48 protein-coding genes (1 of these 48 cut by a window edge) are annotated in these 56,401 nt (G+C 68.3%); 21 read left to right on the top strand and 27 right to left on the bottom strand.

The annotated features are described in order from the left end of the window. Positions 1-544: the end of a fatty acid desaturase family protein gene (locus OPU66_RS05270; protein WP_498552594.1), read on the top strand. It extends 563 nt beyond the left edge of the window; 544 of the gene's 1,107 nt are visible here — the last part of the coding sequence; its start codon lies beyond the left edge, outside the window; the stop codon is at positions 542-544. A gap of 22 nt (positions 545-566) precedes the next feature. Here OPU66_RS05270 and xth read toward each other — a convergent pair whose 3' ends face one another. Genes xth through OPU66_RS05250 form a run of 4 tightly spaced genes read right to left on the bottom strand, consistent with a single transcriptional unit; the run spans position 567 to position 4,084 of the window. Then, positions 567-1,340 carry an exodeoxyribonuclease III gene (gene xth, locus OPU66_RS05265; protein ID WP_498552560.1) on the bottom strand — a complete coding sequence of 258 codons (774 nt, stop codon included), beginning with the start codon at positions 1,338-1,340 and terminating at the stop codon, positions 567-569. A gap of 9 nt (positions 1,341-1,349) precedes the next feature. Then, the gene (locus tag OPU66_RS05260) at positions 1,350-2,159 is read right to left on the bottom strand and encodes an isocitrate lyase/PEP mutase family protein (protein WP_498552559.1); all 810 of its coding nucleotides are present in this window, start codon (positions 2,157-2,159) and stop codon (positions 1,350-1,352) included. Between the two features lie 30 nt (positions 2,160-2,189). Then, positions 2,190-2,990: a LytR/AlgR family response regulator transcription factor gene (locus OPU66_RS05255; RefSeq protein ID WP_498552558.1), complete on the bottom strand. Its 801-nt coding sequence runs from the start codon at positions 2,988-2,990 to the stop codon at positions 2,190-2,192. Next, positions 2,987-4,084 (bottom strand): sensor histidine kinase, encoded by a 1,098-nt coding sequence (locus tag OPU66_RS05250; protein ID WP_498552557.1) that lies wholly within the window; start codon positions 4,082-4,084, stop codon positions 2,987-2,989. Before OPU66_RS05250 ends, OPU66_RS05255 begins: the two co-directional genes overlap by 4 nt. A gap of 133 nt (positions 4,085-4,217) precedes the next feature. Between OPU66_RS05250 and OPU66_RS05245 the strand changes: the two genes are divergently transcribed. Further along, entirely contained in the window at positions 4,218-4,829 is a 612-nt protein-coding gene (locus tag OPU66_RS05245; RefSeq protein WP_498552556.1) for an HD domain-containing protein, read from the top strand. Positions 4,830-5,007: 178 nt separating this feature from the next. Here the strand turns inward: OPU66_RS05245 and OPU66_RS05240 are convergent, their stop codons facing one another. Continuing rightward, a complete protein-coding gene (locus tag OPU66_RS05240; protein WP_498552555.1) occupies positions 5,008-8,325 on the bottom strand; it encodes a TonB-dependent receptor in 3,318 nt (1,105 codons plus the stop codon). 270 nt (positions 8,326-8,595) lie between these two features. Between OPU66_RS05240 and queG the strand changes: the two genes are divergently transcribed. Next, a complete protein-coding gene (gene queG / locus OPU66_RS05235) occupies positions 8,596-9,777 on the top strand; it encodes a tRNA epoxyqueuosine(34) reductase QueG (RefSeq protein WP_498552553.1) in 1,182 nt (393 codons plus the stop codon). A gap of 122 nt (positions 9,778-9,899) precedes the next feature. Here the strand turns inward: queG and OPU66_RS05230 are convergent, their stop codons facing one another. Next, positions 9,900-10,508, bottom strand: coding sequence for an HAD family hydrolase (locus OPU66_RS05230; RefSeq protein ID WP_498552552.1), 609 nt, complete (start codon positions 10,506-10,508; stop codon positions 9,900-9,902). Between the two features lie 6 nt (positions 10,509-10,514). Further along, on the bottom strand, positions 10,515-10,640 hold the full coding sequence (gene ykgO, locus OPU66_RS05225; protein WP_003046794.1) for a type B 50S ribosomal protein L36: 126 nt from the start codon (positions 10,638-10,640) through the stop codon (positions 10,515-10,517). 236 nt (positions 10,641-10,876) lie between these two features. Here ykgO and OPU66_RS05220 point away from each other — a divergent pair, with 236 nt between their 5' ends. From OPU66_RS05220 to OPU66_RS05200, 5 genes are all read left to right on the top strand, one after another. After that, complete coding sequence (locus tag OPU66_RS05220; RefSeq protein WP_498552551.1) at positions 10,877-11,458, top strand: DUF4136 domain-containing protein; 582 nt, start codon at positions 10,877-10,879, stop codon at positions 11,456-11,458. Further along, positions 11,455-12,573 carry a M14 family metallopeptidase gene (locus OPU66_RS05215; RefSeq protein WP_498552550.1) on the top strand — a complete coding sequence of 373 codons (1,119 nt, stop codon included), beginning with the start codon at positions 11,455-11,457 and terminating at the stop codon, positions 12,571-12,573. Before OPU66_RS05220 ends, OPU66_RS05215 begins: the two co-directional genes overlap by 4 nt. A gap of 98 nt (positions 12,574-12,671) precedes the next feature. Next, positions 12,672-13,358 carry a 2,3-diphosphoglycerate-dependent phosphoglycerate mutase gene (gpmA, locus tag OPU66_RS05210; RefSeq protein WP_498552593.1) on the top strand — a complete coding sequence of 229 codons (687 nt, stop codon included), beginning with the start codon at positions 12,672-12,674 and terminating at the stop codon, positions 13,356-13,358. 81 nt (positions 13,359-13,439) lie between these two features. After that, entirely contained in the window at positions 13,440-13,928 is a 489-nt protein-coding gene (gene purE / locus OPU66_RS05205; RefSeq protein WP_498552549.1) for a 5-(carboxyamino)imidazole ribonucleotide mutase, read from the top strand. After that, positions 13,925-14,989 carry a 5-(carboxyamino)imidazole ribonucleotide synthase gene (locus tag OPU66_RS05200; protein WP_498552548.1) on the top strand — a complete coding sequence of 355 codons (1,065 nt, stop codon included), beginning with the start codon at positions 13,925-13,927 and terminating at the stop codon, positions 14,987-14,989. The genes purE and OPU66_RS05200 overlap by 4 nt, the downstream gene beginning before the upstream one ends. A gap of 203 nt (positions 14,990-15,192) precedes the next feature. Here the strand turns inward: OPU66_RS05200 and OPU66_RS05195 are convergent, their stop codons facing one another. Further along, positions 15,193-15,495, bottom strand: coding sequence for a hypothetical protein (locus tag OPU66_RS05195; RefSeq protein ID WP_160592305.1), 303 nt, complete (start codon positions 15,493-15,495; stop codon positions 15,193-15,195). 21 nt (positions 15,496-15,516) lie between these two features. Next, positions 15,517-18,390, bottom strand: coding sequence for a M16 family metallopeptidase (locus tag OPU66_RS05190; RefSeq protein WP_498552547.1), 2,874 nt, complete (start codon positions 18,388-18,390; stop codon positions 15,517-15,519). Between the two features lie 309 nt (positions 18,391-18,699). Between OPU66_RS05190 and OPU66_RS05185 the strand changes: the two genes are divergently transcribed. The 5 genes from OPU66_RS05185 to OPU66_RS05165 all read left to right on the top strand — a co-directional run bounded on the left by OPU66_RS05185 (position 18,700) and on the right by OPU66_RS05165 (position 26,502). Next, a complete protein-coding gene (locus OPU66_RS05185; protein WP_498552546.1) occupies positions 18,700-20,310 on the top strand; it encodes a M28 family metallopeptidase in 1,611 nt (536 codons plus the stop codon). A gap of 193 nt (positions 20,311-20,503) precedes the next feature. Then, a complete protein-coding gene (clpB, locus tag OPU66_RS05180; RefSeq protein WP_498552545.1) occupies positions 20,504-23,083 on the top strand; it encodes an ATP-dependent chaperone ClpB in 2,580 nt (859 codons plus the stop codon). 167 nt (positions 23,084-23,250) lie between these two features. Beyond that, a complete protein-coding gene (locus tag OPU66_RS05175) occupies positions 23,251-24,255 on the top strand; it encodes a hypothetical protein (RefSeq protein ID WP_498552543.1) in 1,005 nt (334 codons plus the stop codon). A gap of 242 nt (positions 24,256-24,497) precedes the next feature. Beyond that, positions 24,498-25,388: a hypothetical protein gene (locus OPU66_RS05170; protein WP_498552542.1), complete on the top strand. Its 891-nt coding sequence runs from the start codon at positions 24,498-24,500 to the stop codon at positions 25,386-25,388. Between the two features lie 187 nt (positions 25,389-25,575). Then, positions 25,576-26,502 carry a hypothetical protein gene (locus tag OPU66_RS05165; protein ID WP_498552541.1) on the top strand — a complete coding sequence of 309 codons (927 nt, stop codon included), beginning with the start codon at positions 25,576-25,578 and terminating at the stop codon, positions 26,500-26,502. A 685-nt stretch (positions 26,503-27,187) separates the two neighbouring features. Here the strand turns inward: OPU66_RS05165 and OPU66_RS05160 are convergent. Then, positions 27,188-30,289, bottom strand: coding sequence for a TonB-dependent receptor domain-containing protein (locus tag OPU66_RS05160; protein WP_498552540.1), 3,102 nt, complete (start codon positions 30,287-30,289; stop codon positions 27,188-27,190). Positions 30,290-30,554: 265 nt separating this feature from the next. Between OPU66_RS05160 and OPU66_RS05155 the strand changes: the two genes are divergently transcribed. Next, positions 30,555-31,157, top strand: coding sequence for a hypothetical protein (locus OPU66_RS05155; protein WP_498552538.1), 603 nt, complete (start codon positions 30,555-30,557; stop codon positions 31,155-31,157). On the opposite strand, the gene OPU66_RS05150 is transcribed toward OPU66_RS05155, so the two are convergent. Genes OPU66_RS05150 through xseA form a run of 3 tightly spaced genes read right to left on the bottom strand, consistent with a single transcriptional unit; the run spans position 31,135 to position 33,740 of the window. Beyond that, positions 31,135-32,085 carry a M23 family metallopeptidase gene (locus tag OPU66_RS05150; protein WP_498552537.1) on the bottom strand — a complete coding sequence of 317 codons (951 nt, stop codon included), beginning with the start codon at positions 32,083-32,085 and terminating at the stop codon, positions 31,135-31,137. The genes OPU66_RS05155 and OPU66_RS05150 overlap by 23 nt on opposite strands. 25 nt (positions 32,086-32,110) lie before the next feature. After that, complete coding sequence (locus OPU66_RS05145) at positions 32,111-32,311, bottom strand: DUF2093 domain-containing protein (RefSeq protein ID WP_498552536.1); 201 nt, start codon at positions 32,309-32,311, stop codon at positions 32,111-32,113. A 52-nt stretch (positions 32,312-32,363) separates the two neighbouring features. Further along, positions 32,364-33,740 carry an exodeoxyribonuclease VII large subunit gene (xseA, locus tag OPU66_RS05140; RefSeq protein WP_498552535.1) on the bottom strand — a complete coding sequence of 459 codons (1,377 nt, stop codon included), beginning with the start codon at positions 33,738-33,740 and terminating at the stop codon, positions 32,364-32,366. Between xseA and purD the strand changes: the two genes are divergently transcribed. Both purD and OPU66_RS05130 read left to right on the top strand, forming a co-directional pair. Then, the gene (gene purD / locus OPU66_RS05135) at positions 33,739-34,995 is read left to right on the top strand and encodes a phosphoribosylamine--glycine ligase (RefSeq protein WP_498552534.1); all 1,257 of its coding nucleotides are present in this window, start codon (positions 33,739-33,741) and stop codon (positions 34,993-34,995) included. The two genes, xseA and purD, sit on opposite strands and share 2 nt — an antisense overlap. A 55-nt stretch (positions 34,996-35,050) precedes the next feature. Then, entirely contained in the window at positions 35,051-35,581 is a 531-nt protein-coding gene (locus tag OPU66_RS05130) for a helix-hairpin-helix domain-containing protein (protein ID WP_498552533.1), read from the top strand. Between the two features lie 44 nt (positions 35,582-35,625). On the opposite strand, the gene OPU66_RS05125 is transcribed toward OPU66_RS05130, so the two are convergent. The 6 genes from OPU66_RS05125 to OPU66_RS05100 form a co-directional block, all read right to left on the bottom strand. After that, positions 35,626-36,927: a hemolysin family protein gene (locus OPU66_RS05125; protein WP_498552532.1), complete on the bottom strand. Its 1,302-nt coding sequence runs from the start codon at positions 36,925-36,927 to the stop codon at positions 35,626-35,628. 97 nt (positions 36,928-37,024) lie between these two features. Then, positions 37,025-38,659 (bottom strand): alkaline phosphatase D family protein, encoded by a 1,635-nt coding sequence (locus OPU66_RS05120; RefSeq protein WP_498552531.1) that lies wholly within the window; start codon positions 38,657-38,659, stop codon positions 37,025-37,027. A gap of 18 nt (positions 38,660-38,677) precedes the next feature. Continuing rightward, positions 38,678-39,832, bottom strand: coding sequence for an aminotransferase class V-fold PLP-dependent enzyme (locus OPU66_RS05115; RefSeq protein WP_498552530.1), 1,155 nt, complete (start codon positions 39,830-39,832; stop codon positions 38,678-38,680). Next, positions 39,829-40,620, bottom strand: a complete 792-nt coding sequence (locus OPU66_RS05110; protein ID WP_498552529.1) for a tryptophan 2,3-dioxygenase — start codon at positions 40,618-40,620, stop codon at positions 39,829-39,831. Before OPU66_RS05110 ends, OPU66_RS05115 begins: the two co-directional genes overlap by 4 nt. Positions 40,621-40,701: 81 nt before the next feature. Beyond that, the gene (locus tag OPU66_RS05105; RefSeq protein ID WP_498552528.1) at positions 40,702-42,789 is read right to left on the bottom strand and encodes a RelA/SpoT family protein; all 2,088 of its coding nucleotides are present in this window, start codon (positions 42,787-42,789) and stop codon (positions 40,702-40,704) included. Positions 42,790-42,999: 210 nt separating this feature from the next. Further along, entirely contained in the window at positions 43,000-43,341 is a 342-nt protein-coding gene (locus OPU66_RS05100) for a CC_3452 family protein (RefSeq protein ID WP_498552527.1), read from the bottom strand. 140 nt (positions 43,342-43,481) lie between these two features. On the opposite strand from OPU66_RS05100, the gene OPU66_RS05095 reads away from it, so the two are divergent. Next, the gene (locus tag OPU66_RS05095; protein WP_498552526.1) at positions 43,482-43,955 is read left to right on the top strand and encodes a winged helix-turn-helix transcriptional regulator; all 474 of its coding nucleotides are present in this window, start codon (positions 43,482-43,484) and stop codon (positions 43,953-43,955) included. 37 nt (positions 43,956-43,992) lie between these two features. Here OPU66_RS05095 and OPU66_RS05090 read toward each other — a convergent pair whose 3' ends face one another. The 4 genes from OPU66_RS05090 to OPU66_RS05075 form a co-directional block, all read right to left on the bottom strand. Then, positions 43,993-44,229 (bottom strand): TFIIB-type zinc ribbon-containing protein, encoded by a 237-nt coding sequence (locus OPU66_RS05090; protein WP_498552525.1) that lies wholly within the window; start codon positions 44,227-44,229, stop codon positions 43,993-43,995. Then, positions 44,226-44,672, bottom strand: a complete 447-nt coding sequence (locus tag OPU66_RS05085; RefSeq protein ID WP_498552524.1) for a DUF2059 domain-containing protein — start codon at positions 44,670-44,672, stop codon at positions 44,226-44,228. The genes OPU66_RS05090 and OPU66_RS05085 overlap by 4 nt, the downstream gene beginning before the upstream one ends. 546 nt (positions 44,673-45,218) lie before the next feature. Continuing rightward, positions 45,219-45,638: a hypothetical protein gene (locus OPU66_RS05080; protein ID WP_498552522.1), complete on the bottom strand. Its 420-nt coding sequence runs from the start codon at positions 45,636-45,638 to the stop codon at positions 45,219-45,221. Between the two features lie 74 nt (positions 45,639-45,712). After that, positions 45,713-47,134, bottom strand: a complete 1,422-nt coding sequence (locus OPU66_RS05075; RefSeq protein WP_498552521.1) for a helix-turn-helix domain-containing protein — start codon at positions 47,132-47,134, stop codon at positions 45,713-45,715. A gap of 173 nt (positions 47,135-47,307) precedes the next feature. Here OPU66_RS05075 and aceA point away from each other — a divergent pair, with 173 nt between their 5' ends. The 3 genes from aceA to OPU66_RS05060 all read left to right on the top strand — a co-directional run bounded on the left by aceA (position 47,308) and on the right by OPU66_RS05060 (position 51,108). Beyond that, on the top strand, positions 47,308-48,588 hold the full coding sequence (gene aceA, locus OPU66_RS05070; RefSeq protein ID WP_498552520.1) for an isocitrate lyase: 1,281 nt from the start codon (positions 47,308-47,310) through the stop codon (positions 48,586-48,588). Positions 48,589-48,764: 176 nt separating this feature from the next. Beyond that, positions 48,765-50,717 (top strand): PAS domain-containing sensor histidine kinase, encoded by a 1,953-nt coding sequence (locus OPU66_RS05065; RefSeq protein WP_498552519.1) that lies wholly within the window; start codon positions 48,765-48,767, stop codon positions 50,715-50,717. 10 nt (positions 50,718-50,727) lie between these two features. Next, a complete protein-coding gene (locus OPU66_RS05060) occupies positions 50,728-51,108 on the top strand; it encodes a response regulator (RefSeq protein ID WP_498552518.1) in 381 nt (126 codons plus the stop codon). Between the two features lie 12 nt (positions 51,109-51,120). On the opposite strand, the gene OPU66_RS05055 is transcribed toward OPU66_RS05060, so the two are convergent. The 4 genes from OPU66_RS05055 to OPU66_RS05040 are packed head-to-tail and all read right to left on the bottom strand — an operon-like array spanning position 51,121 to position 55,165. After that, a complete protein-coding gene (locus tag OPU66_RS05055; RefSeq protein WP_498552517.1) occupies positions 51,121-52,497 on the bottom strand; it encodes an amidohydrolase in 1,377 nt (458 codons plus the stop codon). A gap of 49 nt (positions 52,498-52,546) precedes the next feature. After that, positions 52,547-53,209, bottom strand: coding sequence for a DUF4893 domain-containing protein (locus OPU66_RS05050; protein ID WP_498552516.1), 663 nt, complete (start codon positions 53,207-53,209; stop codon positions 52,547-52,549). Positions 53,210-53,214: 5 nt separating this feature from the next. Beyond that, a complete protein-coding gene (locus tag OPU66_RS05045; protein ID WP_498552514.1) occupies positions 53,215-54,000 on the bottom strand; it encodes a 3-hydroxybutyrate dehydrogenase in 786 nt (261 codons plus the stop codon). 13 nt (positions 54,001-54,013) lie between these two features. Further along, a complete protein-coding gene (locus OPU66_RS05040) occupies positions 54,014-55,165 on the bottom strand; it encodes a patatin-like phospholipase family protein (protein ID WP_498552512.1) in 1,152 nt (383 codons plus the stop codon). A 111-nt stretch (positions 55,166-55,276) separates the two neighbouring features. Here OPU66_RS05040 and ypfJ point away from each other — a divergent pair, with 111 nt between their 5' ends. Next, on the top strand, positions 55,277-56,188 hold the full coding sequence (ypfJ, locus tag OPU66_RS05035) for a KPN_02809 family neutral zinc metallopeptidase (RefSeq protein WP_498552592.1): 912 nt from the start codon (positions 55,277-55,279) through the stop codon (positions 56,186-56,188). Positions 56,189-56,401: the final 213 nt, after the last annotated feature.

The raw sequence follows: 56,401 nt of genomic DNA, 5'->3' as shown, positions 1-56,401 counted from the left end.
GTGGCTGTCGCCCAAGCTGCGCGCGGTGGTGATCGCGCGCTATTCGGGGCTGGTCATCAACCCCGATTTCCGCCGCCGTGCGCCCGAGGGCGAGGCGGCGCGGCGCTGGCGGCGGCAGGAAATCGTCACCAGCATCTGGGCGATCGGCCTCATCTCGCTGGTCGCAAGCGGGGTGGTGCCGCTGCGCGCCTTCCTGATCTTCCTTGCCATCGCGGCGGCGGTTGCCGTCATCAATCAGGTGCGCACACTGGTCGCGCATCTGTGGGAAAATGACGGGACGCCGATGACGGTGACCGCCCAGTATCTCGACAGCGTCAATGTGCCGCCCCCGGCGCTGCTGCCGGCGCTGTGGGCACCGGTGGGGCTGCGCTATCACGCGCTCCATCATCTGCTGCCCAGTCTGCCTTACCATGCGCTGGGCGAGGCGCATCGCCGGCTGGTAGCGGCGCTCGGACCTGACTCGACCTATCAGCGCGGCAATCATCCGGGGCTGACCGGTCTGGTCGCCCGGCTGGTGCGCAGCGCCGCCGCCTCGCGGCGCTAAAAACACGCCAGAGGCCGGCAGCTCAGTCGGCGATCACCGCCCAGACCGGGGCATGGTCGCTCGCCTTTTCGCGGCCGCGATAGGCGCGGTCGACGCCGGCATCGGCCAGCCGGTCGGCCGCCTGCGGGCTGAGCAGCAGATGATCGATCCGGAAACCGGCGTCGCGCGCCCAGGCCCCGGCCTGATAGTCCCAGAAGGTCCAGAGCGGCCCGACCGGATGGCGGGCGCGCAGCGCGTCGGTCCAGCCCTGATGCACCAGCCGCCGGAGCGCCGCGCGGCTGGCCGGCTGCATCAGCGCATCTTCGGCCATGGCGGCCGGCGAATAGACATCGGCATCGGTCGGGATGACGTTGTAATCGCCCGCCAGCACCACCGGCACCTCTTCGGCCAGCAGCGTCCGGCCATGGTCGATCAGCCGGTCCATCCAGGCGAGCTTGTAATCGAACTTCGGCCCCGGCACCGGATTGCCATTGGGCAGATAGATTGACGCGACGACCAGCCCGTCCACCTCCGCCTCCAGATAGCGGCTATGGCTATCGTCGGGATCGCCGGGCAAGCCGCGCCGCCGCTCGACCGGATCGCGCCCGCGCGCGAGCACGGCGACGCCGTTAAACCCCTTTTGCCCGTGCCACACCGCGCCATAGCCGGCGGCGCGGATCTCCGCCTCGGGAAAGGTCTCGTCGCTCGACTTGAGCTCTTGCAGGCAGGCGATGTCGGGCCGCTGCTCCTCCAGCCATTCGAGCAGCCGGGGCAGCCGGGCCTTGATCCCGTTGACGTTGTAGGTGGCGATCCGCATCGCCCCGGACTAGCCGATCTGCGGCGGCGCGCAACCATCCGCCGGCAGCAGCGCGGCGCGCGCGGCATCGGCCAGCGCGCGCATCGCCAGCCGATATGGCCCGGGACCATGGCTGATCCGCGCGACGCCGAGTCTCGCGAGCCGCGCGGGCGGCGGCACGCCGGGGCGCTGCATCACATTGACCGGCAACGGGCTGGCCGCGCACAGCCGCGCGATCAGCCGTTCATCGGCAAGACCGGGAACGAACAGCCCGCTCGCCCCGGCATCGGCAAAGGCGCGGCCGCGCTCCACCGCCAGATCGAGCAATGCCGCATCATGATCCTCGGCGCGCGCCTCCAGAAACAGGTCGGTGCGCGCATTGATGAAGGCGGGAATCCCCGCGCGTTCGGCGGCGCGGCGCATCGCCTCGATCCGCCGCGCCTGAAGCGGCAGCGGATACAGGCAGGTGCCGCCGATCACCCGGTCTTCCAGATTGCAGCCGACCGCCCCGGCGGCGAGCAGCAGCGCCATGTGATCGGCGAGCCGGGCCGGATCGGCGGCATAGCCGGCCTCGAAATCGATCGTGACCGGCAGGTCGACCGCCGCCGCGATCCGCGCCGCATTGGCGATGGCGAGATCAACGGGCAGCGCCTCGCCATCGGCAAAGCCGTGCGCGGCGGCGACCGACCAGCTGCCGGTGGCAATCGCCGCCGCCCCGGCCTCGGCGACCGCGCGGGCCGACCCGGCATCCCAGACATTGAACAGGGTGAGCGGCGCGCCCGGCACATGCAGCCGTGCGAACGCCTGTGCGCGGGAGATTTGGCGGGTGGCCTCAGCCATGCGCCATCAGCAGCACGACCGGCCTGCCGGTCAATGCACGAAGCGCGCGACGACGTCGCGGTAGCTGCGGCTGACCTTGACCTGCGCGCCCGAGCCAAGGACGAGGAAACATTCGCCATTGGTGTGCGGCTTCACCTGACGCACCAGATCGAGATTGACGATGGTCGAGCGGTGGACGCGCTGGAAGCGGCGCGGGTCGAGCCGCTTTTCCAGATCCTTCATCGTCTCGCGCAGGATCAGCGTGTTGTCGGCGGTATAGATGCACATATAATCGCCGGCGGCATCGATGCGCTCGATCGTGTCGACATCGACGCGGAAAATCTGGCCGCGATCCTTGATGTTGATCATCTTTTCAAACCGGCTGGCGGCGGGCGCGTCGCCGCCCTCGCCCATCTCCGCGGCCGCTTCCGGCGCGACTTCGGCCAGCACCTCGCGCAGCCGGTCGACCTCCTCCGCGCCGCGTTTTTCCGACAGGCGCTGGCGCACCCGGTCGAGCGTGGTCGCCAGCCGGTCTTCCTCGACCGGCTTCATCAGATAATCGACCGCCTGCGCCTCGAACGCGCGGATCGCGTGATCGGAATAGGCGGTGACGAACACGACCAGCGGCGGTTCGACCTCCATCAGCCCCTGCACGACCGAAAAGCCGTCGAATCCCGGCATCTGGATGTCGAGAAACACCAGATCGGGCTTGTTGGTCTTGATCGAGCGGATCGCCTCGCGGCCGTTGGAGCAGGTGTCGACAATCTCGACATCCTCATGCGCCTGGAGCCTTAGTTGCAGGCCCTGAATGGCCAGCGGCTCATCATCGACGAGGATGGTTCTGATGGTCATGCGGCTTCCCTTGGTTGGTCCTCGGTCTGAAACGGAATCTCGATCAACACCTCGAATCCGCCTTCCGCCCCCGCTCTCGCGTCGAAATCATGGTCCTGGCCATAGGCCTGCGCCAGCCTGTCGCGAATATTCGCCAGACCGACGCCGGTCGACATGGTGCAGGCCGGCCGCGCCGCCCCCGGCCCCGGCCCGGTATCGGCGACCAGGATGCGCACCCGGTCGACGACCAGCCGGGCGCTGACCGTGATGTCGGCACCTTCCTCCTGCGGTGTCACCGCATATTTAATCGCATTCTCGACCAAAGGTTGCAGCAGCAGCGACGGCAGCCGCGCGCGCAGCACCACGGGGTCGATCTCAAACGCCGTGCGCAGCCGGCTTTCGAAGCGCATCTTCTCGATATCGAGATAGAGTTTGAGCGTCTCGACCTCCTGCTCGACCGTCACCTGGCCCAGCGGCTCGTTGACCAGTGTGTAGCGCAGGAACGAGGACAGGCGCGACAGCATCGCATTGGCCCGGTCGGTCTGCTTCAGCAGCACGAGCGTCGAGATCGAGTTCAGCGTGTTGAACAGGAAATGCGGGTTGAGCTGATAGCGCAGCATCGCCAGCTGCGCCGAGGACGCCTGGCTTTCCAGCGCTTTCAGCCGGTCGGCCTGTTCCTCGACCACGAGGAAGTAATTGATCGCGAAATACAGCGCCGACCAGGCGGCGATGACCACGAAATCGAGGAACATGGTGCCGAGGAACAGGCGGATCTGGAACGCCTCGCCCGGCCGCTGGATGGTGTTGAAGATCCAGGCATCGATCAGCGAATAAAACGCCGCCGCCACCGTCATGCCGACGATCGAGCCGGTCCAGGTGACGACCGGCGCACGGTCCATCAGCCCGCGATAGAGCGCGCCCAGCATCAGCGTCAGCGAATAGCCGGTGGCGGTCGACACCGCGACCGGCACCAGAAACGCAAGCGTCAGCCCGTTGGCAAAGCCCGACAGCGTGCGCAGCAGGAAATAGCCGGCCCAGCCGGCGGTCTGGAGGTTCCAGAACGCCCGGTTCTTGTCCTCGAAAAACGGTGTGGCGGTCAGCCCCAGTGTCGGCATCGCCCATTGGTCTAGCCGAAATCCGGCGGCGGTTGAACCGGTAAGTCGCCCCCTTCCCCGATCGGGTGCGCGGGTTTAGCCTCACCCCCTGCACACAGCCGGCCCATGGGACCGGACGGGCAAGGAGAGAGACATGGCCACCGACACCCACATCGCCGCCAGCGATCAGCACCGCGCCGGCTTTACCGCCATGACCGAGGGGACGGCGGAGGACTGGCAGATCATTTCCAGCCATTTCATGGCCTTTGCCGGCAAGGTCGCCGACCGGGTGCTCGACCATCTGCGGCTGCTCGACGGCGATTATGGCGGCTTTCCGATCGACCGGCTCCAGCATTCGCTGCAGACCGCGACCCGCGCCCACCGCGACGGGCGCGACGAGGAATATGTGGTGATGGCGCTGCTCCACGATGTCGGCGACACGCTGGGGTCGTTCAACCATCCCGATGTCGCCGCCGCGATCCTGAAGCCGTTCGTGTCGGAGCGGAATCACTGGATCACCGCCAATCACGGCGTGTTCCAGGGCTATTATTATTTCCACCATCTGGGGCTGGACCGCGACCAGCGCGAACAGTTTCGCGGCCATCCGCATTTCGAGGCCTGTGCGGAGTTCTGCGAGAAATATGATCAGGCGGCGTTCGACCCGGCCTATGACACCGCGCCGCTGTCCTTTTTCGAACCGATGGTCCGCCGTGTGATGGCGCGGCCTAGAAGGGCCAATCCGATTGTATCGGATCGGCCCTTCTAGCTCTTTGATTTGCCGCATTTTCCGAGTCGCCGGGTGACTCAACCCGGCTTGAAAATGCTCTAAGCGCAGCGCGCTGATCAAGGACTGAACCGCCCATTGCCCGCCACGACCGGCGAATAAAAAAGCCGCCGCCCGGAGGGTCCGGGCGGCGGCCTTTTTCTTGGCGGTCAGGCGCGGATCAGAAGGTGAAACGCGCGCCGACGCGGATCGCGTAGAGCGACTGGCGGCTGAACACCACCGGGTTCTGGGCGCGGTAGTTCGAATAACGATACTGCGCGCAGGCCTGGGTGCTGGTGGTCGTCGCGGCAGTGCCCGGGGCGGTGCCGGTCGCGACCGGTGCCTGGAGGCACTGCACCTGCAGCAGGGCGATCGTCTGCGGGAACGCAAACTCCTGCACCTGGCCCCAGTTGCGGTTGATCAGGTTGCCCAGATTTTCGATGTCGGCGAACACGGTGAAGCGCGCATCGCCGAAGAACGCCGGGATTTCCTGTTCGACGTGCAGGTCGATCTTGGTGAACGACCGCGAGCGGAAGGCGTTGCGCGGCGCGATCCGGCCCCGGAAGCGGTTGAGCTTCGAGGAGTCGATGAACGCGTTGAACGCCGCCTGCGTTGCCGCGCTGTCATAGCTGACCAGCGGATCGTTCACGGTCGGCACATAGAGCAGGTAACGGCTATTGCCGCCGATCGTGCCGAACACGCTCGAGCGCGCACCCTGATTCTGGAAGGTGTAGCTGAACGGACGGCCGGTGCGCGTTTCGGCGAACAGGTTGATTCGGGTCTTGTAGTCGCCGAAGAACGCCCGGTCGAAGTTGAAGCCGTACTTGAAGAAGTGGCGGACTTCATCGTTCGCCGTGCCATAGGCGACCCGGTTCGGATCGACATAGGCACCGTTCGAATAGTTGGAGAGCGCGACCGACGACGTCGCCGGGGCCTGATCCTTCACATCCTGATAGGTGTAGCTGCCGAAGATGTTGAGGCCGAACTTGAACGTCTTGTCGAACCGCACGACGCCGACATAGCTGCGACCGCGCGAGGTGTTGGTCAGCAGGATGTCGAAGTTGGTGTCGGCAAAGCTGGTCAGCGCGCTGTAGCGCGGACGGCCGTCAGGCGTGGTCAGGCCGTTCGGGATCGAACGAATGTCCTGGAACAGCACCTGATTGCGGACCTTGGAGAAGAACAGGTCCGCCCCGAAGTTCCAGCCATCGCCGAGCGGGCCGAGATCGGCCTGGTAATCGGCCGACATCGTTGCACGCCACTGCGACGGCACATCGAAATCGGGATCGAGCGCATTGGTCGGCGCCAGCGCGCCGGCCGAACGGCCCGACAGATAGCCGTTGATCGCCCCCGGAATGGCCGCGCCGTTCACATTGACCAGACCCGCGGTGCCGACCGCCGTTGCCGCTGCGCCGGTCAGGCCCGGCACGTTGAACGTGCCGTTGTTGTTCACGCGGATGTCGATCGCGTTCGACAGGAAACCGGTGTTCGAGAAGCTGTTCGACACATAGACGTCGGGCGCACCGCCGCCGAAGATGCCGACGCCACCACGCAGGCTGAACCGGTCGGCCGGCTTCCAGTCAAAGCCGAAGCGCGGCTGGAACAGGCTGCGGCCGCCCAGGAACGCCTGGTTGGTGAAGCCGTAACGCGCCAGGAAGTCCTGGTTGAGCGCCGGGCGCGACGAGCCGCCATACAGGTCGAACCGGGCGCCGAGCGAGACATTGAGCGTGTCGGTGACGCGCCAGTTGTCCTGCAGGCCGAAGGTCAGCGACTGATATTTGAACCGCGCCGCCGCGTCGTCCGGGTTCAGCGACGGAACCGCGTTCTGGTAGCGCAGGCGCTGGGCGTTGCCCGCCTGGAAATCGGCCAGCGAGTCGAAATAATAGTCGCCGAGCGTGCGCTGCAGGAACAGGTTGAAGATCTTGGCGTCCTGATATTCGGCGAACAGGCGCAGATCATGATCGCCCGCCTGCAGACGCGCCTGGAACAGGCCGCCCCAGCTCTGCGAGGTCAGGCTGTTCGACTGGCGCGAAATGTCCGGGCCGAAAGCGACGGTCGGCACGCCGGCCGCGCAGGTGATCGACGCGCCGGCATCAGGATTGATGACACCGCCGGCGAGCACACGGTCCGAGGTCGGCGCGGTGCAGACCTGGAACTGCGCGAAGTTGCGGCCCAGCAGCGGATCCTGACCGCGGACATAGTCCTTGTAGAAGGCGCGGAACTCGGTCGAGAAGTTATCCGACCAGTCGGAGTTCAGGTTGAAAACCGCGGTGTGCAGTTCCTGCGACTGGGTATAGGCGTTCGATTCGAGGCCCAGGCTCGGCGCGTTGGTCGTCTGGCTCAGATTCTGCGCAAAGACGATCGAGTCCTTGGTGTAGGCATAGGTGATCGCCGCGCGCTGCGTGTCCGACAGGTTGGCGTCGATCTTGGCGACAAGGCGGTCATCGCGGTCGCGCTGGTTGTTCACCACGCCGCCGGTCGTGTAATTGTAGCGCGAGCGGGCGATTGACGACACCTGATCGACGATTGCCTGGGTCAGGTTCGGGATCGGGTTGCCGGCATTATTGTCCAGCGGGCCTTCGGCGATCGGCGAATTGTCGCGGATGCTCTCGCCCGCGACCATGAAGAACAGCTTGTCCTTGATGATCGGGCCGGACAGCTGCGCACCATAATTGGTGTTACGGAAGTTCGGCAGGTTGACGCGCAGGTCGCGGGTGCGGTTCCCCTGCAGCTCGTCGGCGGTGTAGGCGTAGAAGCCGGTGCCGTGGAACTCGTTGGTGCCCGACTTGAGCACGACGTTGACGACGCCGCCCTGGAAATTGCCTTCGCGGACGTCGAACGGCGCAACGCGGGTCTGGTACTGGCCGATGGCATCGAGCGGAATCGGCGAACGGCGGGTGGGCAGGCCGTCCGGGTTCAGACCGAAGTTGTCGGTGACCGGCACACCGTCGACGGTGAAGCGGTTGAAGCGCGGGTTCTGGCCGGCGAACGACACGGCGCGGCCACCGCCCGGCGAGTCGGACAGGCGCGCGAACGGATCGCGGCGCGACAGGTCGCGCACGTCGCGGTTGATCGTCGCGATGGTCGAAATCTGCTGCGCGGTCAGCAGCGTGGCCGGACCCTGCGAGATGTTGCCCGCCTTCACGACGGCCGCGGCGGTGACGACGATGTCCTGCGAGAAATCGGCCAGTTCGATCGGCAGATCATAAGGCGTGCCGAGGACGGTGTTGATGTCGGTGATCTGCGCCTGATTGTCATTCACCGAGACGGTGAACGGGCCGCCGGCGCGCAGGCCGGACAGGTTGAACGAACCATTGGCGTCGGTCGTGGCCGTCGAGCGCGTGCCCGAGGGAATATGGACGGCGGTCACGGTCGCGCCGGCGACGGGAACGCCGCCATTGGTCACGGTGCCGCGAATCACCGAGGTGATTTCCTGCGCCTGGACGGCCGCAGGTGCGATGAGCGCAGCAACGGCCGCGCCGATAAAAAGACGATTCCTCATTGCTTTCCCCTGTTCTGGGCCTTCACGCCTTGTTAACCCGGCGCACGGTCGCAGGCCCATTGGGCCGGGTATATTGCGAATCCATGACAAGGGCGCGATTCGATTTGCGCCCGCAAAATGAAGTGATTGTGCGTTGCAGAAATGACACGGCCCGCGCCTCGCCGTGCCGGGCGGGGCGCGCTATGCTGCACGGCATCGCTGCAGCGGCGGGATACGCCGCGCGACCACATCGCCACCGCGCCCCGAGAAACGCCGCCCGCCATGCCCCGGATGTCAGGAACGCCCTCCTCCCCGCCCAGCGCACCGCCGCACGATGGTGTCGAAGCCGCGCTGAAGGCCGAGGCGCAGGCGCTTGGCTTTGCCGCCTGCGGCATCGCGCCGGCAGGCGCAGCGCCCCGTGCCGGCGAAAGGCTGCGCCGCTGGCTGGCCGAGGGCGCGCATGGCGACATGATCTGGATGGAAAGCCGCGCCGATCAGCGCGCCTCTCCGGCCGGGCTGTGGCCCGAGGTGCGCTCGGTGATCGCGCTCGGGCTCAGCTATGCGCCCGCGCTCGATCCGCTGGCGCTCGGCGATGAAGCGGCGGTCGGGCGCATCTCGGTCTATGCGCAGGGCGGCGACTATCATGATGTCGTCAAACGCAAGCTGAAGGAGCTGGCGCGCTGGCTGGTCGGGCGCGCGGGCGGCGATGTGAAGGTGTTCGTTGATACCGCGCCGGTGATGGAAAAGCCGCTGGCCGAAGCCGCCGGGCTGGGCTGGCAGGGCAAACACACCAATCTGGTCAGCCGCAGCGACGGCAGCTGGCTGTTCCTCGGCATGATCTTCACGACGCTCGATCTGGCCGCCGACGCGCCCGGCCGTGACCGCTGCGGCAGCTGTGACGCCTGCCAGCGCGCCTGCCCGACCAATGCCTTTCCCTCCCCCTACCGGCTCGATGCGCGGCGCTGCGTTTCATATCTGACGATCGAGCATAAGGGGCCGATCCCGGCGGCGCTGCGCGCAGGGATCGGCAACCGCATCTATGGCTGCGACGATTGCCTGGCCGTCTGCCCGTGGAACAAATTCGCCCGCGCGGCGGCGGCGAACCTGGCGTTTCACCCGCGCGCCGAACTGATCGCCCCCGCGCTCGCCGATCTGCTCGCGCTCGACGATGCCGGCTTCCGTCAGGTGTTCGCCGGCTCGCCGATCAAGCGCATCGGCCGCGACCGGATGATGCGCAATTGCCTGATCGCGGCGGGCAATGGCGGCGATCCGGTATTGGGCGATGCGGTCGCCGCGCTGGTCGATGATCCTGCGCCGCTGGTGCGCGGCGCGGCGATCTGGGCGCTGACGCGGATCGATCCGGCCCGGCTGACGCGGCTGGCAGAGACGCGGGAGGCGACGGAAACCGATCCCGATGTCCGCGCCGAATGGGCGGCGGCGCTGACGCCCGAGCCGGCCGGCGTGACGCGCTAAAGCATTTTCGAGCCGGGCAGTTCCGCCCGGCGACTCGGAAAATGCGACAAAGCAAAAGCTCAGAGCATTTTCGAGCCGGGCGGTTCCGCCCGGCGGCGCGGAAAATGCGACAAATCGGAGGGTTAAAGCAGCCCGAGCGCGGTCAGCTCGCGCGCCAGCGTCGGCGCGTCGCGGAACAGATGGCCGCGCAGCCCGACCGATTCGGCCCCGGCGATATTCTCCGCCCGGTCATCGATGAAGATCGCCGCATCGGCAGCGATGCCGAACCGGTCGAGCGCCAGCCGGTAGATCGCCGGATCGGGCTTCACCAGCTTTTCGGTGCCGGACACGACAATGTCGCGAAACCGGTCGAACACAGCCGGGTGCGCGGCGCGGAAGGGCGGCCAGAATTCGTCGGAGAAATTGGTGATCGCAAACAGCGGCACACCGCGCGCATCGAGCGCGGCGAGCAGATCGGCCATGCCGGGAATCATCGGCCCGACACTGTCGTTGAAGCGCGGACCCCAGAGCGCGATCAGATCGGCATGCTCGGGAAAGCGCGCGCTCAGCTCCGCCCGCGTCTCGGCGAACGGGCGGCCGGCATCGTGCTGGAAATGCCAGTCATGGGTGACGACATCGCGCAGAAACGCGGCAAGCGCCTGATCATCGCTGATCAGGCGCTCGTAAAGAAACCGCGGGTCCCATGAAAACAGGACATTGCCGACGTCGAAGACGACGGCAGACACCGCCATAGCGGATCAGCCCTGGCGGGCCTTGAACCGGCGATTGGTCTTGTTGATCACATAGGTGCGGCCGCGACGACGGATCACGCGGTTGTCGCGATGACGGTCCTTGAGGGACTTCAGGGAGTTACGGATTTTCATGGCGCGAATCTTGCTCGAATCTTGTGAAATGGCTGAAAAATGGACGCGCCCGCCTAGTCGAGCCACTGGCAGGCGTCAAGGCTGGCCGGCGCTTTCAACGCTCCTGTTAAGCGGCTAGCATCGCCCGGCGGCCGGCGATCATGCCGGCCCGGAGCCGCCCCCAGAGCCGCCGAGGTCCGCTTATGCCCGATTGCCCGACGATCCCCGCCCCCGGCCGCCCCGGCCGCGCTTGGGCAATGGCCGCAGCGCTGATCGCCACCGCGCCGACGCTCGCTGGCTGCGCGACGGCGGTGCCGCCGGTCAACGTCACCCGCTTCCATCTCGACCGCGCGATCGAGCGCGGCACCATCTTTGTCGAACCCGCGCCCGGCACCGACGGCACCGGCCTTGAATATGGTGCCTATGCCGCCGCGGTCACCGACGAACTGCGCCAGATCGGCTATGTGCCGGCCGAAAGCGTGGCCGGCGCGCTCTATGTCGCGGTCGTCAGCCTTGAACGCGGCACGCGCGCAGCCCCGCCCAAGCCCTCGCCGGTCACGGTCGGGCTGGGCGGGGGCACGGGCGGCATGGGCGGCGGCTTTGGCGGCGGGCTGACGATCGCGCTGGGCGGCGGCAAGCGCGGCGCGATCACCGCCACCCAGCTGGCGGTCCAGCTCAAGCGCCGCGCCGACGGCACGGTGATGTGGGAAGGCCGGGCGCGGATGGAAGCGCGCGAACAGGCCCCCGCCGCCCAGCCCGGCCTGGGCGCGGCGCGGCTGGCAGGGGCGCTGTTCGGGGGCTTTCCGGGCGAATCGGGGAAGACTATCACCGTCCCATGAGCTTCAGCATTTCCAGCCGCTTCGACAGCGGCAACATCCGCGTCCTCGCCATTCAGGGCAATGAGGCCGATCTCGAAATCGAAACCGACCATGCGTCGGATTTCTACCAATGGTTCCATTTCCGCATCGGCAATGCGGCGGGGCGGACGCTGACCCTGCGTATCCTGAACGCGGCCGGGGCGGCCTATCCGCTCGGCTGGCCGGGCTATCGCGCGCGGGTGTCGGAGGATCGCGAAAGCTGGCGGCTGGCCGACACCGATTATCAGGACGGGGTGCTCACCATCCGCGTCCGCCCGGCGGGCAATGCGCTGTGGGTCGCCTATTTCGCCCCCTATTCGCTGGAGCGGCATTATGATTTGGTCGCGCGCATGGCCGCGCGCCCCGGCGTCACCCAGCGCGAGCTGTGCCAGACGCTCGACGGCCGGCCGCTCGACATGCTGACGCTGGGCGAGGGGCCGAAGCAGGTCTGGCTCTATGCGCGCCAGCATCCGGGCGAGACGATGGCCGAATGGTGGGCCGAAGGCGCGCTGGAAAAGCTGACCGATCCCGCTGACGCGACCGCGCGTCGCCTGCGCGCGCAGGCGACATTCCACATCGTGCCGAACATGAACCCCGATGGCAGCTTTCGCGGCCATCTGCGCACCAACGCGGCGGGCATCAACCTCAACCGCGAATGGCACGCGCCGAGCGCCGAGCGCAGCCCCGAAGTGCTCGCCGTGCGCGCGGCGATGGACGCAAGCGGCGTTGATGTCGCCATCGACGTGCATGGCGACGAGGCGATCCCGGCCAATTTCATCGCCGGGTTCGAGGGCATCCCGTCCTGGACCGAGGCGCAGGGCGCGCGTTACCATCGGTTCCGCACGCTGCTCGCCGCGCGCAGCCCCGATTTCCAGACCGAAAAGGGCTATGACACCGCCCCGCCGGGCAAGGCCAATCTGGCCATGTCGACCAATCAGGTCGCCGAACGGCATGGCGCGCTGGCGATGACGCTGGAAATGCCGTTCAAGGACCATGCCGACAATGCCGACACCGCATGCGGCTGGTCGCCGGACCGGGCCAAAAAGCTGGCCGCCGACTGTCTGGAGGTGCTGGCCGAGATGATCGACGAGGTCTGACCGGCTTTGGTGTGTTTGCACCGCCCGCGCCGCTCGGATAGGGGCGGCGCGACCCGACCCACGACACAGGATCCCGACCCGTCATGTCGAGTGCCGATCTGAAAACCCTTGTCCTTATCCGCCACGGCCAGTCGGCCTGGAATCTGGAAAACCGCTTCACCGGCTGGTGGGATGTCGACCTGACCGAACGCGGCGTGGCGGAAGCGCGCGCCGCCGGCGAGCTGATGGCGGCCAAGGGGCTGGATTTCGACTGCTGCTTCACCAGCCTGCAAACCCGCGCGATCAAGACGCTCAACCTCGCGCTCGAGGCGATGGGGCGGCTGTGGCTGCCGGTCGAAAAGGACTGGCGGCTGAACGAGCGTCATTATGGCGGGCTGACCGGGCTGGACAAGGCCGAGACGGCGGCGCGCCACGGCGACGAACAGGTCAAGATCTGGCGGCGCAGCTTCGACACCCCGCCGCCGCCGCTGGAGCCGGGCAGCGCCTTCGATCTGGCGGCCGACCGCCGCTATGCCGGCATCGCCATTCCGGCGACCGAAAGCCTGAAGGACACCATCGCCCGCGTGCTGCCCTATTGGCAGGCGCGCATCGTGCCCGAACTGGCGGCCGGACGCCGGGTGCTGATTTCGGCGCATGGCAATTCGCTGCGCGCGCTGGTCAAGCATCTGTCGGGCATTTCGGATGCCGACATCACCGGCCTCGAAATCCCGACCGGCCAGCCCATCGTCTACCGGCTGGACAATGATCTGCGCCCAGTCGAGCGCTATTATCTGAGCGAGCGCTGACGCCCGCCCCCGCCCCCCGGCGGCGATTGCCATGGCCGGGGGGCGTGGATAGAAGCCGGTCTCCGGGTGAAAGGGGCAGAAATGGCGGACACAGCGCCGGTGATCGGCATCATCATGGGCAGCCAGTCCGACTGGGAGACGATGCGCCATGCCGCCGACACGCTGACCGCGCTCGGCATCGCGCATGAATGCCGGATCGTGTCGGCGCATCGCACGCCCGAGCGGCTATATGACTATGCCCGCGCCGCATCGGGCCGGGGGCTGCGGGCGATCATCGCCGGGGCCGGCGGGGCAGCGCATCTGCCGGGCATGGCGGCATCGATGACGGCGGTGCCGGTGCTGGGCGTGCCGGTCGAATCCAAGGCGCTTTCGGGTCTCGACAGCCTGTTGTCGATCGTCCAGATGCCCGGCGGCATCCCGGTCGGCACCTTTGCGATTGGGAAGCCGGGCGCAATCAACGCCGCTCTGTTCGCCGCCGCGATCCTTGCCGGCACCGATCCGGCCATTGCCGCGCGGCTCGACCAGTGGCGCCGCGACCAGACCGACGCGGTCGCGGCCGAACCGGCATGATCCTCGCGCCCGGCGGCACGATCGGCATATTGGGCGGCGGCCAGCTGGGCCGGATGCTGGCGATTGCGGCGGCCGAGCTTGGCTATCGCACCCATATCTACGCCCCCGAGGCGAGCGGCCCGGCAACCGAGGTCGCCGCCGGCTGGACGCAGGCCGGCTATGACGATGCCGATGCGCTCGCCCGCTTTGCCGGCGAGGTGGGCGTCGTCACCTATGAGTTTGAAAATGTGCCGCCCGCCGCGCTCGACCGGCTCGCGCCGCTGGTGCCGATCCGCCCCGGGCGGCGCGCGCTTGAGGTGGCGCGGACGCGCCATGCCGAAAAGGCGCTGGTGGCGGGGCTTGGCGGGCGCACCGCACCGTTCCGCATCGTCGAGGATCTGGACGGGCTGCACGCCGCCTTTGCCGCCATCGGCGCGCCCGCGATCCTCAAGACCACATCGCTCGGCTATGACGGCAAGGGGCAGGTCCGGCTCGGCCCCGGTGCCGATCTGGCTGCGGCGTGGGACGCGATCGGCCGGGTGCCGGCAGTGCTCGAAGGCTTTGTCGATTTCTTTGCCGAATATTCGGTGATCCTGTGCCGCGGCGCGGACGGCACGGTCGCGGTGTGGGACACGCCGCACAACATCCACCGCGACGGCATTCTCGACGTGTCACGCGTCCCCGCGCCGCCGGAAGTGCTGGCGCAGGCGGAGGCGGCGGTGGCCCTCGCCCGCCAGGTGGCAGCCGAACTCGATTATGTTGGCGTGCTGACGCTGGAGTTTTTCGCGACCGCCGCAGGGCCGGTGTTCAACGAAATGGCCCCGCGCGTCCACAATAGCGGCCATTGGACGATCGAGGGCGCGGTCACCTCGCAGTTCGAAAACCATGTCCGCGCGGTGTGCGGCCTGCCGCTCGGCGCGACGGGGCTGACCGGGCAAGGCGCCCGGATGCTGAACCTGATCGGCGCGGACGCCGAGGGCTGGGCCGAAATCCTCGCCGATCCGGCAGCCAAGCTGCATCTTTATGGCAAGACCGTGCGGCCGGGCCGCAAAATGGGCCATGTGACACGCATCACGCGCTGAGCGGGGTTTTTGCGGTGCGGGTTACGCCGCACGGGCGTGGGTTTCTATTTGCTTGGTCGCGGCACCGGGTTGTTTGTTGCGCGCCTCACGGCGCGGGGGCGGGCCGGAGCCGCGACCAATCAAAGACACACGCCCATTCGGCGCAAGCACCACCAAAAAAACACCCCCTTTCCCCGCGCGGCGGGGAAAGGGGGAACATCCGATCAGCCGCGGCGGGTGCCGGTCATCGGGAAGCTGCCGAACGCGCCGGCGCTGACCTGCGCATTCAGCGTGTCGCCATCGACAGTGCCGGTGCAGGTGAGCGTCATCGGCATCGGCACCTTCATGTCCATCTTCCAGGTCAGGGTGTTGCCGTCGATCTTGCCGTCGGCGACCTCGAGGGTGCCGGTCGGGCCGGCATTGCTGCCGGTGAAGGTGTCACCATCGGTCTTGATCGTGAACACCGACTTCTGCTCACCCAGCGGCGACTTGGTGATGCAATCCCATTCGCCATCGATCTGCGACATTCTCTCTCTCCTTGAATCAGCTTATTGCGCGCCGGGCGCGGACCTGACCTCCACGGGCAGGCCGAGGCTGTCAAGCTGCGGCTTGACCCGCGCCGCCTCGCCGACGACGACCCAGACGAACTTGGACGGATCGAGCACGCCGCGGATCGCCTGATCCATCGCCGGGCCGGTCAGCGCGCGATATTTGGCGGCGACGGTTTCGTAATAATTGTCCGGCCGGCCGAACAGCACATTGGTCTGCATCGCGCCGAGCACGTCGCCGCCGGTCTCGAAGCTGCCGGGCAGTTCGCGGACAAAGCCGTTGATCGTGCGCTGCGTTTCCTCGGCCGTGACGCCCTTGCTGGTCAGAAACTCCTCGAAATCCTGGCGCAGCGCGGCAATCGCCGCCCCGGTCTTGTCGGCCTGAACCGGGGCCGAGATCAGATAGGGGACGTTGTTGAGCAGCCGGTTGAAGCCGCCGCGCACGCCATAGGACCAGCCCTTGGTCTCGCGCAGGTCCATGTTGATGCGCGACAGGAAATTGCCGCCCAGCACATCATTGGCCGACAGCACCGGCAGCAGCTCGTCAGACCCTTTGAGCGAGGTCAGCTGCCCGGCATAGATCAGCGACTGGGGCGAGCCCGGCCGGTCGACCAGGATGATGCGCGGCTGCGGCACCGGGACGGCGGCGGTGAAATCCTTCACCCCGGCCGCGCCTTCGCCGCGCCAGCTGCCGAACCCGGCCTCGAGCGCATCGCGCACTTCGGCGAGCGGCCGGTCGGACACGACGAAGATCCGCGCCTTGTCGGGGCGCAGCCAGGCGCGCTGGAACGCGATCAGATCGTCGCGGGTCAGCGCGGCGACGCGGGCGGGATCGCCGCTGCCGCTGGTCGGCTTGCCATAGGGATGGCCGGTGCCGAACAGCACCGGGGCCAGCGTGCGCTGGGCAAGGCCGCCGGGGCTTTTCAGCTCCTGCGCGATCCGCGCCAGCTGTTCGCCCTTCAGCCGCGCGACCTCGTCGGCGGCAAAGGCCGGGTTGCGGACGATATCGGCCAGCAGGTCGATCGACGGCCGCAGATTGGCCGACAGCGCGAACAGGCCGATATTGGTGCGATCAAGCGAAGCCGAGCTGGTGATGTTCGCGCCCAGCCGCTCCTTGGCCTCGGCGATCTGGATCGACGACCGGCTGGTCGTGCCTTCATCGAGCATGGCGAGCGTCAGCGCCTGCAGCCCCAGCCGGTCGGCAGGATCGGCGGCGACACCGGCGTCAAAGCTGATCGTCAGCTGGGTGACGGGAACGGCGCTGCGCGCGGCATAGACGATCTCGATCCCGTTCGACAGCGTGGCGCGCGTCACATCGGGGAAATCGAGATCGGCGATCTGGCCAACGGCAGGCGGGGTCGAACGGTCGACCGCCGCCAGCGGCAGCCGCGACGGCGCGGCCTGGGGCCGTTCGCTCTCGGCCGGGGCACGGTAATAAGCGGGCGCAAAGGTCGCGCCGCTCACGCCCTTGGCCTCCTCATAGGCCTCGCGCTTGCCGGGGACGACCGACAGTGCATAGACCGGCCGGGTCAGCCATTTGCCCATCACGCTCTTCACCCGCGCCGGCGTCACCGCCGCATAGGCATTGAGCTGTTTCTTGTAGAAGGCCGGATCGCCGGCATAGAGCGCGCCTTCGGCCAGGGTCACCGCCTTGCCGCCGAACCCGCCGACCGATTCAAGCGCCGCGATCCGCCCCGACGCCTCGCGCGTCACCGCGCGCTGGACCTCGTCGGCGGTCGGGCCGCTGCGGATGAAATCGGCGATCAGCTGGTCGAGCTTGCGGCCGACCGCCTCGGCATCGACGCCCGGCTTCACATCGACCTGCACCTCGAAAAAGCCGAGCTGGGCGAATTGCTGATATTCGGCGCTCACCCGCACCGCATCGCGGTCGCGGCGGACCAGCGCATTGTCGAGCCGCGAACTGCCCAGCCCGCCCAGCACCACGGCGGCGACGTCAAGCGCCGGCGCGTCCTTGTCGGTCAGCCCCGGCACCGCCCATTGGCGGTAAAGCCGCGTCGTCGCGACATCGTCCTTCATCACCTCGTCAAGCCGGCTCTTGAGCGTCGGCACCGGGGCGGAGACGGCCTTTTGCTGCGGCCCGCGCGGGATGTCGCCGAAATATTTCTCGACCAGCGGCCGGGCGGTCGCCGCATCAATGTCCCCGGCCAGCACCAGCACGGCGTTGTTCGGGCCGTAATGGGTGCGGAACCAGGTCTTCACATCCTCAAGGCTCGCCGCATCCAGATCGGCCATCGAGCCGATGGTCGAATGGCCATAGGGATGATCAGCCGGGATCAGCGCCTTCAGCTGCGCATATTCGACCAGGCCGTAAGGCTGGTTGTCGCCCTGACGCTTTTCGTTCTGGACGACGCCGCGCTGGTTATCGAGCTTTTCCTGCGTCACCGCGCCGAGCAGATGGCCCATGCGGTCGCTTTCGAGGAACAGCACCCGCTCCAGCGCGGGGCCGGGCACGGTCTCGAAATAATTGGTGCGGTCAAACCAGGTGGTGCCGTTGAAATCGGTCGCGCCGATCTGCTGCAGCGGCTCGAAAAAATCGCCGGGCGCGTTTTCCGAGCCGTTGAACATCAGATGTTCGAACAGATGGGCAAAGCCGGTCTTGCCCTTGGGTTCATGCTTCGACCCAACATCATACCAGACCGAAACCGCGACGATCGGGGCCTTGCGGTCGGTGGACACGATCACCCGCAGCCCGTTGGCCAGAGTGAAGCTTTCATGCGGGATCGACACCGTGTCGACCAGCGCGGCGACGGGGGCCGCCTGCTGGGCGTAAAGCGCGGCCGGCTGCGCCGCCGAGGCGAGCAGAGCGGCGGCGAGCAGCATGAGGCGGGTCGAGGAACGCGTGGTCTGGGCCATGAAGACTCCCTGGATGCGGACGGGCACCGGGTCAGCCCGGCGCCGGACGAAAACGAAACGGGGCGGCACAGGCCCGCGCATCGCGCGCGGACAGCGGCCGTCATCGGTTCGATCCTAGCCGGGCCGCGCCGGAGGGCAAGGGGCGCAGCGGGTGGGCGGAACGCGCCCCGGCCCGGCGGCTTCGATCAACGGCCGACCGGCATCGACCAACTGCACCCGGCCCGGCGGCGGCGGCCGCCACAATGCTGGCGGGTGCGGCGGGGCTTGGGCTAGGCTTTGCGCGACAACAGCAGATTTCAGGGACAGGACATGCCGATCACACGCCTCGCTCTTGCCATGACCAGCGCCGCCGCGCTGGTCGCCGCCCTCGCCCCGGCCGCGGCCGCCGAACCCGAGTTCACCGCCCAGCGGTTCCGCAGCCATGTCGATTTCCTGGCGAGCGACCTGCTCGAAGGGCGCGACACCGGCTCGCGCGGCTATGACATTGCCGCGTCCTATGTCGCCAACCAGTTTGCCGGGCTGGGCCTGGTGCCCGCGGGCGGCGGCACCGCCACGCCGGGCTGGTATCAGAGCGTGCCGTTCGTCACCGCGACCCGCGCCGCCCCGCCGACGCTCAAGATCGGCGGCGTCAGCTTCGACGGCGCGACGCAGGCGGCGATCGGGCCGAGCCCGCTGGCCGAGGCGCAGCAGCTGACCGCGCAGGCGGTGTTCGTCGGCTTCGGCCTCGACGCGCCGGCCGCCGGGTTCGACGATTATCGCGGCCTCGACGTGCGCGGCAAATATGTCGTCGTCCTCGCCGGGTCGCCCAAGGGCACGCCGAGCGAGATCGGCGCGCATCTGAACTCGATGAAGGCGCGCTTTGCCCAGGATCGCGGCGCGCGCGGTATCATCACCCTGCGCACGCTGGCCGATCAGAAGCGCTATGGCTTCGACGTGCTCACCCACCGCGCGGGCGAAAAGTCGATCGGCTGGGCGCAGGCCGATGGCAAGGCCTTTGCGCTGGCCCCCGGCATCGAGGTGACGGCGACGTTCGACACCGCCCCGGCCGAAGCGCTGTTCGCGGGCGCGCGCCGGACGCTGGCCGAGGTGCTGGCCGAGGCCGACAAGGAAGGCGGCCGCCCGCGCGGCTTCGCGCTCAAGCCCGAAGTGTCGATCTCGCGCCAGACCAGCCTCGGCACGCTGTCGAGCAGGAATGTGATCGGCATGATCCCCGGCTCCGATCCGGCGCTGGCGAACGAATATGTGCTGCTGACCGCGCATCTCGACCATGTCGGCACCGATCCGACGCGCAAGGGCGATCAGATTTTCAACGGCGCGATGGACAATGCGACCGGCGTCGCCACGCTGCTCGAAGTGGCGCGCGCCTTTGCGACCAGCGGGGTCAAGCCGCGCCGGCCGATCCTGCTCGCCGCGCTGACCGCCGAGGAAAAGGGGCTGCTGGGCGCGGAATATCTCGCCAAGCACCCGGTCGTCCCCGGCAAGGTGGTGGGCGTCGTCAACTTCGACATGCCGGTGCTGCTCTATGACTTCACCGATGTCATCGCCTTTGGCGCCAATCATTCGACGCTGGGCGATGCCGTTGCCCGCGCCGGCAGCACGCTCGGCATCGCGCTCAGCCCCGATCCGCTGCCGCAGGAAGGGCTGTTCACCCGCTCCGATCACTATAAATTCGTGCGCGAGGGCATTCCTTCGGTGTTCCTGATGACCGGCTTCGGCAATGGCGGCGACAAGCAGTTCACCAGCTTCCTCGCCACCCATTACCACAAGGTCAGCGACAGCCCCGCGCTGCCGATCGACTGGGCGGCCGGCGCGAAGTTTGCGAAGATCAACTATCTGATCGCGCGCGAAATCGCCGATGCGCCGGCCGCGCCGGCCTGGAAGGCGGACAGCTTTTTCAAGCCCGCCGCCTCTGCCCGTTAAGCAGCGGCCGACCGCCGGGGCGCGCGCCATGGTCGCGCGCCCCGGTTGAGCGGGCCGGTCGAGCGGGCCGGCCGCGCTCCGGATCAGTCCCTATTTTTCGCCGCCGCGCGCGCGGCCAGCATGGCGGCCTCACCATCTTGTGTTGCCAAATAGCAACACTACATGTGTCTTCAGGGATCTGACAGGGGCCGATATGAACCTCGACACATTCACCGACCGGGCCAAGGGCTTTCTCCAGGCCGCGCAGACCATCGCCATCCGGCTGAGCCATCAGCGCATCACGCCCGAACATCTGCTCAAGGCACTGCTCGACGACAAGGAAGGCATGGCCGCCGGGCTGATCCGCACGGCGGGCGGCGATCCGGCGCTGGCGCTTGCCGAAACCGATGCCGCGCTGGCGAAGCTGCCGGCCGTGTCTGGATCGGGGGCGCAGGCGACGCCGGGGCTGGACAATGATGCGGTGCGCGTGCTCGACCAGGCCGAACAGGTCGCCAAAAAGGCCGGTGATAGCTTCGTCACCGTCGAACGGCTGCTGCTGGCCCTTGCCTTGTCGACGACCACGGCGGCGGGCAAGGCGCTCGCCAAGGCGGGCGTCGGGGCCGAGGCGCTCAACACCGCAATCACCAATCTGCGCGGCGGGCGCAGCGCCGACAGCGCGTCGGCCGAAGACCGGTATGACGCGCTGAAGAAGTTCGCCCGCGACCTGACCGAGGCGGCGCGCGAGGGCAAGCTCGACCCGGTGATCGGCCGTGACGAGGAAATCCGCCGCACGATCCAGATCCTCGCCCGCCGGACCAAGAACAACCCGGTGCTGATCGGCGAGCCGGGCACCGGCAAGACCGCGATTGCCGAGGGGCTGGCGCTGCGCATCGCCAATGGCGACGTGCCCGACGGGATCAAGAACCGGCGGCTGATGGCGCTCGACATGGGCGCGCTGATCGCCGGGGCCAAATATCGCGGCGAGTTCGAGGAACGGCTGAAGGGCGTGCTCGACGAGGTGCGCCAGGCCGAAGGCGACATCATCCTGTTCATCGACGAAATGCACACGCTGATCGGCGCGGGCAAATCGGAAGGTGCGATGGATGCGGGCAATCTGCTCAAGCCCGCGCTGGCGCGCGGCGAGCTGCACTGCATCGGCGCGACGACGCTCGATGAATATCGCAAATATGTCGAAAAGGACCCGGCGTTGCAGCGGCGTTTCCAGCCGGTGTTCGTCGATGAGCCGACGGTCGAGGATACGATCTCGATCCTGCGCGGGCTGAAGGAGAAATATGAGCTGCACCACGGGGTGCGGATCACCGACAGCGCCATCGTCGCGGCGGCGACGCTGTCCAACCGTTACATCACCGACCGGTTTCTGCCCGACAAGGCGATCGACCTGATGGACGAGGCCGCATCGCGGCTGCGCATGGAGGTGGAGAGCAAGCCCGAGGAGATCGAGACGCTCGACCGGCGCATCATCCAGCTGAAGATCGAGCGCGAGGCGCTGAAGAAGGAAAGCGATCAGGCCTCGCGCGACCGGCTGGCGGCGCTGGAGGAGGAGCTGGCCGGGCTGGAACGCCAATCGGCCGATCTGACCGGCCGCTGGCAGGCGGAAAAGGAAAAGATCGCCGGCGAGGCGCGGATCAAGGAGCAGCTCGATCAGGCGCGGCTGCAGCTTGAACAGGCGCAGCGCGCCGGCGACCTCGCCCGTGCCGGCGAGCTGAGCTACGGCATCATTCCGGGGCTGGAAAAGCAGCTGGCCGATGCCCAGTCAGCCGCCGCCGGGGCGATGCTGCGCGAGGAAGTGACCGCCGACGACATTGCCGGCGTCGTGTCGCGCTGGACCGGGATTCCGGTCGACCGGATGCTGGAGGGCGAGCGCGAAAAGCTGCTGCAGATGGAACAGATGCTGGCGAAGCGGGTGATCGGCCAGGCCGATGCGGTGCGCGCGGTGTCGACCGCCGTGCGCCGCGCGCGCGCCGGGCTGCAGGATCCCAACCGTCCGCTCGGCTCGTTCCTGTTCCTCGGCCCGACCGGCGTCGGCAAGACCGAGCTGACCAAGGCGCTGGCCGAATTCCTGTTCGACGATGCCGCCGCGATGGTCAGGATCGACATGTCGGAGTTCATGGAAAAGCATTCGGTCGCGCGGCTGATCGGCGCGCCGCCGGGCTATGTCGGCTATGAGGAAGGTGGCGTGCTGACCGAGGCGGTCAGGCGGCGGCCCTATCAGGTCGTGCTGTTCGACGAGGTCGAAAAGGCACATGGCGATGTGTTCAACATCCTGTTGCAGGTGCTCGACGATGGCCGGCTGACCGACGGGCAGGGCCGCACCGTCGACTTTTCGAACACGCTCATCATCCTCACCTCCAACCTTGGCAGCCAGTTCCTCAGCCAGGTCGCCGAGGATGAGGATGTGGCGAGCGTGGAACCGCAGGTGATGGAGATTGTGCGCGGGCATTTCCGCCCCGAATTCCTCAACCGGCTCGACGAGATCATCCTGTTCCACCGGCTTGGCCAGCAGCATATGGGACCGATCGTCGACATCCAGGTCGGCCGCGTCGGCCGGCTGCTCGCCGACCGCAAGATCAGGCTCGACCTGACCGATGCAGCACGCGCCTGGCTGGGCCGGGTGGGTTATGACCCGATCTATGGCGCCCGGCCGCTCAAGCGCGCGGTGCAGCGCCACCTGCAGGATCCGCTCGCCGAAATGATCCTGAGCGGCACGGTGCGCGACGGCGCGACCGTCAGGGTCGATGAAGGCGATGGCCGGCTGAACCTCACGGTGGGCTGAGGCGGGCAGACGGGAAACGCCGCCGGAACGGGCGCGCGGATCGCGGCATGATCGCTGGAGCGGCCGGTCCGATTGCATCGGATCGGCCGCTCTGCGCTTGTGATCTGCCGCATTTTCCGGGCCGCCGGGTGATTCAACCCGGCTCGAAAATGCTCTAGACGCGCATCATGTCGACGACACCGGACCCGCGCGCCGTTCTGGCGGACCCGAACTGGCTTGCCCATCGCTATGACGAGCGGGCCGATGCGATCCAGTTCATCAGGCTCGGGCGCGACGGGCACCGCGCGGCGACGTTCATCACCGATGAGCATCTGCCGGCGGATCTGCCACGCTGTGCGATCGCCCGGCGATATGCGGTCGATCTGGCGCCGCCCCCGGCCCCGGTCCACTTCGTCTTCCACTCCGCCTTTTGCTGTTCGACGCTGGTCGCCGCCGCGCTGGATGTGGAGGGCCATGCCACCACGCTCAAAGAGCCGGTGATCCTCAACGATATTGTCGGCTTCCGCCGCCGGGGCGCACAGCCGCGCGACGTGGCCGAGCGGCTGGACCATGCGCTGCGCCTGCTCGCCCGCCCGTTTGCCGCCCCGGAGGCGGTGGTGATCAAGCCGTCGAACATCTTCAACGGCCTGATCCCGCTGGCGCTGACGATGCGGCCCGATGCGCGCGCGCTGCTGCTCCATGCGCCGCTGCCGCTGTTCCTCGCCTCGGTCGCGAAAAAGGGTCTGGATGGCCGGCTCTGGGTGCGCAAGCTCATGCTCGGCTTTATCCGGGACGGGCTGATCGGCAGGTTCGGCTTCAGCGAGAGCGACCTGTTCGGGCAAAGCGACCTGCAGATCGCGGCACTTGGCTGGGTGGCGCAACAGGCCATCTTCCATGACGTCGCCAGCGCTTTCGGTCCCGACCGGGTGATCCGGCTCGACAGCGAAACACTGCTCGACGACCCGGTCGCCAGCCTGCACCAGATTGCGCAGATCATGAATATTGATCATGGCAGCGATAGTCGTTTTGCAGATCATGTCGAAACGACAATGGGGCGCGACTCGAAAACCGGCACCCCGTTCAGCCGCACGCAGAGAAACAGCGACTATCAATCGGCGCAGGACCAGCATGCCGACGAGCTGGCGAAGGTCATTGCCTGGGCGGATCATGTGGCGAAGGCGGCTGGTATCTGACCGGTCCCACCTGCAATTGCCGGGAAGCCGCGACTGATCCGGATTGGATCATGTTTTTACGTTCCGTTTGTTGTTTCCGACGACGATCCCGTGTGTAAAGTTGGGGCGTGAGAGCACGACTGAGGGACGGAGACATGGCACGTTCAGCGTCATCCCCTCGCCACTGCGGCATATCCGCTCGCCCAGGCGAAACCGGCCGGGCTGGCGGCGCGAGAGCCCGCCGCCGCCCGGGTGCGCGCGGCATGGCGGCGGTCAAAGGAATCGCGCTTGGCTGTTGCGCGATGCTTTCTGCCGGAACAGCGCTTGCCACACCGACCCAGCTGCCGATGGCGGACGATGAGGAAATCATCGTCGAAGGACGCCGCCTGACCAGAAAGGAGGTCCGGGCACAGGCCTATCGGGTGATCAATGCGCTCGGCGCGCTGTCGTCCAGCGACCAGCTGATGCGGTGGCATCAACCGCTTTGCCCGACCGCCTTACATCTGCGCGAGGAACAGGCCCGCATTTTTACCGACCGGATCCGGCGTTTGGCCAAAGAGGTCGGCGCGCCGGTCGGCAAGCAGGGATGCACGCCCAACATCGTCATCGCCTTTTCCGACGATGCCGGCGCGCTTTATCTCAAGGCATCCGCCAGGAGCGGCTTTCTGCTGCATTCCGAAATCGTCACCCCACAGGAGCATCGCGCGCTGTCCAGCGACGGGCTGCCGATCCGCTGGTGGTATCAGCGGAGCACCGAGACCGCGGCGGGAACCCCGGTTCTGCTTTCGCCGAGCGGAATGGGGGCGGTCATGGTCGTCGGCGGCGGGGGCAGCCAGATCCGCTTGCACACGCGCGTGGCCCTGCGGGAAGTGAGAGTAGTGGTCGATGTCCGCCATGCCGAAGGGTTCCCGCTCAAGAGCCTGGCCAGCTACATCGCCATGGTGTCACTTGCCGGGCAGCGGCTGCCGACGCCGCCCTTGGCAGTGCCGTCGATCACCAACCTGTTCGCCGATGATGCGATCAGCACATCCGATCTCAGCGAATGGGATTATGCTTATCTGAAGGCGCTCTACGCAACCCCGGCCAACCTGCCTTCGGGGATGCAGCGCAACGCAATGGCCGGGAAACTGGCCGACTGGCTGGCGACGAAGTAGGATGAGCAGAACATATCCAGACCCGGCAGTCCCGATCGATGGGGTTCAGTATCGAACAACACTCGATCTGCGCCTGACACACGGATCAGAATATGGCTTCAGTTCATCATCGAGAAATAACCCATGGTTTAGCGTTTCGACAGGTTCGACAGGAATCATCAAAATCAAGAGAGGATGTCGACACACCATGATCGGACGTATCAGAACCCGCATTGCTGCTGCTCTGACCGGTTGCGCGCTGATCGCCACCCCCGCCCTTCCGCTCGCCGCGCAGGAGATGGACAACGATGTGATCGTCGTCGAAGGACGGTCGATGACGCGCAAGCAGGCGCGGGCGGAGGCGCGCGGCATGATCAACGCGCTGGGCGCTCCGCTGGCGAGCGACCAATATGCGCGCTGGCACATGCCGGTCTGCCCGAAAGTGCTGAACCTCAGGCCCGAACATGCCCGGATCATCACCGATCGGATCCGCGAGGTTGCCGACGCCGCCGGGGCCAAGGTCGGCAAGCCCGGATGCAAAACGAACATCCTGATCGCGTTCAGCGAAGACGCGGGGGCGCTGTACCGCAAGATATCGGCACGCAACGGCCATCTGTTTCACTCTTATTTCATCGGGCCCGTCACCCATGAGGCGCTGAAGGGGCCGGATCTGCCGGTGCGGTGGTTCTATTATACCCAAACCGAGTCGATGGCCGGAATGCCGTTCTGGCCGGTCGAGACGACCGACATGCTCGGGTTTCCCGACGGATTCGGCATCAACAACACGATTCTCTACGAAGGTTTGGGCATCATCCGTTCCCGGGTTCGGGTCGCGATCAACCGGGCGGTCGTCCTTGTTGATGTCCGGCGGGCGGAGGGGGTCAGCCTGGACAGCCTCGCCAGTTATGTCGCCATGGCGTCGCTGGCCGGGCAGCGCGTGCCTGCGGGCGCTGTTGGTGTCCCGTCCATCACCAACCTGTTCGTCGGCGGCGAAGCACAGACCACCCGCCTTTCCGAATGGGATCAGGCCTATCTGAAGGCGCTGTATTCGACACCGCCCAACCTCCAGCGGCGCGCGCAGCGGTCAGCAATGGCTGCAAGGATCGCAGCGGCCTTGGTGCCGCGGGGGAATTAAGCACGCGCGACCGGGCTTTGGCACGCCATGGCCAATCCCGGAGCGGGGCGGAGCCGGGGTGGCGTGGTTTTGCGCGGGGCGCGGGTTGCCGCGCTTCGTCGATGCAGTGCGGCAGACGTTATACGGCCGGCCCCCGGTTCGACCACGCGCTGACCGGCAGCGCGGTGCCTGCCCGCACCATCGGCTGGCAGGCTGACGGTCACATCGGTGCAGTTTCTGATCGGATTGCATAGAGCCCGCCGATCCATGCCGCTGATTTGGCTGGTACTCCGCGTTGGCGAGTGGGCTGACCCGGGCTGAACATGCTCTAGGCTGATCCCCGGTCGCATGTTCTGCGAAGACCGGGTGTTCGGCAGGACCGACGTTCCATCTGATCCCGCGGGGTCCGGCCATCAGCGACGCCGCGCCATGCTCGCGCTCGCCGTCGCCATCCGGCGCGCTAGGCAATCGGTCGTGGCTACCACAGGCGGTTTTCGCGCCACCCTTTTCGGCATGGCGATCATCGCCGGCAAGGCTCCGGCTCGACGGTTTCACGATCGGGGACCGGCCTTTGGCGCGAACACGCCGAGCGGACGCTCGGGATTTTCAGCGGTGGATCGCCACTGTTCGAGCCTCTGCCCATGCAAAAAGGGGCGGGAGTAATCCCGCCCCTTTCCGTTGGTCTTTCAGGACCGGTTGGTCCGGATCAGAACCGCAGACGCGCGGTCACGCGGTAGGTGCGACCCAGAGCGTCATAGGTCGACGGATAGGTGTTGCCGCTGTTGAAGCTCGTCGAACCGATGGTGTTACCCACCTGCGGCGGCTGCTTGTCGAACAGGTTGGCGACCGTCATGACCAGCGACAGATTGTCGGTCACGCCGAAGCGCGTCGTCAGATCGAAGTAGTCATAGGCCCCGATCCGCGAGAAATCGCGGGTCCCGAGCTGACCGCGCTGCGGCGCGCCCGGCAGGATCGAGTTCGCACCCGGCACCGGCCCGACATAGGGGATGGTGCTCGGCTGAGCCCGGTTGATCGCCGCCGGTTCGTACTGAACGGCGCTCAGGTGACGCCACAGCAGCGAGACGTCGACGCTGTCGAAGGCGAGCGTCACACGCTGCGTCCAGAAGAACTCCGGCTGGATCGAGCCGCAGTTGACGCTGTAGAACCCGACGCACTCACGGTTCACCGCCACCGGGTTGGACTGGAAGCGGTTGCTGAACGTCCACGTCGCGGCGAAGTTCAGCGACAGCTTCGCAAAGCCGAGATCGGTGTTGTAGTTCATCGACGCATCAAGACCGTCGGTGGTGATCCGGCCGGCATTGGTGAGCGTCAGGAACAGACCCGGGGTGTTGCTGACATCGCCCGAGAGCGCACCATCGATCGGGTTACGACGGATGATCCGGCAGGCCTCGGTGGCTTCCGCACCCGCGGGCGGGCTCTGCGGATTGCGACCGAAGCAGGCAGTGATCGCGTCACCCGGCGTCGGCGCCGTGATGGCGTCGGTCACCTTGATGTTCCAGTAGTCGATCGAGGCGCTGAAGCCCGGCAGGAAGGTCGGCGTGAACACCGCACCCACCGTCCAGCTGTCCGAGGTTTCCGGAAGCAGGTTGAGGTTACCACCACCCGTCGACTGGGCCTGGCCAGCGACCGGAACCGGAATGCTGCCGAGTGCGCTGACCGGCGCACCCTGCGCCAGACAGATGGCCCGCAGCGTGCCGGTCGGCACCGGACGGATCACCGCACCGGCGTCGTTGAGCGAGGCGCAGGGATCGTCAGCGAGGTTGGTCAGCGAGGTGATGACCGGCGAGAACAGCTCGTTGATGTTCGGCGCACGGACCGCACGGTTGAAGGTCCCGCGGATCTTCAGGTCCTCAACCGGCGACCAGGTGCCTTCGATCTTCCAGGTCGTGGTGTTGAAGCTCGGCGCGTTCGCCGAACCGGTGTTGACCTGATAGGACGAGTAGCGAACGCCCGCACCGATGGTCAGATCGTTGAAGAACGGCTTGTCCTGAACGAGCGGAGCAACGACTTCGCCGTAGATTTCATAAACGTCGAAGCCGCCATCGATGTTCGGCAGCACGCCGCCGGCACCGCCCAGATCACCGGTCCGCGACAGCAGGTCCGACTGCTGGCTGGCGGTGTACTTGCGGTATTCGCCACCGACCGCGAAGGCCAGCGAATCTTCGGCCCAGGGCATCGCCACGCCGAAGTCGCCGCTGATCGTGCCGCGCACCTGGGCGAGGGTCGTCCGGGTGATGATGGTGCTTTCAGCACGCAGGAAGTCGGCCATCGCCGGGGTGATCGCGCCTTCCGGCCCGAACCAATCAACCGGCACACAGCCATTGGCGGTGTCGGTGCAGCCCGCCGCCGTCGCGCGCAGGCTCTGCTGCACGCGCGAGTTCAGGATGTAGCCGGTCTGCAGCTGGCGATTTTCCGATTCGCCGTAGGAGCCGAAGATGTCCCAGTTGATCGACGACGTCAGCGCGCCGCGGAAGCCGCCCTGGAAGTCGAAGATCCGGGTGTTGAAGTCGCTGACACGCGGCCCGAGTTCGGTCGTGCGACGGAACAGGTTGGTGCCGACTTCACGATAGTTCGGATCCGACGGGCCGGTCGCGGTCGCGGCGGCGGCGCACTCGGCCGCCGTCAGCAGCGGCGTGTAGCCGACGCCGTTATTGGTGTCGCGGCCGCAGAAGCCGTTGCGCAGTGCCGGGGTGAGGAACGGATTGTTCAGCGGCACATTGACCGGCAGACCAAAGGCGCCCGACGGGGCGATGATGGTCCTGACGGTGTTCGACGAGAACAGGCCGCGGGCGTAGAACTCGACCGCGTCGCTGATGTCATAGTTCGCCGCTGCGTACATGTTGTAGCGCTTGAACGGCGTCTGATAGATGTTGAACGGGTTGAAGTTGAACGCGTCGAACGCGGCGGTGTTGCGGAACGCGCCACCGGCGGCAGTGATCTGGCGGTTGCCCTGCGCGGTCGCCACGCAAGCCGGCTGACCGGTTTCACCGCAGCCCAAGGTGATCTGGTCGGCACCGGTCGGGTTGATGTTAGCGAAGCGGGTCGGGACGCTGGTGCCCGAGCCGGCAATCGTGCCGTTGAACGAGTCGATCTGGAAGCGGCCGAAGTCGCGCGCACCCTGATAGACCGGATCGGCTTCCTGATAGCCGAGCGACATGACGACATTGCCGCGGCCATCGTCGAAGCCGGCACCGACGGTCAGGTCGAGGCGGAAGACGTTGCCGTCACCACGCTCGGTGATCTGGTTCGACGCCTGCATGTCGAGACCGGTGAAGTTGCGACGGGTGATGAAGTTGATCACCCCGCCGACCGCGTCGGCGCCGTAGGTGGTCGACGCACCGCCGGTCAGGATTTCGGTCCGCTCGATCAGCGCGAGCGGGATGTTGTTGAGGTCGAAGCGGCCGACCAGATCGGCCGGGGTCAGGCGCACGCCGTCGATCAGAACGACGTTGCGGTTCGACCCGATGCCGCGCAGGTTGACGAACGACGCACCGCCGTTGCCGTTGTTCACCGCCGAACCGATCGACGGCACGGTGCCCGGCAGTTCGCGGAGGAGCTGCTCGGCCGTGTTCGTCTGGCGCAGTTCGATTTCTTCCGCGGTCGCCACGGTGACCGGGGTCGCGCGCTCAAGATTCGGGTTGGTGATCAGCGAGCCGGTGACGACGATGGTATCGTCCTTTTCCGTCTCGGCGGTCTGGGCGTCCTGCGCGAAAGCGGCCGTGCTGAGCATCGAGGCGCCGATCAGCACCGTGGATGCAAGCAGGCGCCGACGAAGAGCAAGCTGCATAATGTCTTTTCCCCTTTGCGGTGGCCGGTTCGCCCGGTCCACACATGGTCCATAGCTACAAAAACATGAGCTATCGGGCTAGTGGATAGGCCATTTCGGGCTCTGGAAACAATGTTGGCGCAATAAAATAATCGCGTTTCTCACGGACTGTAGCAAAACGGACACACCGGTGCGTTGTCCGCACGCTTGCGCCTCACCCGCGCCCGCCCCTATGCCCGTCATGCCGGTGACGTGGGTCCGGCGAGGATTTGTTCGGGAGGAGCATATGGCGGGTCCGGCAGTGGCGCGGATGATCGGAAACGGGGCGTTGGCGGCTGCGCTGGTCGGGGCGGTTCCGGCGGCGCTGACCTTTGCCGGTCCGGCCCAAGCGCAGGACGCGGGGTCCGCAAATCGGCAGCCGGGCGCGCTGCGCGATCTTCAGGCCTGCCGGTCGCTGTCCGACGACGCCCGGCGGCTCGCCTGTTATGACGCGGCGGCGGAAAACCTGTCGCGCTCGGTCGAGACGCGCGAGCTGCTCGTCCTCGACAAGCAGGAGGTGCGCAAGACCCGCCGGTCGCTGTTCGGCTTTGCGCTGCCCAACATTTCGCTGTTTGGCGACCGCCCGGGCGCGCCGGCCAGAGGCGGCAAGGAAGATGCGCCCGAAGAGGATGTGTTCACCGAGCTGACGACCAAGGTGGTCACCGTCTCCGTGATGCCGCGCGGCTATGTGCGCTTCACGATCGAGGACGGCGCGGTGTGGCAGACGAGCGAGGCGATGACCTTCCCGCCCAAGCCCGGCGAAACGGTCACGATCCGCAAGGCGGCGCTCGGCAGCTATTTCATCCGTTTCGGCAAGGCGCGCGCGATCAAGGGGATGCGGGTCGGCTGACGGAACCGGGTCTTGGCGGCGCGGCGGGATCGATCAGCGTCGCCGGATCCACCCGCGCGCCGCGCCATTTGACCGCCCAGTGCAGATGCGGCCCGGTCACGCGGCCGGTCGCGCCGATGGCACCGATGCGCTGGCCGCGCCGCACGACATCGCCTTCGCGCACGTCGATCGCCGACAGGTGCAGAAAGGCGCTGTTGAGCCCCATGCCATGGTCAAGGATCACGATCCGCCCTTCGAGCGTGAACGGCTCCGGCGCGGCGAGCACGACCACGCCGTCGGCAGGCGCGGTCACCGGCGCGCCCGCGCCGCCGGCCAGATCCAAGCCCGAATGATAGGCCCCGGCCTCGCCGCCGCGATAGAAACGCTGCGCCCCGAACAGGCCGCTCAGCCGGCCGGGGGCGGGCCAGAAAAATCCCTGCCGCCAGCCCTGGCTGCCGGTGTCGCGCGCGCGGGCGGCGGCGATCCGCGCCAGTTCGGGCGCGCGCAGCCGGGCAAACTCCGCATCGGGCACCGCCGGACGGCGCGGCGTGTCGACATGCTCGATCCGCCAGGCGAACGGCGCGACGTCGATCGTCCGCGCCATTTGCCCGCCCCCGGCCAGTTCGGCGACCAGCACTGCGCGCGGCGGCGCATCGCGGTCCAGCCCGATCACGAACCGGCCATCGGGCGCAACCGCCAGCGGCTGACCGTCGAGCAGCAGCCGCGCGGTTCCCGGCGGCGCAAAACCGCGCACCACCGCCCCCTGCCGGGGCGCGGCATCGAGCAATATCTCACCCGCGGGGACGGATGCCGAAGGCGGCGGCACCGCTGGCTGCACGGGCGACGCGGGCGGGGCCCCGGTGCGAATCCCGCCGGGCGCGACACAGGCCGACACCAGGAGCGCGGGGGCGATGACCCGCGCCGTCGCACGCGCGCGGATGACGGCCATGGCCGCCGCCCTCACGCCGCGCGCCTCATTCAGGCGCGAGCGCCCGGGTCGCCAGCTCGGCGCTGGCATAGGGCTGTTGCCGCTCGACCGACCAGTAGCGCAGCTCGTCGAGCGCGATCTTCTCGCCCGACACGGCACACAGCACATGATCGCCCTGCGCCAGAATGCGGAAGCCATTGGCCATATAATGCAGCCGTGCGGGCTGGTTGCGGTTGAACATCAGCATCGTTTTCAACGCTTTCTTCTGGCGATCAAGGCCGAACCCTCATTGCCCGCCCCTAAAGCAGGCTCGGCTGGGCCGGGCCGTCATCGCGCCGGGATGCCGCGCGCTCGGGCCTGACGTCAACCGTCCCGTCGGCGAAATGCAGCACCAGCCCGGTGGATGAACGGGCGGCGGCGGCACTGGTCACCACCGCGCCATCGGTGCGCCGCGAAACCCAGGCATAGCCCTTGGCGAGCAGATTTTCGGGATTGACCGAGCGCGCGAGCCGCCACGCCGCCGCCAGCCGGTCGCGCCCGCGCTCCAGCCGGGCATGGAGCAGGCCGGGGCGCAGCGCGCCCGATGCGCGCGCCAGCTCGCCGCGCGCATCGGCGATGCGCCGGCCAAGCGCGCGGCCCAGCCGTTCGCCCAGATCATCGGCCCGCTGGCGCTGCGGATCGAGCAGCCGTGCCGGTGCCGGCAACAGCCGCGTGAGCGCCGCCAGCCTTTCCTTCGCCCGGTCGGCCCCGCGCTGCACCACGCGTTCCAGCCGCGCGCCCTGATCGCGGACATAGGCGCGCAGCTCGGCCCGCACCGGCACCGCCATTTCGGCCGCCGCCGTCGGCGTCGGCGCGCGCCGGTCGGCGGCATAGTCGCACAAGGTGGTGTCGGTCTCATGCCCGACGGCGGAAATCACCGGGATCGGGCTGGCGGCGACGGCGCGCACGACGATTTCCTCGTTGAACGCCCACAGATCCTCGATCGAGCCGCCGCCGCGCGCGACGATCACCAGATCGGGCCGCCGGTCGGCGGGCAAGGCACCGAAGCCGGTGACCGCCGCCGCCACCTGTTCGGCCGCGCCCTGCCCCTGCACCAGCACCGGCCAGACCGTGACATGGCTTGGAAACCGGTCGGCCAGCCGGTGCAGAATGTCGCGGATCACCGCCCCGGTGGGCGAGGTGACGACGCCGATCCGCCGGGGCAGGAAGGGCAGCGGCCGCTTGCGCGCCGGATCGAACAGCCCCTCGGCCGCGAGCTTCGCCTTCAGCCGTTCGAGCAGCTGCATCAGCGCGCCCGCCCCGGCCAGTTCCAGCCGTTCGATGACGATCTGATATTTGGACCGGCCCGGATAGGTGGTCAGCCGCCCGGTCGCGATCACCTCGATCCCGTCTTCGGGGCGAAAGGCGAGCCCCGCCATGCTGCCTTTCCACATCACCGCGTCGATCACCGCCTGATCGTCCTTCAGCGACAGATAGGCATGGCCCGAGGCGGCGCGCTTGAACCCGCTGATCTCGCCGCGCAGCCGCACCTGACCGAACCGGTCCTCGACCACGCGCTTCAGCGCCTGAGCAAGTTCGGACACGCTGAGCGCAGGCGCGTTGTCGCCGGGCTGCGGCTCGGCTAACAGCCGCCCGGCGGCGTCCAGCCGGGGCGCGGAAGGAGGAAGACTGGCCATGAACGTCCTGCTGATCGGATCGGGGGGGCGCGAACATGCGCTGGCCTGGAAAATGGGCCAAAGCCCGACGCTCGGCAAGCTTTACGCCGCACCCGGCAATCCCGGCATCGCCCGCCATGCCGAACCGGCCGGGATCGACCCCGCCGATCATCGGGCGGTGATCGGGTTCTGCGCGGATCATGCCATCGATCTGGTGGTGATCGGCCCGGAAGCGCCGCTGGTCGCCGGGCTGGCCGATGATCTGCGCGCGGCCGGCATTGCCGTGTTCGGCCCCGGCCGCGCGGCCGCCGCGCTGGAAGGATCGAAAGGCTTCACCAAGGATCTGTGCGCCCGCCACGGCATCCCGACCGCCGCCTATGTGCGCGTGGCCGATGCCGCCGCCGGGCTGGCGGCGCTCGACCGGTTCGGCCTGCCGGTGGTGATCAAGGCCGATGGTCTGGCCGCGGGCAAGGGCGTGGTGATCGCCGAAAGCCGCGCCGAGGCCGAGGCCGCGGTGACGGCGGCGGGCGGCCCGCTGGTGATCGAAGAATATCTGGCCGGCGAGGAAGCAAGCCTGTTTGCCCTGACCGATGGCCGCGCGGTCATCGCCTTTGGCTCGGCACAGGATCACAAGCGCGTCGGCGATGGCGACACCGGCCCCAATACCGGCGGCATGGGCGCCTATAGCCCGGCCCGGGTGCTGACCCCCGAGCTGGAGGCGCGGGCGATGGCCGAAATCGTCATCCCGACGGTCGCCGCGCTGGCCGAGGCGGGCACACCCTTTATCGGCGTGCTCTATGCCGGGCTGATGCTGACCGCCGACGGGCCGAAGCTGATCGAATATAACGCCCGGTTCGGCGATCCCGAGACGCAGGTGCTGATGCCGCGTTTCCCCGGCGATCTGGTCGCGCTGTTCCATGCCTGTGCGACCGGGCGGCTGGGCGACATCGCGGTCCCCGCGCTGACCGACGCGGTCGCGCTGACCGTGGTGCTGGCCGCACAGGGCTATCCGGGCACGCCCGCGGCCGGCGGTGCGATCACCGGGCTGGACGCGGCCGAGGCCGGGGGGGCGCTGGTCTTCCATGCCGGCACGCGGATGACGGCCGACGGGCTGGTCGCGGCGGGCGGGCGCGTGCTGGCGGTAACGGCGACCGGCGACAGCGTGGCCGAGGCGCAGGCGCGCGCTTATGCCGCGGTCGACCGGATCGGGTTTCCGACCGGCTTTTGCCGGCGCGACATCGGCTGGCGCGAAGCCGCGCGCGAAGCGGCGGGCTGAACGCCGGCAAGAGGCAAAGGCAAACAGACGGCCAAACTGGACTGGAGGTGGCGAGATGGAATGGGTGCAGCAGAATCTGGTGCTGGTCCTGATCGGGGCGGTGCTGATCATCGCATCAATCTGGTGGCTGATCGGGTCGAGCCGGACCCGGTCGCCCGAAGCGGTGACGCGCGACGGCGTTGAAAAGGAAATCTCGCCGGTGATCATGGGCATGGGCGCGGCCCCCGCCGATGTTCCCCCGGCGGTCGAGGCGGTGCCCGCACCGGTCGCGCCCGCGCCGCCGGTCGCACCTCCGGCCCCTGCCCCTGCCCCTGCCCCCGCTGTGGTCGCCACGGACGACGGCCCGGCCGACGATCTGACGCGGATGAAGGGCGTCGGTCCCAAGGTCGCGGCGCTGCTCAACGAACTGGGCGTCACCCGCTTTGCGCAGATCGCCGGCTGGAGCGATGACGATATCGCCCGCATCGACACGCATCTGGGCGCGTTTCGCGGCCGCGCGGTCCGCGACCGCTGGGTCGAACAGGCCCGGCTGCTCGCCGCCGGCGACACCGCCGCCTATGAAGCGGCGTTCGGCCGGCTGGGCTGATCGCCAGTCGGTCGGGAATAAGGGCGGTTCGGGATCAGGCCGGATCAGGCCGGGGCGACGAGCAATTTGTCGATCTTGCGCCCGTCCATGTCGACGATCTCGAACCGCCAGCCCTGTTCCTCGAAACTCTCGCCGACGACCGGCAGATGGCGGAGCACCGCGAGCACAAAGCCCGCGCTGGTCGCATAATCCCGGTCCTCGGCCAGCCTCAGCCCCAGCCGCTCGGCCAGCGCATCGGCGGCAAGCGAGCCTGAGATCAGCAGCGACCCGTCCTCGCGCTCGACGATCGCGGGATCGGTGCCTTCGTCCTGATCGGACGCGAACTGGCCGGCAATGGCGATGAACAGATCGGCGGGGGTGACGATCCCCTCCAAATGGCCATATTCGTCATTGACGAGCACCATCGGGGCCTCGGCCGCGCGCAGCGTTTCGAGCGCGTCCATCGCATCGACCTGATCGGGCACGACGCGCAGCGGCCGCATCAGCGCGCGCAGGTCGAGCGGCTTGCCCGCCAGCATCGCGGCGACGATGTCGCGGCTCTGGATCACGCCGATGATGCGGTCGACCGACCCTTCGGCCACCGGCAGCCGGGTGTGCGGCGTTTCGATCAGCCGGGCGCGGATCTGCTCGGGATCAGCATCGACATCGATCCAGTCGATATCGGTGCGCGGGGTCATCACCTCGCGCACCGGCCGGTCGGCGAGGCGGACGACGCCGGAGATGATCGCGCGCTCGCTTTCCTCGATCACGCCCGATTTGCTCGCTTCAGCGACGATCATGTGCAGCTCTTCGGCGGTGACATGATCCTCGGATTCGCGCGCCATGCCGAGCAGGCGGAAGATCAGCGCGCTCGACCGGTCGAGCAGCCAGACCAGCGGGGCGGCGAACCGCGCCAGCCAGCGCATCGGCACCGCCATGACGAGCGCGATCGGCTCGGGCGAGCGCAGCGCGAATTGCTTGGGCACCAGTTCGCCCGCGATCAGCGAGACATAGGTGGTGAGCGCGATCACGATGCCGAAGCCCAGTTCCGCGGCCCATTCGGCCGGAACGCCCAGCCGCGCCAGCCGGTCGCCGACCGGGCCGCCAAGACTTGCCCCCGAATAGGCCCCGGCCATGATGCCGACGAGCGTGATGCCGATCTGCACGGTCGACAGGAAGCGGCCGGGATCGCTGGCCAGCGCAATCGCGGTATTGGCCCCGCGCTTGCCAAGCTTGGCCAGCGCCTGCAGCCGCGATTTGCGCGACGATACGATGGCGAGCTCGGACATGGCGAACACGCCGTTGAGCGCGACCAGCGCGAGGATGATCGCAACGTCGATCCAGGGAAAGGGGGCTAGGGGCGGCATCGGGGCTGCATGGGGGCGGGATGCGGCCATCCTTGGCCTGAATCCGCCCCCACGGCAACAGGCAAGCGCCGGCCGCCCGCCCCGTCAGCCCCCGCGCTCAGGCCGGCTCCAGCCGCCGCCGACGGGCCGGGGTGCGCATCCGGTGGGTGCCGGCCACGCGGAGATCGCGGGTGCGGATGGTGTTCATGAACGTCCATTCGGCGGTCGCCGCCGCGCGGGTGAGCGTGACGGTCATATAGCCGCGCCGGCTGGTGTCGCACCATTTGAGTTCGGGATTGGTCTCGACCAGCGCGCGCGCGACATCGGTCGGCGGCACGCCGCGGAAATAGCTTTCAAAGCCCGGCGAGGTCACGCTGTGGGTGTCGAACTCGACCCCGGCCGGGCGGCCGCCTTCGGCCAGATCGAACGCCCAGCCATTATGGCTGTCACCGGCAAGCACGACCAGATCGGCATCGGCCGCCTGCGCCGCGCGCAGGAACCGCGCCCGCGCCGCCGGATAGCCGCCCCAATTGTCGAGGTTGAACGCTATGCCCGCCGCCGAGGCGGCAAGACCGGCTTTGGTGCGGTTGCGGACGATCTCGGGCGCGTCGGCGGCCACCCAGTCGGCGACCCGTTCCGGGGTACGGGTCTGGCCCATCACCGTGCCGAAGCCGACGACCTGCCAGCGCCGCCCGGCGCGCTTCGACGCGCTGAGCGCCCCGGCCAGCCATGCCTCCTGGTCCAGCCCCAGCATGGTGCGCGCCGGATCGGCGAGCGGGCCGTCGCGGAACGCCGACAGCGCCGCGCGGATATCGCCGCCGCCGCGCAGCAGGGTGTCGAGCGACAGCGGCTTGCTGCGGCCATTGAGGCGGCTTTCGGTGCGGAAAAACGTGCCGAGATCGCCGAAATCATAGGCGGCATAGGGCAGGTCCGACACCGGCATCCATTCATGCCAGGCCTGCATCGCGGCGGCGCGGCGCACCGCCCAGTCGCCTTCGCCGGGATTGTGGTTTTCAGCCCCGCCTTCCCACGCATCATTGGCCGATTCATGATCGTCCCACGATGCGAGCATCGGCACGCGCGCATGCAGCGCCTGCAGATCGGGATCGGCGCGGTAACAGGCATAGCGGGTGCGGTAATCGGCGAGCTGGATCATCTCGCCCACAGGCTCCAGCACGCGCTCGGCCACCGCATCGCGCGGCGAGGGATACACGCCGCGCGCATATTCATACAGATAATCGCCCAGATGCAGCGCCAGATCGATATCGTCGCGCGCCGCCGCATGGCCATAGGCGTTGAACCAGCCATAAGGCAGGTTGGAGCAGGAAAACACGCCGATCGTCCAGCTGTCGAGCGCGCCTTCGGGCAGGGTGCGGGTGCGGCCGACCGGCGATGTCTGCCCATCGGCGACAAAGCGGTAGAAATAGCGCCGCCCCGGCACGAGACCGGTGACGGTGACCTTGGCCGTCCAGTCGCGGAACGGCCCGGTCACCACATCGCCGCCGGCAACGATGCGGGCGAAATCGGCGGTTTCCGACACCTCGGCATGGACCCTCGCGCTGTCGCCGCTGCCGACAAAGCGCGTCCACAGCAGCACCGAGCGCGCCTGCGGCTCGCCGCTTGCGACATTATGGGTGAAACCGCGCGCCGCGACCAATTGCGCAATCGCCCGGCTGCCGCCCGGCAGAAGCAGCGCGCCCAGGCCCAGCGCGCCGCCGCGCACCAGGGAACGGCGATCAATCGCAATGGTCATTGTCCGGTCTCCATCAGATCAGCCGAGGCGCCTCGCCTCGGCAAGGAAAAGGTCCACGTCCCCGGCGTCGTGATACAGGCCAAGGCCGATCCTGAGCACGTCGCCGCGCACATCGGTGATCACGTCGCGGGCGATCAGCGCCTGCTGCCAGCCCGGCGCGGCGGGCGCGCGCAGCGCGACAAACCGCGCCGCCGGCCCCGCGCCCGGCGGGTTGAGCAATGTCGCGCGGCCAAGCGGGGTCGCCGCCAGCCCGGCGAGCAGCCGGTCGCGCAGCCCGGCGACATGATCCGAAATCGCCCGTGTCGTCAGCCCTTCGGCAGCGAGCATGTCGCGCACCGCGAGGAACCGGTAGAGGCCCGACGGATCGAAGGTCGCGCCCAGAAAGCGCCGCCCGTCGGGCGCATGGCCGACCGCACCCGGCGGCAGCGCCAGATCGTCGAACGCCGCATACCAGCCGGTCACCACCGGGCGCGGCGCAAAGCCGGGCGGGGCATGGAGGAACGCCACCCCTTCCCCGGCCATCGCATATTTATAGCCGCCCGACATGTAGAAGACCCGGTCGACCACCGCCCCCAGATCGGTCGGCACCGCCATGAAACCGTGATAGCCGTCGATCACCACCCACGGCCCCTCGGGCCGGGCGAGCGCGGCGAGCGGGGCCAGATCGTCCAGCACCAGCCCCGATCCGAACATCACCTGGCTGACGAAGATCAGATCATGCCCGCCGCGTTCGGCGGCGGCGCGGAACCGGGCGGCGAAATCGGCCCCCGGCTCTACCGCGACCGTCTCGACCACCAGCTCGCCCGCCTCCACCCAGCGCGCGGCCTGACGGCGGAAGCTGTGAAACTCGCCGTCGCTCGCCAGCACGCGCAGCGGGCGCGGACGATCGATGGCGGAGACCAGACGGACGATCAGTTCGTGGGTGTTGGGCGCAAAGCAGATCGTCGCCGGATCGGGCAGGCCGAGTTCGGCCGCCACCTCGGCCTGGGCGCGCGGCCAGATCTCGCCCATCACCCGTTCCCATTTGCGGTCGGCGAGCCGCGCGGCATCGGCCCAGGCGTCCTGCTGGCCGGCAAGGCTGGCATCGGGCCACAGATGATGGCTGTGCGCCGCCATATGGAGCCGGCCGGGCGCGGCGGACAGCGCCCTTTCAAACAGATGCTTCCAGCTCACAGCGCGGTTCTCAGCGACCAGAGTTCGGGAAACGCCCTCTTGGCGAGTGTTGATTGCAGATATTTGACGCCGGCGGTGCCGCCGGTGCCGGTTTTGCCGCCGATGATGCGTTCGACGGTCAGCACATGCTTGTGCCGCCACGCGGTCATCGCATCGTCGAGATCGACGAGCTTTTCGGCCAGCTGATAGAGTTCCCACCAGCGCGCCGGATCACGGTAAACCTCGGCCCAGCCCGCCTCGACCGCCGGGTCGGGCGCATAGGGCTGCGCCCAGTCGCGCGCGAGGATGTGCGGCGGCAGCGCAAAGCCGGCGGCGGCGAGCGCGGCATTGGCATCGTCCCACAGGCTCGGCGCGGCCAGCGCCTCGGCCATGGCGGCGGCGGCCTCGGGACGGTCCTGCTGATAGGCGATGAAGCGCCCGTCCTTCAGCCCCAGCATATACTCGACCGTGCGGAACTGATCCGACTGGAAGCCGGAGCTGGAGCCGAGGACGTGGCGGAAGCGCGAATAATCGGCCGGGGTCATGGTGGCGAGCACATCCCAGCTGACCGTCATGACCGTCTGGATGCGCGACACCCGCGCCAGCCCCTTATAGGCGGGCACGAGATCGCCGGCACGGACCATCGCCTTGGCGAGCGTCAGCTCGGCGATGATCTGCTTGAGCCACAGCTCCTTGGTCTGGTGGATGATGATGAACAGCAGCTCGTCATGCCGGTCGGAATGCGGGCGCTGCGCGGCGAGAATCTCGTCGAGCGCGAGATAGCTGGCATAGGTGACGTCGGTGGTCATGCGCCCGTGTAGCAATCACGGGCGCGCGGAGACAGGCTTGCCGGGCCGGGTGCGGGACTGCGCGCCGGGTGCGCCGGGCGGTCAGATCCGCTCGGCACTCACCACGGCATCGGCGGCGCGCAGCGCGGCGAGGATCCGGACCAGATGATGCAGGTCGGCCACCTCGACATCGATCTGGAAGGTGTGGAAGCTGCCGTCGCGGTTTTCGAGCTTGAGGTTGAGGATGTTGGCGGTGTGCGCGCCGAAAATCCCGCTCATCACCGCCAGCGACCCCGGCTCGTTCTTGACCACGATACGCAGCCGCGCCGTGCCGCCTTCCGAGCGGTCGCCCCAGGCCAGATCGACCCAGTCGGCATCGACGCCATCGGCCAGCTCGGCACAGTCGATCGTGTGCACCTGGATCGGCTCGTCGGTGCGGCGCAGGCCGACAATGCGGTCGCCGGGCACCGGATGGCAGCAGGGCGCGAGATCGAAGGCGACGCCGGGCGTGAGGCCGCGGATCGAAATCGCCTCGCGCTGGGCGGGCGGGCGCGCGACGCCGTCGCCGGTCGATCCCGGCATCAGCGCCTCCATCAGCTCGGCATCGCTGATCTGCCCGCGCGCGATGGCGACCATGAGCGCACCTTCGTCGGCCAGCTTCAGCCGCTTGATCGCGGTGCCGATGGCTTCGCCGCCCAGCTGGGCGGGCAGGCGGGCGACGACCTCGTCATACAGCTTGCGCCCCAGCGCCACCGATTCGCTGCGTTCCTTGTGGCGGACGAAACGGCGGATCGCCGCCCGCGCCTTGCCGGTGACGACGAAGTTCAGCCATTGCGGCTGCGGCTCCTGCGCCTTGGATTTGAGGATCTGCACCTGATCGCCATTGGCGATCGGCGTGCGCAGCGGCACGACGCGGCCGTTGATCTTCGCGCCCACCGCCTGATCGCCCAGATCGGTATGCACGGCATAGGCGAAATCGATCGGCGTCGCCCCCTTGGGCAGCTGGATCAGCTCGCCCTTGGGGGTGAAGGCGAAGATCCGGTCCTGATACATCGCCATGCGCGTATGCTCGAGCAGTTCTTCCGGGCTCTCGGCATTGTCGAGGATTTCGATCAGGTCGCGGATCCAGCGCACCTGAGTGTCGGGCTGCCCCTGATGCTGCTTATAGGCCCAGTGGGCGGCGAGGCCATATTCGGCCTGGGCGTGCATGTCGGTCGAGCGGATCTGGATCTCGATCCGCATATTCTCGGCATGGATGACCGAGGTGTGCAGCGAGCGATAACCGTTGCGCTTGGGCGTCGAGATATAGTCCTTGAACCGCCCCGGCACCATCGGCCAGCGGCCATGGATGACGCCGAGCGCGCGGTAGCATTCGGCGATATCGGGCACGATGGCGCGGAACGCCATGACGTCGGACAGCTGTTCAAAGCTGATGTGACGCTCGGCCATTTTGCGCCAGATCGAATAGGGATGCTTTTCGCGCCCCGACACCTCGGCCTCGATGCCATTGCGCGACAGCAGCAGCTTCAGCCCCGATGCGATGCGGGCGATGCGGTCGCCCCCACCCTCGTGCAGCTGGGCGAGGCGGCGGGTGATCGACTCATACGCCTCCGGCTCCAGCTGGCGGAAGGCGAGAGTCTGCATCTCGTTCATGAACTCATACATGCCGATCCGCTCGGCAAGCGGGGCATAGATGTCCATCGTCTCGCGGGCGATGCGCTTGCGCTTGGCCTCGTCCTTGATGAAATGGAGCGTGCGCATATTGTGCAGCCGGTCGGCCAGCTTGACCAGCAGCACGCGGATGTCGTCGGACATGGCGAGCAGGAATTTGCGCAGATTTTCGGCCGCGCGCTGGCTTTCGGTCTGCGCCTCGATCTTCGACAGCTTGGTCACACCGTCGACCAGCCGGGCGACATTGGCGCCGAATTTGGCCTCGATCTCCTCGTGCGTGGCGACCGTGTCCTCGATCGTGTCGTGCAGGATCGCGGTGGCGATGGTCACATCGTCCAGATGCAGGTCGGTCAGGATGCCTGCCACCTCGATCGGGTGGCTGTAATAGGGATCGCCCGATGCGCGTTTCTGGCTGCCATGCGCCTGCATCGAGAACACATAGGCCCGGTTGATCAGGTTTTCGTCCGCGTCGGGGTCATAGCTTTTGACCCGCTCGACCAGTTCATATTGTCTCAGCACCCCCCCAAGATCGGGTCATCGGGGGGAGAACGCAACCGCAATATGCAGCAATGCCGCCGCGGCCGTGGCCGCAAAAAAGCCGGCGCCCGGGGGGACGGGCGCCGGCTCAGGGATGCGGACGAGGGAGGATGGGTCCGCTGGGAGGGGTGGGCGACGGCCGGCCAGGTGGGGCAAAGGCCGCGCCAAGATCAGTCGCGCGTCAGCCGCGTGTCAGCGCTGGACGATCCGGGTGGTGTCGATCCGCGCCTTGGCATTGCACTTGGCAAGCGCTTCGTCGTCGAGCGCGGTGCCCGCGGCGGTGAAGGTCGCGATCTGGCCGAACTCGCGCGCCGCAGCCGCGCAGATCACCGCCGGGCGGCTGGCACCGGCCGCCGCCGTGCAGCTGTCGCCGGCGCAGTTGAACATCAGGCCGCGCACGATGACCTTCGCCGCCGTAGCCGGGTTGGCGAGCTGGAGCCGGTAATGCGCGCCGGCCGGTTCGGCCGACGCCGAGGCCGCGAACAGGGTGAAGGAACCAAGCACCGACACGAAGAGTGCAAGCAAGCGAGCCATGATCCGAGCCTTTCCGATACGTCAGTTGCGAATCGCTACCTAGATTATTAGGTTTCGAGTTGCAACCAGAAACGGAAAAATTTTTGGCGCTTTATGGGCGGGCCGCCTTGGGTTACATTTCCGTGGCAGGAAGAGGATCGATGGGACTGAGAGAACCGCTGGCGCAGATCGCCGCCGAATGCAGCCTGCCCAAGGCCCTTGAGGCCGTGGGCGAACGCTGGTCGTTCCTGATTCTGCGCGCCGCGTTCAACGGCCTGATGCATTTCGAGGAAATGCAGTCGAGCCTTGGCATTGCGCGCAACATCCTCGCCAACCGGCTGGGCCGGCTGGTCGATGTCGGCATTCTGGAGCGCACCCCCTGCGCCGATGACCGTCGCAAGATCGAATATCGGCTGACCGAAAAGGGCATGGCGCTGCTGCCGACGATGATCGCGCTGCGGCAATGGGGCGAGCGCTGGGAAACCGGCTGCCCGTCCAACCCGGTGCTGGTCGACAAGCGCGATCAGCTGCCGGTGGCCGAGGTCCGCGTCCACGCCCATGACGGGCGGCCGCTGGCCTGGGACGATCTGTGCTTCGTCGATACCGCCGCGCTGCGGGCGCTGGCCGCCGAATAACCGGGTCCGCCGAATAACCGGCGCGCCGCGGGCCGGATCAGCCGCTCAGCGCCTCGCCCCGCTGGCCGCCCGTCACGCTGAGGCCCGCCGCCTTGGCCTTGCCGGTGCGATAGGCGATGGCGAGCAGCTGTTCGAGCTCCCCCCGGTCGAGCCACACGCCGCCGCACGCGCGGCAGCGGTCATATTCGATCGATCCCGACACAATCACTTCGGCGTCACCGCCACAGGCCGGACAGGCAAGCTGGCGGCCATGCGCCAGCGAGCGGGATTTCATTTTTTCGGACACGCCTTGCCGGTTTCCTTGCAGAACGCCTTCATCACTTCCTCTTTATAGACGAAGCCGCGCATCGCCTCCATCGTGGCGATGGTTACCGCCGGCTCGGCGGCGCGCATCCGCTGGGCCGGCGCGCTTTCGGCAAAATCGATCAGCGCCTTCAGATCGGCGATGCTCAGCCGCTCGGCCAGCGCGCGCCCCTCGGCGCGCAGCAGCCGCTCCGAGCCTTCGACGGCGACGCGGTGGGCGACCATGCGCAGCTTCAGCCGCTCGCCCGCCTGCAGCTCGGGCATCGAGTCGAGCAGCTCGTCGGTTTCCTTGAGTTCCAGCACCGGCAGCACGCTGGCCAGACTGCCGAGCCGCGCGAGCTGCACGCCCAGCGCCTCTGCCTCGGCGGACGGAACGGTCGGCGCGGCAAGCGCCAACAGCAGCGCGGTCAACATCAGTGTTTCTCCGAAAATGGACAGGAGCGCACCCGCCTGGGCGCGCCATTTGCCGCCGCCTGCGAAGGGCCGGGCGACCCCTTCGTCGCCCGGCCAGTCGCCTAGATGCCCGCCGCCGGGGCGTTCCAGACCGCCGCAGACGCTCCGCACCGGCACCCCCGGCTCTGCGACCGGGTGGGGCAAGCGGGGGAATGAGCGCCTGCTGATGGGGTCGAACGCATATTATCCTCCTCCGACGACGAGACGCGTGGAGCCTGTGACCGGGACCGGACGGATAAGGGGGCGAGAACCGCCGGGCCGGGCACAGGCATACGCTGTGCGGTCCGACATCACGATCGCGAGGGAGACACGATCGCCAGAGGGGCCCGGCCCGCGCAATCTTGGTAGCGCGCGGCCATTCATTGGACGAACGATAAGTTCTGGGGTCAGCTATTCACGCCGTCAATCGAAGCCGGCGGGCGAGCTGGGCTGGACGGGGAACCGAGGCGCAACCGGCGCGTCCCACGCCCCCGATAAACTGCCCGCTGCCCGCTGCCGGCCGCCCGTTCAGGCGGCGCGCGGCGCGTCATCAAGCGGCGCCAGCCGCTGGACATGGCGGAGCAGCGTGACTTCGGTTGCGAGGCACTGGCGCATCATGTCGATCTTCTCGCGCGCGGCGAGGCGATACTGGTCCCAATGCCCCATCGCCTCGCCATGGCTCCAGCGCGCCAGATACTGGTTCAGAAAGCTGTCGAGATGCCCGCGCGTGTCGACGAGATTGCCGATCAGCTCGGCCGCCGCCGTATCGCTGCGCCGCGCCAGCACGACCAGCAGTTCGCGCAGCGCATGGCGGCGCGCGAGGTCCGCGCCCAGCAGCTGCGCCCGCGCCTGGGGCAGGCGTTCATCGGGCATGGCATCGGCCAGCCGCGCTTCGAGTTCGGCAAGGCCGGCATGGATCGCGTCATGCGACACCAACACCCTGCGCACGAGCTGACGATCCAAACATTGTCCCCCACCGGTCCCGCAGCCCATGGCCGACGGTTAACCCCTTGTCGCCGCTCTCAGCCGGGATTTCCATCAGGAATGATACCAATGCCCTCACCGGCAAAGCTGAACGGCGACACGCCGCGCTCGCGTTCGTTGAACAGCAGCGCGCGGCCGCCGGGCGGGGCGGCGCGCTGCGGGCATTCGGGCCGCGTGCAGGCCCGGCAGCCCAGGCCGATCGGGGTCGCCTTGCCGGCCAGATCGATTCCCTGCGCCAGCGCCAGATCGCCGGCCAGCGCCGCCGCCACGCCCAGCCCGACGACGAACTCCGCGCCGACATCGCCGGCCCGCCGCCCCTGCGGATGCACGGTGCGGGCAAGGGTGAACCAGCGGCTGCCATCTTCCAGCTTCACCAGATCGCGCTCGACCCGGCCCGGCCGCTCGAACGCCGCATGCAGCCGCCACAGCGGGCAGCGCCCATCGGCCATCGCCAGCGGGGCGTCGCTCGCCCCGGCATAGAGTTTGGACGCCTGCCCGGCCCGGTCGATGCGGATCATGAAAAACGGCAGCCCGCGCGCGCCCACGCGCTGGAGCGTCGTCAGCCGGTGCGCGACCTGTTCGAACCCCGCCCCGAACCGGCGCTGGAGCAATTCGATGTCATAGCCCGTTGCCTCGCAGGCGCGCAGGAAGCGGGCATAGGGCATCATCAGCGCGGCGGCGAAATAGCTGGTGAGATGGCGGCGGAACAGCCGTTCGGCGGCGCGGTCGGCAAAGCCCGCGCCGCGGGCCAGCGCGTCGATTTCACCCCGCGCCTCGATCGCGCCGAGCTGGAACGCCGCCTGAAAGGTGCGCGACGCCGGATCGAGCATTTCCGACAGCTGGAGCTGGCGCGCATGCAGATCGAGCCGGCGCAGCCGGTCGGGCATCACCTCGACCGGCAGGATGCGCAGCGTCAGCGCATGGCGGACGCGCAGCCGGTCGGCAATCGCGCCATAGAGGTCGGCAGACCCCAGCCGCAGCTCGTCGGCGAGCAATTCGGCAGCGGCGTCGAGATCGGCGAAATGATTGCGCCAGCGCCCGATTTCGTCGCGCACCCGCGCGATCGGATCGTCCGCCGCCGGCCCCGCCGCGCCCCCGCCCCGGTCATAGAGCCGGGCGAACGCCTCGGCCGCGCCGGGGGCGGCGGCGATCCATTCGGCCAGTTCGGCCCGGTCGATTTCCAGATCGGCAAACAGCGGATCGGCCAGCCGGCGGCGCAGCGCATCCGCCCCGCCCCCCGGCCCGGCCCCGGCGAGCGCGCGCGGATCGAGATCGAATTGCTCGACCAGCCGCAGCAGCAGCGCCGCCGAAATCGGCCGCTGGTTGCGCTCGATCAGGTTCAGATAGCTGGCCGACACCGCCAGCCGCGCCGCCATCTGCGCCTGGGTCAGCCCGGCGCGGCGGCGCACGCGGCGCACCTGATGCCCGGCAATCAGCTTGTCGCTGCCGTCCTTGGCCATGCACGCTCCCCATCCCGATCCGGCTCAGATTATGTCAATTCTTTACAGAATGACAGCGCATCACCGCCAAATCCCGACAAGGCCACCCGATTGCACGGCCGAATCGCTGGCGCAACGCCGCATCGAAGCGGAAAAGGCGGTCACAGCCTCTCGGGATTGTAAAGGATTTCACCATGGCCGATTTCGCTTCGCTCGTCCCCGCGCCCACCGGCCGCTTCGACGGGATCAACCGCACCTACACCGCCGCCGATGTCGAACAGCTGCGCGGGTCGGTGCCGATCGAATATACGCTCGCCCGGCGCGGCGCGCTCAAGCTGTGGGAACTGCTCAAGACCGAACCCTATATCAACGCACTCGGCGCGCTGTCGGGCAATCAGGCGATGCAGATGGTGCGCGCGGGCCTGAAGGCGATCTATCTGTCGGGCTGGCAGGTCGCGGCCGACGCCAACACCGCCGGGGCCATGTATCCCGACCAGTCGCTCTATCCGGCCAATGCCGGCCCGGAGCTGGCGCGGCGCATCAACCGCACGCTCCAGCGCGCCGACCAGATCGAACATTCGGAAGGCGGGGTGAAGCGCGACTGGTTCGCGCCGATCGTCGCCGATGCCGAAGCCGGCTTTGGCGGGCCGCTCAACTGCTTCGAGATCATGAAGGCCTATATCGAGGCGGGCGCCGCCGGCGTGCATTTCGAGGACCAGCTGGCATCCGAGAAGAAGTGCGGCCATCTGGGCGGCAAGGTGCTGATCCCCACCCAGGCGCATATCCGCAACCTCAATGCCGCGCGGCTGGCCGCCGATGTGTGCGGCGTGCCGACCGTCCTTGTCGCCCGCACCGATGCCGAATCGGCCAAGCTCATCACCTCCGACATTGACGAGCGCGATCACGAGTTCCTGACCGGCGAGCGCACGCCCGAAGGCTTTTTCCGCCTGAAGGACGGCACCGGCGTCGATCACTGCATCAAGCGCGGCATCGCCTTTGCCGAACATGCCGATCTGCTGTGGTGGGAAACCTCGCACCCCAATCTGGAAGACGCCAAGCGCTTTGCCGAGGCGATCCAGAAGGCGCATCCGGGCAAGATGATGGCCTATAACTGCTCGCCCTCGTTCAACTGGGAAGCCAAGCTCGACCGCGACACCATCGCCAAGTTCCAGCGCGAGCTGGGGGCGATGGGCTATAAGTTCCAGTTCGTCACGCTGGCCGGCTTCCACCAGCTCAACTACGGCATGTTCGAACTGGCGCGCGGTTACAAGGATCGCGGCATGGCGGCCTATTCGGAGCTGCAACAGGCCGAGTTCGCCGCCGAGGTGAACGGCTATACCGCGACGCGCCACCAGCGCGAGGTCGGCACCGGCTATTTCGATCTGGTCGCCCAGGCGGTCGCGGGTGGCGAGGCGTCGACCACCGCGCTCGCCGAATCGACCGAGGCCGAACAGTTCCGCAAGACCGCGGCCTGAGCGCGCACCGCGCCACGATCGCTCCCATGGCCGCCCTGCCGGCCATGGGAGCGGATTTTTTGATCCATTCCGGTTCCGCAATGGATCGGATCGGCCGGTTTCGCGTTTCCCCTCCGTTACATGGGGGGAATGGCCGGTTGCGCGCCCCCGCATCGCAGTCGGGGAACGGGGCGGCAATGGGCGAACAGGCCTTTATGCGCGGGGGCGGCGAAATGGGTGCCCGGATCCGCGCCCATGACTGGTCGGCCTCGCCGCTCGGCCCGCCGCTGACATGGCCGGTGCCGCTGCGCATGATGCTGGGCCTGTGCCTCCAGTCCAGCTTTCCGACCGCCCTCTACTGGGGGCCGGACCATATCCTGCTGTATAACGACGCCTGGACGATCATCCCGGGCGAACGCCATCCGGCAGCACTCGGTCGCCCGGCCCGGCTGGTCTGGCCGGACATATGGGACGTGATCGCGCCGCAGATGCGCGACGTCTTCGAACGCGGCATCGGCTTTTCCGCGATCGACCAGATGCTGCCGATGCGGCGCCACGGCGCGCTGGAGCAGACCTATTGGGATTACAGCTTCACCCCGATCCGCGACGAGAGCGGGGCGGTGCTGGGCATATTCAACCAGGGCCGCGAGGTCACCGACCGGGTGCTGCAGTCGCGGCGCGACCGGCTGCTGGCCGAAATGGACGACCGGCTGCGCCAGGCCACGACCGAGGAACAGGCGCTCGACGCCGCGCTGGCGCTGATCGGCACCGGCTTCGGCGTCATCCGTGCCGGCTTTGCCGAACTGGAGGATATGAGCGATGCCGCGATCGTCCGCCGCTGCTGGACGGCGGGGGCGGTGCCTTTGTCCGGGCGGTTCGCGCCCGGCGCGTTCGGGGCCGGACTGTCCGCGACACTGCGCCGGGGCGAGGTGCTGCGGGTCGAGAGCCTTGACGATCTGGGCGAGACCGACGCGGCGGCGATCCAGCTGATGCAGGATCTGGACATCGCGGCCCTGCTTGCCGCGCCGGTGATCACCGACCGCGGCTATGCCGGGTCGATCTTCCTCCATTCCCCCGTCCCGCGGCGCTGGTTCGATCACGATGCCGCGCTGCTGCAACTCGCCGCCGGGCGGCTGTGGCGCGACCTTGCGCGCACGCGGGCCCAGGCGCGGCTGCGCGACAGCGAGCAGCGGCACCGGCTGATCTTTGAACAGGCGACCGACATCATGTTCACCGCGACGCTCGACCGGGTGATCACCGCCGCAAATCCGGCCGCCGGTGCCGCCCTCGGCCTGCCGGCGGCAGCGCTGGTCGGGCGGCCCCTGTCGGATTTCCTGCCCCCCGGCGAGGGCCGCCGCGCCTGGGCGAAGCTGCGCCCCCGGCGCGGCGGGCGCGGCGACGCCGGCGATCCCCGCCATCATGACGTCCGCGTGATCGGCGCGGACGGCCGGGCGATGCGCTGGGCGGTCAGTTCCACGCTGACGCTCAGCCATGACGGCACGCCCATCGGCCTGCATGCGATCGCCCGCGACGTCACCGCCGAGCGCGCGTTCGAGGACCGGCAGACGCTGCTGATCCATGAACTGAACCACCGGGTGAAAAACACGCTGGCGCTGGTCCAGGCGCTCGCCCGCCACAGCCTGAAGCCGGGGCGCGAGACCGGCCGGGCGGCGACGGACTTTCAGGGGCGGCTGGCGGCGCTGGCGGCGGCGCACGACCTGCTGACCCGCGAACAGTGGGAAGGCGCGACCCTGGCCGAACTGGTCCGGCGCGCGACCGGCCCGGTCGTGATGGAGGGTCACCGCATCTCCGCCGCCGGTCCCCATGCCGAACTGACGCCCAAGGCGGCGGTCGCGCTGGTGATGGCCCTGCACGAGCTGTCGACCAATGCGGTCAAATATGGCGCGCTGTCGGTGCCCGGCGGGCGGATCGGCATCGGCTGGCGGCTGGAGGGCGACAGGCTGCGCTTCGACTGGACGGAACTGGGCGGACCGGCGGTCGCCCCCCCGGCCGGGCGCGGGTTCGGCATCCGCATGATCGAACGCGCGCTCGCCTCCGACCTGGCGGCGCAGGTCAGGATCGATTTCGCCCCGGCCGGGCTGATCTGCACGATCGACGCGCCGGTCGCGCTCAATCTCAGAATGATATAGGAAAGGACCGATGATGACCGACGCCATGACCGGCCTGCGCATCCTGATCGTCGAGGACGAGGCGATCATCGCGATGATGGCCGAAGACATGCTGCTGGAACTGGGCGGCGATGTCGTCGGGATCGAGACCAGCCTTGCCGCGGCGCTCGACCGGGCCGGACGCGGCGATTTCGACATCGCCCTGCTCGACATGAACCTCAATGGCGACAACAGCCTGCCGGTTGCCGAGCGGCTGCGCGCACTGGGGCGACCGTTCGTGTTCACCACCGGCTATGGCAATGCCGGGCGGCCCGCAGGCTTCGACCGCGTGCCGCTGGTCTGCAAGCCCTATCGGACCGCCGATCTCGCCCAGGCGATTGCCGCCGCGATGACGGCGCAGCCGGCGGACTGATCCGCCGCCCGGTCAGCGCGGGGTCGTGGAGGGAGGAGGCACCGGGGCAGGCGTTGGCGGCGCGAGCAGATCGAGCGTCGCCACAGTGAGCGCCTCGGCCGCCGCGCCGATCACCGCTTCGGCGTCGGGGGCCCAGAACGGGCTGTGCAGCGACGGCAGCCGCGCCGGATCGCCGCCGGCTTCGTCCCATTTGGCGCGCGGCACGCCGCCGACCCAGAAGATGCTGCTCTTGATCCGGCCGGGATCGACGGCGCGATATTCGGGGAAATCCTCGCTCACCATCACCGGCCGCACCGGGCGGACGCGCTCGCCCCCGAAATGGGCGGTGAAGCGGCTGGCGAGACGCGCGGTCAGATCCTCGTCGTTGAACGTCGCCATGCCGCTTTGCGGGTCGACCGTCATCACCGGCATCAGCGCGTCGTCCAGCCCGGCGGCAATCGCCTCGCCGCGCGCCACCCGCGCGATCCCGGCCAGCAGCTTGGCGCGGGTTTCGGGGGCATAGCTGCGCACCGTCAGCTGCAACCGCACCTCGCTGGGGATGATGTTGTGCTTGGTGCCGCCATGGATCGACCCGACGGTCACCACCACCGCATCCTGGGGGTCGATTTCGCGCGCGACCAGCGTTTGCAGCGTGGTGACGATGCGTGCGGCAAGCACGATCGGATCGCGCGTCGTCGCGGGCGCGGCCCCATGCCCGCCCACGCCCCTGACCAGCAGATCGACGGTATCGACCGCCGCCAGCGCATAGCCGGGGGTATAGCCGATATGCCCCGCCGGCAGCGACGCCGAATCGTGAAAGGCAAGGACGTAATCGGGCCGGGGAAAGCGGGTATACAGCCCGTCCTTCAGCATCGCCTGCGCGCCGCCGACGGTTTCCTCTGCGGGCTGACCGATCATCACCACCGTGCCCGACCAGCGACCGCGCAGCGCCGCCAGCCGCCGGGCGGTCGCGATCCACGCGGTCATGTGCGTATCATGGCCGCAGGCGTGCATCACCGGCGTCTCCTGCCCGTCCGGCCCGCGCGCGCGCACCTTGCTGGCAAAATCAAGCCCAGTCTGTTCGGCGACCGGCAGCGCATCCATGTCGGCGCGCAGCATGACCACCGGGCCGGGGCCGTTGCGCATCACCGCGACGATTCCGGTGCCGCCGACCCCGGTCGTGACCTCAAACCCCGCCTTGCGCGCCTCGGCCGCCATGATCGCGGCCGAGCGCCGCTCCTGCCCCGACAGCTCGGGATTGGCGTGCAGATCGCGGTAGATGGCGATCAGCCCCGGCATGTCGCGCGCCAGATCGGCGGCGATGGCAGCGGGGGACTGGACAGCGGAGGACTGGGAAGTCGCCGCCGGTTGGGCGGCGAGCAGCAGGGACAGGGCGGCGATGACGGTCATGCGCACAAGGCTAGCAGCCCCGGCCCGGCGCGCCAGCCCCGATCTGCGGTCAGCCGGCGGGCAGGATCTCGATCACGTCGAACAGGCTTTCAAACGGCGGCGCGGGCAGGATGATCCGCCAGCGCGGCGCATCCGCCGTTCCGACCGATTCGACCAGCCCGGCCAGATCGCGGCCGCCATCGCGGCCATAGCCGATCGCGCGCACCTCGTCGCCCAGCGCCAGCGAGCCAAGGAACACCGGCGGCTGCGCCCCGCGGCCCGGATAGATGCGCCCGACCGGGCGCTGGACCGCGTCCAGCATCTGGAAGCGCAGCCGCCCGGCATTGTCCTCCACCCGGCACGGCGTCGCCATGCCGGCCGCAAAGGCGCGCGTCGCCCCCGGCCGCGCCCCCAGCTTGACGACGCGGCAGCGATACATGCCCGGCGGCGGCGCATCGGCGCGCCCGGCATCGGGATCGAGCAGCGCCCCTTCCCCGGCCAGCTGGGCGGCAAAGCCGGCGGCGCGCGCCGCCTCCAGCCCGGCAAGGAAGGTCGTGCGCCACTGGCGCAGGCGGATCAGATCGGCCGGGCGCGCCACCCGCCGCCAGTCCGCCCCGGCGGCGGGGGCCATTTCGGCGCGCAGCGGCGGCGCATCCTGCACCGGCGCGGCCTGAAGCGCGACTGGGGCCAGAATGAGCAAGCCGGCCGGCACGGCGCTACGCACGCGGATCATGCCGGTCAGGCCGCGGTCCAGCCGCCATCGACGGTCAGATTGGCCCCGGTGATCGAGGCGGCACCGTCGCCGCACAAGAACAGCGCCAGCGCCGCGACCTGTTCGGGGGTCACGAACTGCTTGGTCGGCTGGGCGGCGAGCAGCACGTCGTTGATCACCTGATCGCGCGTCAGCCCGCGCGTCGCCATGGTGTCGGGGATCTGCTTTTCGACCAGCGGCGTCCAGACATAGCCCGGGCTGATGCAATTGGCGGTGATGCCGGCCTGCGCGACTTCGAGCGCGACCGTCTTGATCAGCCCGGCCAGCCCGTGCTTGGCCGCGACATAGGCCGATTTATTGGGGCTGGCGACCAGCGAATGCGCCGAGGCGGTGGCGATGATCCGCCCCCAGCCGCGCGCCTGCATCGCCGGCAGCGCCGCGCGGATCAGATGGAAGGTCGAGCTGAGGTTGATCGCCAGGATCGCATCCCATTTGTCGACCGGAAACGCGCTGACCGGGGCGACATGCTGGATGCCGGCATTGCTGATCACGATGTCGGGCGCGCCCAGTTCGTCGGTGCAGCGGGCGACCATCGCCGCAATCTGGTCGGGCTGCGCCATATCGGCATCGCTGTAGCGCGCGGGCGCGCCGGCCAGCGCCTCCAGCGCCGCGCGCTCGGCCTCGATCGCGGCAGGGTCGCCAAAGCCGTTGATCATCACCGACACCCCCTCGGCGGCGAGCGCGCGGGCATAGGCCAGCCCGATGCCAGAGGTGGATCCGGTGATCAGCGCGATCTTGCCGGCAAGGGTCATGTGCTCAGGTCCTTCAGCTGCGGGTCAGGTCGAATGCGGCGGTTTCGCCGTTCAGGATGTTGCGGGCGAGCAGCGCGCTGGCATTGACCGACTGCATCACCGCGCCATGCCCGGCCGCCCAATGCTCGCGCATCGTGCGGGTGGAGAATTCATAATCGCGGGCGTCGCCTTCCCATGCATTGGGGCGGTGGATCAGATGGACGATGTTGACCGGATGCTCCTCGGCCAGCGCCTTCAGCGCCGCGATGTCGGGATCGCCGCACAGCTCGGCCGGCAGCTTGGCGAGCGCGCGGCGGATCAGCTCGCGCTCCTTGCGCAGCCGCAGCAGCTGGTCGCTGACCTGCCGGGTGCGGCTCGAAAAGCGGATTTCCTTGGCGCGCGCGATCACGTCTTCCATCGTGCGCGGCACCCGCCCTTCGGCCGGGAACAGATCGACCTGGAACACCAGCATCGGCGAGGTCTGCGTGTCCATCACCTCCTGCAACGGGGTGTTCGACACCAGCCCGCCATCCCAATAGAGCCGCCCGTCAATCTCGACCGGCGGCAGTCCCGGCGGCAGCGCGCCCGATGCCATGATGTGGCGCGCGTCGAGCCGTTCGCGGCGGTTGCTGAAATAGCGGAAATTGCCGCTTTCGATCTCGACCACGCCGACCGAGACATGGACCGGCCCGTCATTGAGCAGATCCCAGTCGACCAGCCGGTCGAGCGTGCGGGCAAGCGCGCGCGAATCATAGAAGCTGAGCGCATCGGGCGTCCCCGCCCGCGCCAGCGCCGGCGGCAGCGGGCGCGGCGCGAAGAACCCCGGCACCCCCATCAGCGCGACGAACCCGGCCGACCATTCGTGCAGCGCCTGCCGGGTCTGCGAATCGTCGAGCGCGGGGAAGCTGGGCAGCCAGCTGGTGACGAGCGACCAGAATTCGTGCAGCGCGGCGACGCGGCGGGCGGGCGGATTGCCCGCGATGATCGCCGCATTGACCGCGCCGATCGAAATGCCCGCGATCCGGTCGATGGCGATGCCGCGCTGGTCGAGCGCCTGATAGACGCCCGCCTGATAGGCACCGAGCGCGCCGCCGCCCTGCAGCACCAGCGCCACGCATTCGGGCAGCGGCAGCGCCGGTTCGCGCCGGCGACGGGGACGCCCGGGGGGCGGGTCTGCATCGGCCATCGAAAACCTCCTCGCAGCGCCCTTTCCCCTGTCGTAAGATGGCGCGACATGCAACCTTGGGCGCGGCCATGCGATCAGCATCCCGCCGATCCTTATACCGGGACCATGCCGATGCGCCTCGACGATTACCGGACCAGCGACAATGTCGGCGACCAGCGCGGGCAGGAATTCGGCGGCGGAGGCTTTGGGGGCGGAGGTTTCGGGAGCGGCGGACTGGGCCTGATCCTCGGGCTGGTCGGCAGCCGGTTCGGGCTGGGCGGGATCGTGGTGGTCGTGATCGGCGCGATGCTGCTCGGCATCAACCCGTTCGGCGGCGGCGGCGGACGACAGGCGGCCGGGCCGGCGACCAGCACCGCAATCGGCCAGAATGTCGCCGCCCGCGCCTGTGCGGTCGACGCCGCCAGCCGCTTTTCCTGTCAGGTGCTGGCCAGCACCGAGGACAGCTGGGCGCGCATCTTTGCCGAACGCGGCCAGACCTACCGCCCCGCCGGGTTCATTTTCTATGACGGGCGCGGCCAGTCGGGCTGCGGCGCGGCGCAGGCGGCGATGGGGCCGTTCTACTGCCCGAGCGACAACCGCATCTATCTGGACACCAGCTTTTACGCCGAGCTGCAGAACCGGTTCGGCGCGGCCGGGGATTTCGCCCAGGCCTATGTGATCGCGCACGAGGTCGGCCATCATGTCCAGGCGCTGACCGGGGTACTCGACCAGGCGCGCGCCGCGCAGGCCCGCACCGATGCGCGCGGCGGCAACCGCATCCAGGTGCGCGTCGAGCTGCAGGCCGACTGCTATGCCGGGGTGTGGGCGGCGCGCAACCGCGACCGGCTGGAACCCGGCGACATCGAGGAAGGGCTGCGCGCCGCCGCCGCGATCGGCGACGACACGCTGCAACGCGCGGCACAGGGCCGGGTGGTGCCCGAAAGCTTCACCCATGGCAGCGCGGCAGAACGCCAGACCTGGCTGAAACGCGGCCTGGACAGCGGCGACCCGGCCGTGTGCGACACATTTACGGGTGCGGTCTAAGGGGTGTTCAAGCCGGGCTGAACCGCGCGGCGAGGCGGGACACGCGGTAGATCAAAGGCCTGAAGGGATCGCGGCGGCGGGTTGGTTTGCGGCGCGCCTCGCGCCGGGTTTGTCTGTTGCGCGCCTTGCGGCGCGGGGGCGGCACCGGCCCGCACCCCCACCCGGCCTCCCAACGGCAGGTTACGCTATGGGAGGCCGGGTGGGGGTGCGGGC

This window comes from Sphingomonas sp. URJC2 (assembly GCF_059803575.1).
This window is presented reverse-complemented; position numbering and strand designations above follow the sequence as displayed.

What these genes read in the sequence shown, in the direction of transcription:
- OPU66_RS05170 (WP_498552542.1), top strand. Translation starts at nt 24,498, where the DNA reads ATGGCGGCGGTCAAAGGAATCGCGCTTGGCTGTTGCGCGATGCTTTCT.
- OPU66_RS05255 (WP_498552558.1), bottom strand. Translation starts at nt 2,990, where the DNA reads ATGACCATCAGAACCATCCTCGTCGATGATGAGCCGCTGGCCATTCAG.
- xseA (WP_498552535.1), bottom strand. Translation starts at nt 33,740, where the DNA reads ATGGCCAGTCTTCCTCCTTCCGCGCCCCGGCTGGACGCCGCCGGGCGG.
- OPU66_RS05185 (WP_498552546.1), top strand. Translation starts at nt 18,700, where the DNA reads ATGCCGATCACACGCCTCGCTCTTGCCATGACCAGCGCCGCCGCGCTG.
- OPU66_RS05120 (WP_498552531.1), bottom strand. Translation starts at nt 38,659, where the DNA reads ATGACCATTGCGATTGATCGCCGTTCCCTGGTGCGCGGCGGCGCGCTG.
- ypfJ (WP_498552592.1), top strand. Translation starts at nt 55,277, where the DNA reads ATGCGCCTCGACGATTACCGGACCAGCGACAATGTCGGCGACCAGCGC.
- ykgO (WP_003046794.1), bottom strand. Translation starts at nt 10,640, where the DNA reads ATGAAAATCCGTAACTCCCTGAAGTCCCTCAAGGACCGTCATCGCGAC.
- OPU66_RS05160 (WP_498552540.1), bottom strand. Translation starts at nt 30,289, where the DNA reads ATGCAGCTTGCTCTTCGTCGGCGCCTGCTTGCATCCACGGTGCTGATC.
- queG (WP_498552553.1), top strand. Translation starts at nt 8,596, where the DNA reads ATGTCAGGAACGCCCTCCTCCCCGCCCAGCGCACCGCCGCACGATGGT.
- OPU66_RS05050 (WP_498552516.1), bottom strand. Translation starts at nt 53,209, where the DNA reads ATGATCCGCGTGCGTAGCGCCGTGCCGGCCGGCTTGCTCATTCTGGCC.
- OPU66_RS05055 (WP_498552517.1), bottom strand. Translation starts at nt 52,497, where the DNA reads ATGACCGTCATCGCCGCCCTGTCCCTGCTGCTCGCCGCCCAACCGGCG.
- OPU66_RS05125 (WP_498552532.1), bottom strand. Translation starts at nt 36,927, where the DNA reads ATGCCGCCCCTAGCCCCCTTTCCCTGGATCGACGTTGCGATCATCCTC.
- OPU66_RS05045 (WP_498552514.1), bottom strand. Translation starts at nt 54,000, where the DNA reads ATGACCCTTGCCGGCAAGATCGCGCTGATCACCGGATCCACCTCTGGC.
- OPU66_RS05130 (WP_498552533.1), top strand. Translation starts at nt 35,051, where the DNA reads ATGGAATGGGTGCAGCAGAATCTGGTGCTGGTCCTGATCGGGGCGGTG.
- OPU66_RS05095 (WP_498552526.1), top strand. Translation starts at nt 43,482, where the DNA reads ATGGGACTGAGAGAACCGCTGGCGCAGATCGCCGCCGAATGCAGCCTG.
- OPU66_RS05190 (WP_498552547.1), bottom strand. Translation starts at nt 18,390, where the DNA reads ATGGCCCAGACCACGCGTTCCTCGACCCGCCTCATGCTGCTCGCCGCC.
- OPU66_RS05200 (WP_498552548.1), top strand. Translation starts at nt 13,925, where the DNA reads ATGATCCTCGCGCCCGGCGGCACGATCGGCATATTGGGCGGCGGCCAG.
- OPU66_RS05060 (WP_498552518.1), top strand. Translation starts at nt 50,728, where the DNA reads ATGATGACCGACGCCATGACCGGCCTGCGCATCCTGATCGTCGAGGAC.
- OPU66_RS05195 (WP_160592305.1), bottom strand. Translation starts at nt 15,495, where the DNA reads ATGTCGCAGATCGATGGCGAATGGGATTGCATCACCAAGTCGCCGCTG.
- OPU66_RS05110 (WP_498552529.1), bottom strand. Translation starts at nt 40,620, where the DNA reads ATGACCACCGACGTCACCTATGCCAGCTATCTCGCGCTCGACGAGATT.
- OPU66_RS05085 (WP_498552524.1), bottom strand. Translation starts at nt 44,672, where the DNA reads ATGTTGACCGCGCTGCTGTTGGCGCTTGCCGCGCCGACCGTTCCGTCC.
- OPU66_RS05230 (WP_498552552.1), bottom strand. Translation starts at nt 10,508, where the DNA reads ATGGCGGTGTCTGCCGTCGTCTTCGACGTCGGCAATGTCCTGTTTTCA.
- OPU66_RS05250 (WP_498552557.1), bottom strand. Translation starts at nt 4,084, where the DNA reads ATGCCGACACTGGGGCTGACCGCCACACCGTTTTTCGAGGACAAGAAC.
- OPU66_RS05065 (WP_498552519.1), top strand. Translation starts at nt 48,765, where the DNA reads ATGGGCGAACAGGCCTTTATGCGCGGGGGCGGCGAAATGGGTGCCCGG.
- OPU66_RS05040 (WP_498552512.1), bottom strand. Translation starts at nt 55,165, where the DNA reads ATGGCCGATGCAGACCCGCCCCCCGGGCGTCCCCGTCGCCGGCGCGAA.
- OPU66_RS05150 (WP_498552537.1), bottom strand. Translation starts at nt 32,085, where the DNA reads ATGGCCGTCATCCGCGCGCGTGCGACGGCGCGGGTCATCGCCCCCGCG.
- purE (WP_498552549.1), top strand. Translation starts at nt 13,440, where the DNA reads ATGGCGGACACAGCGCCGGTGATCGGCATCATCATGGGCAGCCAGTCC.
- purD (WP_498552534.1), top strand. Translation starts at nt 33,739, where the DNA reads ATGAACGTCCTGCTGATCGGATCGGGGGGGCGCGAACATGCGCTGGCC.
- xth (WP_498552560.1), bottom strand. Translation starts at nt 1,340, where the DNA reads ATGCGGATCGCCACCTACAACGTCAACGGGATCAAGGCCCGGCTGCCC.
- OPU66_RS05165 (WP_498552541.1), top strand. Translation starts at nt 25,576, where the DNA reads ATGATCGGACGTATCAGAACCCGCATTGCTGCTGCTCTGACCGGTTGC.
- OPU66_RS05090 (WP_498552525.1), bottom strand. Translation starts at nt 44,229, where the DNA reads ATGAAATCCCGCTCGCTGGCGCATGGCCGCCAGCTTGCCTGTCCGGCC.
- clpB (WP_498552545.1), top strand. Translation starts at nt 20,504, where the DNA reads ATGAACCTCGACACATTCACCGACCGGGCCAAGGGCTTTCTCCAGGCC.
- OPU66_RS05145 (WP_498552536.1), bottom strand. Translation starts at nt 32,311, where the DNA reads ATGCTGATGTTCAACCGCAACCAGCCCGCACGGCTGCATTATATGGCC.
- OPU66_RS05260 (WP_498552559.1), bottom strand. Translation starts at nt 2,159, where the DNA reads ATGGCTGAGGCCACCCGCCAAATCTCCCGCGCACAGGCGTTCGCACGG.
- OPU66_RS05075 (WP_498552521.1), bottom strand. Translation starts at nt 47,134, where the DNA reads ATGGCCAAGGACGGCAGCGACAAGCTGATTGCCGGGCATCAGGTGCGC.
- OPU66_RS05215 (WP_498552550.1), top strand. Translation starts at nt 11,455, where the DNA reads ATGAGCTTCAGCATTTCCAGCCGCTTCGACAGCGGCAACATCCGCGTC.
- OPU66_RS05155 (WP_498552538.1), top strand. Translation starts at nt 30,555, where the DNA reads ATGGCGGGTCCGGCAGTGGCGCGGATGATCGGAAACGGGGCGTTGGCG.
- OPU66_RS05220 (WP_498552551.1), top strand. Translation starts at nt 10,877, where the DNA reads ATGGCCGCAGCGCTGATCGCCACCGCGCCGACGCTCGCTGGCTGCGCG.
- aceA (WP_498552520.1), top strand. Translation starts at nt 47,308, where the DNA reads ATGGCCGATTTCGCTTCGCTCGTCCCCGCGCCCACCGGCCGCTTCGAC.
- OPU66_RS05100 (WP_498552527.1), bottom strand. Translation starts at nt 43,341, where the DNA reads ATGGCTCGCTTGCTTGCACTCTTCGTGTCGGTGCTTGGTTCCTTCACC.
- OPU66_RS05245 (WP_498552556.1), top strand. Translation starts at nt 4,218, where the DNA reads ATGGCCACCGACACCCACATCGCCGCCAGCGATCAGCACCGCGCCGGC.
- OPU66_RS05240 (WP_498552555.1), bottom strand. Translation starts at nt 8,325, where the DNA reads ATGAGGAATCGTCTTTTTATCGGCGCGGCCGTTGCTGCGCTCATCGCA.
- OPU66_RS05175 (WP_498552543.1), top strand. Translation starts at nt 23,251, where the DNA reads ATGTCGACGACACCGGACCCGCGCGCCGTTCTGGCGGACCCGAACTGG.